General features: G+C 70.7%; 33 protein-coding genes (2 of these 33 cut by a window edge). 15 read left to right on the top strand and 18 right to left on the bottom strand.

The window, feature by feature from the left end:
• The 4 genes from JO379_RS04500 to JO379_RS04485 form a co-directional block, all read right to left on the bottom strand.
• On the bottom strand, positions 1–12561 hold the 5' portion of the coding sequence (locus JO379_RS04500; protein WP_209514008.1) for a non-ribosomal peptide synthetase/type I polyketide synthase. It extends 3624 nt beyond the left edge of the window; 12561 of the gene's 16185 nt are visible here — the first part of the coding sequence; the start codon lies at positions 12559–12561; its stop codon lies off the left edge, out of view.
• Positions 12558–19811 (bottom strand): non-ribosomal peptide synthetase, encoded by a 7254-nt coding sequence (locus JO379_RS04495; protein ID WP_209514006.1) that lies wholly within the window; start codon positions 19809–19811, stop codon positions 12558–12560. The genes JO379_RS04500 and JO379_RS04495 overlap by 4 nt, the downstream gene beginning before the upstream one ends.
• A 511-nt stretch (positions 19812–20322) precedes the next feature.
• Positions 20323–21693, bottom strand: a complete 1371-nt coding sequence (locus tag JO379_RS04490) for a condensation domain-containing protein (protein WP_209514003.1) — start codon at positions 21691–21693, stop codon at positions 20323–20325.
• Between the two features lie 37 nt (positions 21694–21730).
• Positions 21731–23074, bottom strand: a complete 1344-nt coding sequence (locus JO379_RS04485; protein ID WP_209514002.1) for a condensation domain-containing protein — start codon at positions 23072–23074, stop codon at positions 21731–21733.
• A 282-nt stretch (positions 23075–23356) separates the two neighbouring features.
• Here JO379_RS04485 and JO379_RS04480 point away from each other — a divergent pair, with 282 nt between their 5' ends.
• From JO379_RS04480 to JO379_RS04470, 3 genes are read left to right on the top strand one after another with little or no spacing between them, the layout of a single operon-like run.
• Positions 23357–24196: a class I SAM-dependent methyltransferase gene (locus JO379_RS04480; RefSeq protein WP_130880729.1), complete on the top strand. Its 840-nt coding sequence runs from the start codon at positions 23357–23359 to the stop codon at positions 24194–24196.
• A 22-nt stretch (positions 24197–24218) separates the two neighbouring features.
• The gene (locus JO379_RS04475) at positions 24219–24488 is read left to right on the top strand and encodes an acyl carrier protein (protein ID WP_130880730.1); all 270 of its coding nucleotides are present in this window, start codon (positions 24219–24221) and stop codon (positions 24486–24488) included.
• A complete protein-coding gene (locus JO379_RS04470) occupies positions 24488–25717 on the top strand; it encodes a beta-ketoacyl-[acyl-carrier-protein] synthase family protein (RefSeq protein WP_130880731.1) in 1230 nt (409 codons plus the stop codon). The genes JO379_RS04475 and JO379_RS04470 overlap by 1 nt, the downstream gene beginning before the upstream one ends.
• 49 nt (positions 25718–25766) lie before the next feature.
• On the opposite strand, the gene JO379_RS04465 is transcribed toward JO379_RS04470, so the two are convergent.
• Positions 25767–28061 carry an NACHT domain-containing protein gene (locus JO379_RS04465; protein ID WP_245381375.1) on the bottom strand — a complete coding sequence of 765 codons (2295 nt, stop codon included), beginning with the start codon at positions 28059–28061 and terminating at the stop codon, positions 25767–25769.
• Between the two features lie 211 nt (positions 28062–28272).
• On the opposite strand from JO379_RS04465, the gene JO379_RS04460 reads away from it, so the two are divergent.
• Entirely contained in the window at positions 28273–29343 is a 1071-nt protein-coding gene (locus JO379_RS04460) for an AfsR/SARP family transcriptional regulator (RefSeq protein WP_209513998.1), read from the top strand.
• Positions 29340–30056 (top strand): DUF6585 family protein, encoded by a 717-nt coding sequence (locus JO379_RS04455; protein WP_307841898.1) that lies wholly within the window; start codon positions 29340–29342, stop codon positions 30054–30056. The genes JO379_RS04460 and JO379_RS04455 overlap by 4 nt, the downstream gene beginning before the upstream one ends.
• A 1-nt stretch (position 30057) precedes the next feature.
• Here JO379_RS04455 and JO379_RS04450 read toward each other — a convergent pair whose 3' ends face one another.
• On the bottom strand, positions 30058–30990 hold the full coding sequence (locus JO379_RS04450; RefSeq protein ID WP_209513996.1) for a LysR family transcriptional regulator: 933 nt from the start codon (positions 30988–30990) through the stop codon (positions 30058–30060).
• A 152-nt stretch (positions 30991–31142) separates the two neighbouring features.
• Between JO379_RS04450 and JO379_RS04445 the strand changes: the two genes are divergently transcribed.
• The 4 genes from JO379_RS04445 (at position 31143) to JO379_RS04430 (ending at position 35563) form a co-directional block, all read left to right on the top strand.
• On the top strand, positions 31143–32282 hold the full coding sequence (locus JO379_RS04445) for an FAD-dependent oxidoreductase (RefSeq protein WP_130880735.1): 1140 nt from the start codon (positions 31143–31145) through the stop codon (positions 32280–32282).
• Between the two features lie 120 nt (positions 32283–32402).
• Positions 32403–33347: a VOC family protein gene (locus JO379_RS04440; protein WP_209513994.1), complete on the top strand. Its 945-nt coding sequence runs from the start codon at positions 32403–32405 to the stop codon at positions 33345–33347.
• Positions 33348–33814: 467 nt separating this feature from the next.
• Entirely contained in the window at positions 33815–34906 is a 1092-nt protein-coding gene (locus JO379_RS04435; RefSeq protein WP_307841897.1) for a globin domain-containing protein, read from the top strand.
• A gap of 39 nt (positions 34907–34945) precedes the next feature.
• Complete coding sequence (locus JO379_RS04430; RefSeq protein ID WP_209513990.1) at positions 34946–35563, top strand: pyridoxamine 5'-phosphate oxidase family protein; 618 nt, start codon at positions 34946–34948, stop codon at positions 35561–35563.
• An 18-nt stretch (positions 35564–35581) separates the two neighbouring features.
• Here JO379_RS04430 and JO379_RS04425 read toward each other — a convergent pair whose 3' ends face one another.
• Entirely contained in the window at positions 35582–36979 is a 1398-nt protein-coding gene (locus JO379_RS04425) for an amidase (protein WP_209513988.1), read from the bottom strand.
• Positions 36966–37175, bottom strand: coding sequence for a hypothetical protein (locus JO379_RS04420; protein WP_130880740.1), 210 nt, complete (start codon positions 37173–37175; stop codon positions 36966–36968). The genes JO379_RS04425 and JO379_RS04420 overlap by 14 nt, the downstream gene beginning before the upstream one ends.
• 215 nt (positions 37176–37390) lie before the next feature.
• On the opposite strand from JO379_RS04420, the gene JO379_RS04415 reads away from it, so the two are divergent.
• Positions 37391–38326, top strand: a complete 936-nt coding sequence (locus JO379_RS04415; protein ID WP_130880741.1) for an MBL fold metallo-hydrolase — start codon at positions 37391–37393, stop codon at positions 38324–38326.
• A gap of 28 nt (positions 38327–38354) precedes the next feature.
• Here JO379_RS04415 and JO379_RS04410 read toward each other — a convergent pair whose 3' ends face one another.
• Positions 38355–38921, bottom strand: a complete 567-nt coding sequence (locus JO379_RS04410) for a TetR/AcrR family transcriptional regulator (protein WP_209513986.1) — start codon at positions 38919–38921, stop codon at positions 38355–38357.
• A gap of 151 nt (positions 38922–39072) precedes the next feature.
• Here JO379_RS04410 and JO379_RS04405 point away from each other — a divergent pair, with 151 nt between their 5' ends.
• Complete coding sequence (locus JO379_RS04405; protein WP_130880743.1) at positions 39073–39756, top strand: restriction endonuclease; 684 nt, start codon at positions 39073–39075, stop codon at positions 39754–39756.
• Between the two features lie 43 nt (positions 39757–39799).
• Here JO379_RS04405 and JO379_RS04400 read toward each other — a convergent pair whose 3' ends face one another.
• From JO379_RS04400 to JO379_RS33865, 7 genes are all read right to left on the bottom strand, one after another.
• Positions 39800–41143 (bottom strand): cytochrome P450, encoded by a 1344-nt coding sequence (locus JO379_RS04400; RefSeq protein ID WP_209513984.1) that lies wholly within the window; start codon positions 41141–41143, stop codon positions 39800–39802.
• Positions 41127–42329, bottom strand: coding sequence for an acyltransferase family protein (locus JO379_RS04395; RefSeq protein ID WP_209513982.1), 1203 nt, complete (start codon positions 42327–42329; stop codon positions 41127–41129). The genes JO379_RS04400 and JO379_RS04395 overlap by 17 nt, the downstream gene beginning before the upstream one ends.
• 29 nt (positions 42330–42358) lie before the next feature.
• The gene (locus JO379_RS04390; protein WP_209513980.1) at positions 42359–43357 is read right to left on the bottom strand and encodes a terpene synthase family protein; all 999 of its coding nucleotides are present in this window, start codon (positions 43355–43357) and stop codon (positions 42359–42361) included.
• 11 nt (positions 43358–43368) lie between these two features.
• The gene (locus tag JO379_RS04385) at positions 43369–44784 is read right to left on the bottom strand and encodes an FAD-dependent oxidoreductase (protein ID WP_130880747.1); all 1416 of its coding nucleotides are present in this window, start codon (positions 44782–44784) and stop codon (positions 43369–43371) included.
• A 224-nt stretch (positions 44785–45008) separates the two neighbouring features.
• The gene (locus JO379_RS04380; protein ID WP_209513977.1) at positions 45009–47036 is read right to left on the bottom strand and encodes a WD40 repeat domain-containing serine/threonine protein kinase; all 2028 of its coding nucleotides are present in this window, start codon (positions 47034–47036) and stop codon (positions 45009–45011) included.
• 60 nt (positions 47037–47096) lie between these two features.
• Complete coding sequence (locus JO379_RS04375; RefSeq protein ID WP_281066571.1) at positions 47097–49106, bottom strand: WD40 repeat domain-containing serine/threonine protein kinase; 2010 nt, start codon at positions 49104–49106, stop codon at positions 47097–47099.
• 193 nt (positions 49107–49299) lie between these two features.
• Entirely contained in the window at positions 49300–50271 is a 972-nt protein-coding gene (locus JO379_RS33865) for a LuxR C-terminal-related transcriptional regulator (protein ID WP_209513973.1), read from the bottom strand.
• A 197-nt stretch (positions 50272–50468) separates the two neighbouring features.
• Here JO379_RS33865 and JO379_RS04365 point away from each other — a divergent pair, with 197 nt between their 5' ends.
• The 3 genes from JO379_RS04365 to JO379_RS33090 all read left to right on the top strand — a co-directional run bounded on the left by JO379_RS04365 (position 50469) and on the right by JO379_RS33090 (position 53667).
• On the top strand, positions 50469–51560 hold the full coding sequence (locus JO379_RS04365) for an alpha/beta hydrolase (protein WP_130880751.1): 1092 nt from the start codon (positions 50469–50471) through the stop codon (positions 51558–51560).
• Between the two features lie 33 nt (positions 51561–51593).
• The gene (locus JO379_RS04360) at positions 51594–52445 is read left to right on the top strand and encodes a chymotrypsin family serine protease (protein ID WP_207304016.1); all 852 of its coding nucleotides are present in this window, start codon (positions 51594–51596) and stop codon (positions 52443–52445) included.
• 73 nt (positions 52446–52518) lie between these two features.
• On the top strand, positions 52519–53667 hold the full coding sequence (locus tag JO379_RS33090) for a trypsin-like serine peptidase (RefSeq protein ID WP_130880752.1): 1149 nt from the start codon (positions 52519–52521) through the stop codon (positions 53665–53667).
• 68 nt (positions 53668–53735) lie between these two features.
• Here JO379_RS33090 and JO379_RS04350 read toward each other — a convergent pair whose 3' ends face one another.
• Together JO379_RS04350 and JO379_RS04345 are read right to left on the bottom strand one after the other, a co-directional pair.
• On the bottom strand, positions 53736–54830 hold the full coding sequence (locus tag JO379_RS04350) for a PP2C family protein-serine/threonine phosphatase (protein WP_130880753.1): 1095 nt from the start codon (positions 54828–54830) through the stop codon (positions 53736–53738).
• Between the two features lie 74 nt (positions 54831–54904).
• Positions 54905–56311: a DUF2252 domain-containing protein gene (locus JO379_RS04345; RefSeq protein WP_130880754.1), complete on the bottom strand. Its 1407-nt coding sequence runs from the start codon at positions 56309–56311 to the stop codon at positions 54905–54907.
• 303 nt (positions 56312–56614) lie between these two features.
• Between JO379_RS04345 and JO379_RS04340 the strand changes: the two genes are divergently transcribed.
• A protein-coding gene (locus JO379_RS04340; protein ID WP_209513971.1) for a winged helix-turn-helix domain-containing protein crosses the window boundary here: on the top strand, positions 56615–57671 show its 5' end (the start). The gene runs 1697 nt beyond the window's last position; the window shows 1057 of its 2754 coding nt (coding positions 1–1057); it begins with the start codon at positions 56615–56617; the stop codon falls past the right edge of the window.

Here is a 57671-nt window from a genome sequence, read left to right as displayed (position 1 = left end):
GAGCAGCTCCTCCCGGCTGTAGTGGACGACGGACTCATGGCCGGCGGTCAGGTTCCGCCAGTACTCCTCCAGCGTGTCGGCGTCCGGGAAACGCCCGGCCATACCGATGATCGCGATGTCCCGGCCGCCGGTCCCCGGGGCGTCGCGCACCTCCGGCTCGCGGCGCGGCCGGGCCTCGTCACGGACCCCGCCGACGTGGGCGGCGAGGGAGGCGATGGTCGGGTGGGCGAACATCTCGGTCAGGCTGACCGCCCCCCGGATCTCCTCCGGCAGCCGGGCGTGCAGCTTGGTCAGCAGAATGGAGTTGCCGCCCACCTCGAAGAAGCGGTCGTGCACGCCCACCCGGTCCAGGCCCAGCACGTCCTGCCACAGCCGGGCCAGCGTCAGCTCCGTCTCCCCGGCCGGGGCCACGGACGCGTCGGCACGCCGGCGGCGCGGCCGCGGAAGAGCCTTCGTGTCGAGTTTGCCGCTGTACGACAGTGGCAGCTCGGTCAGGTGCACCAGGGCACCGGGTCGCATGTACTCCGGCAGCAGACCGGCCAGATGGGCCTGGAGCGCCTCCTCGTCCAGGGCCGCTTCGGCGACGTAGTAGCCGATCAGGGTCTGTGCGGCGGCGGACCGGTCCGTACCACCGTCCAGAGTCCCGACGATCACCGCGCTCTGCCGTACGCCCGGGTGGGCCGCGAGCGCGCTCTCCACCTCGCCCAGCTCGATGCGGTGGCCGCGCAGCTTGACCTGGGTGTCGACGCGGCCGACGAACTCGATCTCGCCGCCGTCCAGCCGGCGGGCCAGATCGCCCGTGCGGTACAGGCGTCCATGGCCCTCGCGCGGACTCTCGACGAAGCGCTCGGCGGTCAGGCCGGGGTCGCCGAAGTAGCCGCGGGCCAGTGCGCCGCCGCTCAGATACAACTCACCGACCGCCCCCACGGGCAGCGGCCGCAGCCGCGCGTCGAGGACGTGCGCCTGCTCGTTGGGCAGCGGCCGGCCGATCGTCACCATCGGGCTGTCCGCCGCGTCCGCGACGTACTCCCGGGACGTGGACCAGATGGTGGTCTCGGTCGGGCCGTAGACGTTCACCACGCGCGGGCAGCGCTCCAACGCCGCGTGCAGCAGGTGGCGTTCGAGCCGTTCGCCGCCCACCAGCAGCCGGGTGCCGGACAGACCGCGCAGCGCCTGGAGCTTCATCTCCAGCAGGCTGGGCGTCATCTGCACGAAGTCGTACGCCGCGCAGTCCAGCTCCTCGAAGAGGTGGTCACCCATGACCACGCTGCCGCCGCCGAGCAGCGTCAGCCCGTATTCGAGCCCGAAGATGTCGAAGACGTAGTTGGTCAGGCTGTAGGTGTGCAGCGCCCCCGCGCCGGGGAAGTGCCGTCGCCGCATGGCCGCCACCGTGGACGTGAAGGCCAGGTGCTCGACCATCACGCCCTTGGGCTGCCCGGTGGTGCCTGAGGTGTAGAGGATGTACGCCAGCGCGTCCCCGCCGACCGCCACGTCCAGGTCGTCGCCGCTCTCCGCCGCGCATGCCGCCTCGGTCCGCGGGTCGTCCACGGCGATCACGGTCAGCGCGGGGTGGCAGGCCTGCACCCGCTCCCGGTGCCGGGCGTGGGTGAGCAGCAGCCGGGCGCCGCAGCCCTCGACGATGCGCGCGGTGCGCTCGTCGGGGTAACCGGGGTCGAGCGGCACATAGGCCGCTCCGGCCTTCAGCACCGCGAGCAGGCCGATCAGCGTGTCCGCCCCGCGGTCGAGGAGCAGCAGTACGGGCTCCTCCGGGGCGGTCGGCACCTGCTGCCGGGCCACGCGGGCCAGCCGGTTGGCGGCGGCGTTGACCTGCGCGTAGGACAGCGTCCGGCCGTCGTGGATGACGGCCGGCGCGTCGGGGGTGCGCGCGGCCTGCGCTTCGAAGGCGCGGTGGATGACCGGCTCGGCGGGCTCGGCGACACCGGAGTCGTTCCACTGCCGCTGTGCCTCGATCCCGTCGGCACCGGCCGGCTCCAGGTCCGCCGGGGAGCTCTCCGGCGCGCGGGCGACGTGGCCCAGCACCGACTCCATGCCCGTCAGCAGGCGTTCCACGGTCGCGGGCGCGAAGAGCTCTCCCGCGTAGTCCAGCGTGAGCACCACCTCGTCGTCCTTCTCCGCGACCGACACCACCAGCGGGTAGTCCCGCTTCTGGTACCGGAACCGGAACCGCGGGCGCAGCAGACGCTCGTGCTCGGCGTCTTCGGCCGCGGGGTAGCTCTCGTTGATGAAGAGGCTGTCGAACAGCCGGCGGCCGCCCGGCTGCAGCGCCGCGAGGTCGACGGTGCTGCGCCGGCCGACCTCGTGGATGTCGTCCTGCAGCCGCTGGATCTCCTCGATCAGACTGTCGGCACCGGTGTCGTGCCGGGCGATCAGCGGGACGGTGCTCAGATAGAGGCCGACCGAGGTGTCGATCCCGTCCACCGGCAGATCACGCCCGGCCAGTACCGTGCCCACCACGGTGGTGTCGCAGTGGCCGTAGACGCTCAGCACCTTGTGCCAGGCGTACTGCAGAACGGCGTTCGAGGTGACCCCGTGGTCCCGGGCGACGGACCGCAGTGCCGCGAGCAGCTCCGGCCGCAGGGACAGCGAGCGCTGCTCCTGGTGGTGGATGTGCCGGTAGGTGCCGAGGTCGATGTGACGGGCCCCTGCGGTCAGCAGCCCGCCCAGATCGCATCCTTGCCCGGCGTCCGCCACATAGCTCCGCCAGAACGTCTCGTGGTCGCGTGCGTGACGGTGCAGATGGCGCTGGATCCCGGCGTAGTTCTCCTCCGGGAGCACCGCGACCTCGCCTTCGCGCAGCGCGAGATAACACGCGTGCACGTTCCGCAGGAGCAGCGGGCTGCTCCAGCCGTCGAGGATCGCGTGATGGGTGTTGAGCACACAGGTGAAGTGCTCCGGCCCCCGCTGGACCAGGTACACCCGGAACAGACCGCTCGTGCCGAGGTCGTAGGGGATGCCCCGGTCGCGCTCCAGCAGCTCCTCGAAGGCCGCGTCGGGGTCCGGGTGGTCACTGAGGTCCACGAACTCCCATGTCAGCCGGGACCGGCGGTCGATGACCTGCACCATCTCGTACTGCCAGTCGAAACGCAGCCGCAGGGCGCTGAGGGCCTGCTGTGCCTGCCCCCACGCCTGCCGGAGCAGCTCGGGGTCGACGGCCCCGTGGTAGTCCCAGACGGCCTGGACGCGATAGGCGTCGTCGATGTCGCCCTGGCTCAGGGCATGGTGGATGAAGCCCTGCTGGAGGCTGCCGGCCGCGAAGACCCCGTCCAGCTCGCCGTCCGCCTGCAACCGGTCCAGGTGCTCCTGAGGCAGCAGGCCGTCGATGTCGCTGCTCGTCAGGTAGGTGCGCGGGCTGTGCGCAGTCAGCTCGACCAGCGCCGCCAGCCGTTCCTCGAACGCGCGGGCCAACCGCTCCGCGTCCTGCCGAGGCAGCCTGCTGAGCAGCGTGAACCGCAGTCGGCCGCCGACGACCATGCCGGCCGCGGAGACCGTGTACGGCAGCAGGTTGGCCTCGTGCAGCCACTCGCCACTCGGTTCGTCGACCGTCTGCCAGTCACCGTGCTCCTCGGCGTCGATCCGACCGAGGTAGTTGAAACAGACCTGGGGGAGCTCGCGGGCGTACCCCATCAGCGGCCCGAAGCCGATGCCCTTGGCGGGGACCGCCCGCACGCTCTCCTTGACCGACTTCAGGGCGTCCGCCGGCTCGCCGCACGCCTCCAGGCGTACCGGGTAGAGCGTGGCGAACCAGCCGAGGGTACGGCTGACGTCCGCGCCCGCGTCGAGCTCTTCGCGCCCGTGGCCCTCGACCATCAGATGATTGACGGACCGGCCGGTCAGCTCGGTCAGCGCCTGCCCGAAGGCGGTGAGCAGGAACTCCTCGACGCGGGTGCCGTAGGCGCGTTGGCACGCGCCCAGCAGCAGCGCGGTGCGCTCGGCGTCCAGGGAGATCCCGGTCTCGACGGGGGCTCCGGTGTCCTGTCGCAGGACCGGTGCCTCGTCCATGTCGGCGAGCAGGCCCTCCCAGTAGCCGCGCTCGTTAGCGTGCCGCTCGGCATGCGCGGCGACCGTGCCGGTCCACTGCCGGTAGCTGGTGCCCTTGTCACCGAGCCGGCCCCCCTCGTACAGCGTGTGCAGGTCCTCGGCGAGGACGCGCCAGCTGACGGTGTCGACGATCAGGTGGTGCAGGGCGAAGAACACCCGGTTGCTTCCGTCGGCGTAGCCGTGCAGGAAGCCGAAGGCGTACGTCGGTCCGCTCGCCAGGTCGAAGCCGCTCTGCCATTCCGTCAGTACGCGGTCCACAGCGGTGTCGAACTCGGCGGTTCCCTCACCGCCGGGCAGGTCGCGCACGTCGAGCACCCGCACCTCGGGGAAACCGGCAGCGGTGTCGTAGTACTGCCGTGGCCCGCCCGGTGCGCCCGGCTCGTAGCGCAGCCGGAACGCGTCGTGGTGGTCCACCAGGGCCCGCAGGCTTTCCTCCAGCCGCGGCAGGTCCAGTGCGGGCGTGCGGACCAGGAAGGACTGGTTCCAGTGCCCGGGCCGGGGGAAGTCCTGGGCGAAGAACCACGACTGGACGGGCAGCAGGGGCGCGTCCCCTTCCAGGGCGCCCTGCTCGGTGCGTACCGCCGGCCCGGCGCCGGACCCGGCGGTGGCCACCACCCGGTCGTGGAAACGCTCGATGGTGCGGTGGGCGAAGACATCGCGCACACTGACCCGCAGCCCGAGCTCCTTGCGCAGCCGGCTCACCAGTCGGATCGCGACGATGCTGTCCATCCCCAGGTGCATCAGGTCGACGGTGATGCCGAGCCGCTCGGGCGGCACGCCCAGGACGTCGGCCCACGCGTCGCGCAGCTGCCGCTCGCGCTCGGAGCGCGGCGGGACGTGCTCGGCGGCGACCGCGGTCCCGGGATCGGGCAGGGCCGTGCGGTCCAGCTTGCCGTTGGGGCTCAACGGCAGCTCCGGCAGGTGCACCAGGGCCTCGGGGACCATGTACGCGGGCAGGCTCGCGGACAGCCGCTCCAGCAGGGGAGCGGGGTCGAGTGCGGTACCGGAGACGTAGTAGCCGACCAGAGCCTGCCTGCGGCGACCGGCCGCGGTGTCGTACTCCTTGATGAGGACGACGCTCTGGGAGATGCGCGGGTCCTGGGAGAGGGCGCTCTCGATCTCGCCGAGTTCGACGCGGTAGCCGTTGAGTTTGACTTGGAAGTCGTTGCGTCCGATGAATTCGATGTGGCCTTCGGGGGTCCAGCGTCCGAGGTCGCCTGTGTGGTAGAGGCGGCCGAGGGTGGGGTGTTCGGTGTAGCGCTCGGTGGTGAGTTTTTCGTCGTTCCAGTAGCCGAGGGCGACGCCGGTGCCGCCGATGTGGATTTCGCCGATGACGCCGGTGGGGCAGTGTTCGCCTTGGGGGTTGAGGACGTACATGCGTTGGTTGGGCATGGCGACGCCGTAGGGGATGCTGTTCCAGGCGGGGTCGACGTGGTCGATCTCGTACCAGATGGACCAGATGCTGCCTTCGGTGGCGCCGCCCAGGCTCATGACGGTGGCGTGGGGGATGTGCTCGCGGATCCGGTCGGGGAGGCTGGTGGGGATCCAGTCGCCGCTGAGGAGGAACGCCCTCAGTGACTGGAGGTGTCCGCCTTCGTCGATGAGGAGTCCGGCGAGCTGGGGGACGCTGTTCCAGACAGTGATGTGGTGGTGGTCGACGAGGTGGGCCCAGTGGGCGGGGTTCTTGGTTTCTTCCTGTGCGGGGAAGACGATGGTGGCGCCGGCGGCGAGGGTGCCGAAGAGGTCGTAGACGGAGAGGTCGAAGCTGAGTTCGGACAGGGCCAGGATGCGGTCTTGGGGTGTGATGTGGAAGCGTTCGTTGACGGCGAGGAGGGTGTTGACCGCGCCGCGGTGGCTGATGGTCACGCCCTTGGGCCGGCCGGTGGACCCTGAGGTGAAGATGACGTAGGCGACATCGTCCGGGCCCACCACCGGCAGCGCGGACTCATCCGTCGCGGCCCCCTGCTCCAGGAGGTCCTCGATGACCAGCAGGCGGCACACCGAACCCAGGGCTTGTACGTCCGCACGCGCGAACTGACCACGCGACACCAACACCGTACGCACAGCGGCCTGGGTGAGGATCTCCTCGATCCGGCCTGCCGGCCAGTCGACGTGCAGCGGCAGATAGCCGAGGCCGCCCTTCATGATCGCGACGGTGGCCAGCACCTGGCTGTGGCCCTTCTCCGCGAGGACGCCGACGAGCCGCTCACCGGAGGCGTCGCCGAGCGCCGTGCGCAGCCGCAGAGCGAGCGTACGGCTCTCTTCGATCAGCTCGCCGTAGGTGTGCGTACGACCGGTCCCGGCGTCGATGACGGCCGTGGCCGCCTCCCGGCCCTCGGTGCGGCACCGCTCCTCGTAGAGGCCGAACATCGTCTGCTCGCACGTCTCGCCGTCGAAGGCGTTCGCCGTGGCGACCAGGGCCCGGTCGGTGTCGGGGAGATACCGGTCCCTGGGCAGTCCGGCTTCCCAGTCGCCGTCCGCGAGACGCTCGATGAGCAGGCAGTAGAGCCGGTTGAGGTGCTCGATGAAAGCGCGGTCGAAGAGCTGCTCGACGTACAGCCACTTGCTCATGAAGCCGCTGTCGACCTCGATCGCCTGGAGGTCGATCCACGCCTGTGAGGTCTGTGCGCTCCAGTGGCGCTCCTCGACGAATTCGCTGTCGTCCAGATAGGCCGCGCGTTCGAAGTCACGCGTCTCGTTGCCCATCACGCCGGTGAACACGATCGGCGAGACCGCCTTGGTCGTGTCCAGTCCGTGCAGCCTGCTCAGATCACGCTGGACCTCCACGCCCGAGTACAGGGCGTGGCTGATGTCCTCCCACAGCGTGTCGTGGGTGCGGCGGGTCAGCGACGTGACGTCGGCGCCTTCGTCGACGTAGTGGAACAGCACGGTCGAGGTGAAGTTCCCGAGGAGGGAATCGATGCCCTCCACGACCGGATGGCGGTTGAACAGCGTGAGGGTGAGCGGGAACTCGCGGGCCCCGGAGAAGTAGGAGATCACGCTGCCGAACAGGCTCAGCAGGACGGACGACGTGGACACCCCGTGCTTCCGTGCCTGTTCCTTGAACCGGTCCCAGACGTCGGGGGCGACGTGGAGGGTGTGCTCGTCGAAACGCGGGTGGTCGACGGCGTCCGGTGACTCCTTGAACGGCAGGGTGCACCGCAGCGGCATGCCGTCCAGCCGGTCCTGCCAGTAGGCGCGGTCGTCCGCGTACCACTGCGAGTTCTTCAGCAGACCGGTGTAGTCCTGGTAGTCCTTGAAGCTCGCCCGCGGCAGTTCCGCACGCCGCTCCGCGCCCCGGTAGAGGTCGTCGAGGCGGCGCAGGACGGCGAGCCTGCTCTGCACATCGAGGATGATCAGGTCCCAGCTGAGGTGCAGCACGCAGCGGTCCTTGAAGCGGCTCACCTCCAGGCTGAACAGCGGGAACCGCTCCGGGTCGTAGAGCCGGTGCGAGAGGCGCTCCCGTACGGCGGTCAGCTTCGACTCGTCGTAGTCGTGCGCGGCGAAGTCGTGGACCACGAGCTCGAAGTCCGGGACCTCCGCGGCATCGAGCACCCGCTGCTGGAGCCGGTCGTAGGAGAAGACGGTGCGCAGCACGTCGCACTCGGCGACGAGCCGGCGGACCGCGGCCGCCAGCCGGTCGGCGTCCAGCTCCCGGTACACGTACTCGTTGTAGACGTGGTTGGCGACATTGCCGATCTCGTAGTTGCCGAGCCTGCCGACGAGGTAAGCCTTCTGGATCTCGGTCATGTCGAACCAGCCGCCCGGATCCGCGCCGATGCCAGCGGGCAGGGCCGTCAGATCGGCCTCGCCGCGGACCTCACGGAAGTCGCTGGGCGTGTAGCGCGGGGCCGTCCGGCCCGTGCAGTGGCCGACGACCTCGGCGAGGGCGGCTTCGAGGGCCCGGGCCAGCGCGCCGGTGTCCTCGGCGGCCAGCCGGCTGTCGAGCCGGACCTGGAGCCGGTCCTCGGTCACGTAGGCGAAGACGGACAGCACCGCGTCGGACGTGTTGCACGGCGGCATGGCCTCGCCGCCGTCCTCCATCACGAGCTGCCAGTCGCCGGCACCCGTCTGCTCGCCGTCGAGCCGGCCCAGGTAGTTGAACCAGACGTGGGGAAGCGCACGGTCCCGGTAGCCGACGAGCGGGCCGAAACCGATGCCCTTGTCGGGCACGGCGCGCAGGCTCTCCTTGACGCTCCGCACGCTCTCGCCGATGTCGTCGCCCAAGGGCAGCCGCACCGGGTACAGGGTGGTGAACCATCCCATGGTGCCGGTGACATCGAACGCGGGGGCGATGTCCTCGCGCCCGTGGCCTTCGAGCATGACGTGATGGGTGCGCCCGCCGCCGACGGCCTCCAGGGCCCGGCCGAGCGCGGTCAGCAGAAGGTCGTCGACGTGTGTGTGGTACGCGCGGTGCGCCGGCCCCAGCAGGTCCCGGGTGTGCTGCTCGCTCAGGGTGAACTGTTCGGTGTGCGCCGCCGCGGAGCCGGGCCGGCCCTGCGCGTCCGGCCGGAAGTCGCTGAGCAGCTCCTCCCAGTAGGCCCTCTGCTCCGGCCGCTCGTGCGCGTACGCGGAGACGGCGCCGGTCCACTGCCGGAAACTGGTGCCCTTCTTCCCGAGCTGCTGCCCCTCGTACAGCGCGCGCAGGTCCTCGGCCAGGATCCGCCAGCTGACCGTGTCCGTGATCAGGTGGTGCAGGGCGAAGAACACCCGGCTGGTGTGGTCGGCGTAGCCGTGCAGATAGCCGAGGGCGTACACGGGGCCGTGCTCGAGGTCGAAGCCGCGCTGCCAACCGGTCAGCGTCCGGTGCAGGGCCTCGGCGAACTCGGGGGTGCCTTCGCCGCCGGGCAGCCCGCGCACGTCGAGGACGTTGAAGCCAGGGAACGGGGCACCGGGCTCATAGGACTGTGTGGTGCCGCGGTAGCGCAGCCGGAAGGCGTCGTGGCGGGCCACGAGTGCGCGCAGGGCGGACTCCAGCCGTGGCAGCGACAGCTCCGGCGTACGGATCACGAACGCCTGGTTCCAGTGCTCGGGCCGGGTGAACTCCTGGCCGAAGAACCAGGACTGGATGGGCAGCAGCTCCAGCTCGCCCGCCAGGGTCCCCTGCTCGGCGATCACTTCGGCCCGCGGCTGTGCCGCGGCGGCCTGGCGGCTCTCGACGAAGTCGGCGAACTGCTCGATGGTCGGCAGGGAGAACACGTCACGGACGCTGATCGCCAGATCGAGTTGCCGGCGCAGCCGGCTCGCCAGCCGGATGGCGACGATGCTGTCCATGCCCAGCCGGGTCGCGTCGTCGCGGATGCCCACGTCGTCGGGGCGCAGGCCCAGGCACTCCGCCCACAGGTCGCGGAGCCGCTCCTGCAGGGCGGTGCGGGGCGCGATGTGCTCCTGGCCCGTGTCGGAGGGCCCGGGGTCGGGCAGTGCCTTGCGGTCGAGCTTGCCGTTGACGGTCACGGGCAGGGACGACAGGTGGACCAGGGCGCTGGGGACCATGTACGACGGCAGGGTCGCGCGCAGCGCACCCGCCATGGCGGTCTCGTCCAACGGGCGGTCGGCGACGTAGTAGCCCACCAGATACTTGTGCTCGGGCCGCTGCGGGTCGGGCTGCTGGACCAGGGCGATGCCCTGTTTGACGCCGGGGTATCCGGCCAGGGCCGCCTCGATCTCGCCGAGCTCGACGCGGTAGCCGCGGATCTTGACCTGGAAGTCGTCGCGGCCGATGAACGCGATGGACCCGTCGGGCAGCCGCCGTACGAGGTCGCCCGTGCGGTACAGGCGCCCGTCACCGAAGGGGTTCTCGACGAAGCGTTCGGCGGAGAGCTCGGGCCGGTTGAGGTAGCCGCGCGCCAGACCGGCGCCGCCCAAATACAGTTCACCGATCGCCTGGGCGGGCAGCGGCCTGCGGGCCGCGTTGAGCACGTACGCCTGTGTGTTGTCGATCGGTGTGCCGATGAGCACGGTGTCGATCGCCGGGTCGGTGCACGGGTGGTGCAGGACGTCGATGGACGCCTCGGTCGGGCCGTACAGATTGTGCAGGGCCGCCTCCGGCAGCAGCGCGTGCGTGGCGCGCACCTGCGCGAGCTTGAGCTCCTCGCCGCTGCAGAAGATGTAGCGCAGGCTCGCCAGCCCCTGCCGGGCCGGTTCGGCGGATGTCTCCACCGTCTCCAGGAAGGCGCTGAACATCGAGGGCACGAAGTGCACGACACTGACGTGTTCGCGCTCGATGATCTCCATCAGCGCATACGGGTCCTTGTGGTCCTCGGGCTCGGCGAAGACGACGGCCGCACCGAACCAGTTGGCCCACAACAGCTCCCACACCGACACGTCGAAGACGTACGACGTCTTCTGCAGCACCCGGTCCGAGGGGTCGAGCGGGAACGCCCGGTTCATCCACTGGATGCGGTTGACCAGGCCGCCGTGCTCGCACAGCACGCCCTTGGGCTTCCCGGTGGTGCCGGACGTGTAGATGACGTACGCGAGATCGTCACCGGTGAGCGGCAGCCCCGGGTCGCCGGAGGGCTGTGCGGCCAGCTCGTCGGCGGCGCCGTCGACGGACAGCACGGCCACCGGCAGTGCGGCGTCGTGGCAGCCGGCCGCGTTGCGCTCGTCGGTGAGCAGCAGCGGGCTGCCGGTGTCGGAGAGGATGAACCGGATCCGCTCGTGCGGTGAGCCGGGGTCGACGGGCACATAGGCGCCGCCGGCCTTCATGACGCCCAGCACCGCGATCAGCATGTGCTCACTGCGGTCCATCAGCAGACAGACCAGACTGCCGGCACGGACCCCGTGCCGCTCGGTGAGCAGGTGGGCCAGCCGGTTGGCGCTCTCGTTGAGCTCGCGGTAGCTCAGCAGCCGGTCGCGGTAGATCACGGCCGGGGCGTCCGGGGTCCGCCGCACCTGGCGCTCGAACATCTCGACCGCGGTCCGCACGGTGCCGTGGTCCCATGCGGTGCGGTTCCACTCCGCGATCTGCCGCAGCCCCTCGGGATCCACCAGGTCCAGGCGGTCGGTGACCTCGTGGGGTGCGGCCGCCGCCGAGCGCAACACGGTGAGATACGCCTCGAAGAGCGCCCGCACGTAATCGCGCTCGTAGCGCGCCTCGGCGTAGGTGACCGTGAAGGAGACCCGGTCGCCGTCCTCCTTGGCGATGACCGAGATGCCGAACTTCTCCGCGAGATCGCGGTAGGGCAGCACGCGGTGGCCGACGGCGGTGGCGGCCTGCTCCACCGGGGCGAAGTTGTGCATGGTGAAGAGGACCTGGAGCACATCGGCCAGGTCCGCGGCCCCGCCCGGCAGGGCGCCGGTCAGCATGTCCACATTGAGCTGGTGGTGCTGGTTGAGATCGATGACCGCCTCGTTGACCCGGCGCGCGTTGTCCAGGAAGCGGTCGCCGCCCCGGAACTCCGGCAGCAGCGGCAGCGTGTTGATGAACGGGCCGACGGCGGACTGGAAGGCGGGCGGCCGGTTCGCGACGGTGATGCCGACGGCGAAGTCGTGCTGGCCGCCGGCGAAGCTGCTCAGCGTCTGGTACAGGCCGGTGAACAGCAGCGCGTACAGGCTCAGCCCGTGCTGCCCGGCCAGCTCGGACAGCGCCCGGTGGGTCTCCGGCGCGAGCGTGTAGTCGAGGGTGCCGGCCCGGTTGTCGGCCCCGCGTGCGGGGTTGCGCTGCAGACGCAGCTTCCCGGCGGCGGCCAACCGGTCGGCGAGCCTGTCGCGGGCAGCCGTGTACTCCGGCCGGGCCAGCTCGATCCGCTGCTGCGCCACCAGGTCGAAATAGTTCAGGGCGGGGGTGGCCCCGTCTGCGCCGGCCGGGTCGGTGCCGCGCGCCAAGGCGTCGTGGATCGAGGCCAGCCGGGCGGCGATCAGTTCCATCGAGTAGGCGTCCGAGAGCATGTGGTGGTGCGTCAGGGACACCGTCACCGAGGCGGCGTCGGTCGACTCGATGACCTCGGGGCGGATCAGATGTCCGTCGGCGAGCGGGAAGACCGTACGGGCCCGGTCGTCCCGCAGCGCGTCCAGCTCACCGGTCGAGACCCGGGTGCGGGAGATCTCGTACGCGTCCGCCGGCACCAGCTCGTACGACAGGTCCTCGTGGACGCGCATCCGCAGGATCGGCTCCGCCGCGAGCAGCGCGCGGACCGCCCGCTCGGCCGACTCCGCGTCGGCGCCGGTCAGCTCGACGAACAGGGGGATGGTGTACGTGTAGCCGAGCTCGTCGATCCTGCTCTGCAGGTACATCCCCTTCTGGATGGCCCGGATCGATCTGTCGTGCGCCCCGTCCGGCAGCTTGTAGTGCGTGGTCTGCCGGGCGCGCTCCTGGGAGTCGATGCCGGTCAGCTCCAGGACGTGGAGCAGTCGCTCCTTGTGCTCCTTCACCCGGTCCTTCAGCTCCGGGGGGAAGCCGGTGTCCTGGGGGAAGGAGAAGCCGAGCCGGTCGTCGCCCTTGTTCCAGATGAGAACGCGGGCGGACCGGAGGTCGTTCAGCAGTTCCAGCTCGGGGTTCACAGCTCTCCCTCTTCGCGCACGGCGTCCGCCTGGGCCGTGCCGACGTGCTCAGCAAGCTTGAGAATCGTGTCGTTCTGGTACAGGTCCCGGAGCTTCAACTCGAACCCCAGGTCCTGCTGGAGCAGGCGCACCAGCTTCATGGCGGCCAGCGAATTTCCGCCGACCGAGAAGAAGCTGTCGTTCGCGCTGATCGCCGCGACCGGCCGGCCGAGAATGTCGGACCAGGCTTCGGCCAGGGTGCGTTCGGTCCCCGGCGCGGGCTCGACGTGGACGCCGGCGAACTCGACCGGCGGCAGCCGGTCGGCGGCCAGCTTTCCGTTGGCGCTCAGCGGCAGCGCGTCCAGGACGCCGTAGCCGCTGGGCAGCATGTAGTCGGGCAGCGCCTCGGCCAGTTCCCGGGTGACCGCCTCCGTGAGGGTCTGCGGGTCGGCCGGGCTGTCCGAGGCCTCGCGTGCCTGCTGGTCCACCATCCCGACAGCCATGGCGTAGACACCGTGCTCGGTGATGCGCAACCCCAGCGGGCAGGTGCCCATGCCGTCGGCGCGCAGCCGCTCGCTCAGCCGCTGGAACAGGAAGCCGGCCGACACCGCCTCGTGGGACCCTCCCTCGCCTTCCAGCGTCAGCAGGCACCGGGCCCGGCGGAGAATCGCGTACACATCACTGGTGCGGTCGAAGACCGGCAGTTCGTCGGCCGCGTAGCGGCGGTTGCCGCCCTGTTCGACGTACTGCGTGGTGCCGGTCTCCCGCAGGAAGCAGGCCAGGTCGAGCCGGGCCGGCGTGAAGCCGCCTGTGCCTCCCAGGACGATGCGGCACACCGCCAGGTGCTCGTCGTCGAGCGACCGTTCGTCCAGCAGGACCTCGTAGCCGATACCGCGTGCGTCCAGGGCCTCGGTCAGCAGGGCGAGCATGTGCCCGGTCTCCAACAGCGCCAGGTGCCGCGCACGCTCCCCGTAGAGGGGGGTGATGGCGGGCCAGTGGACCACCAGATGCAATTCGTCGCCCTCGGCCGCGGACGACAGACCGGCCACCGCGGCGAGGTCGTGCGGGCGCAGTTCACCGGTCAGTGGGTGATAGTAGTGGTCCGTGCCGACCAGGCCCTCGGCCGGGCTCGACAGACGGACGAACGTACGCACCGGGTAGGCGCTTCCCGCGGACGGATACCGGTACTTCGGCAGCGCGCGGTCGGGCAGCGACACGGCGGACAGCTGTCCCAGCACCGCGGACCAGTCCTCGAGATCCGGTTCCGTCCGGCCCGCCGCGGGGCTGTGCGCGGCGGACTCCACCACCTCCGAGAAGTGCTTGTGCACAGGCTCGGGCGCGATGTCGTCGTCCAGGAACTGCCGGTAGCTCTTGGCCTGGGCGTACGCGGCCGGGTCGGGGCGAGGCTCCAGCGGGAACCCGGGCGCGGCCGTCTCCAGCACGCCGTGCCCGCTCAGGAGGAACGTCTGCTTGTCGAGACCCGGCTCACCGGCACCGGCCAGGGGAGCGTAGTCGGCGGCGGGAACCAGGTAGGCGACCAGCCGGTCGTGCTTGTCACCCTGCTGGATCCTGGCCACGGCACGGTCGACCCCCGGCAACCGCGTCAGCTTGGCGGCTATTTCGCCGAGTTCGACGCGGTAGCCGTTGAGTTTGACTTGGAAGTCGTTGCGTCCGATGAATTCGATGTGGCCTTCGGGGGTCCAGCGTCCGAGGTCGCCTGTGTGGTAGAGGCGGCCGAGGGTGGGGTGTTCGGTGTAGCGCTCGGTGGTGAGTTTTTCGTCGTTCCAGTAGCCGAGGGCGACGCCGGTGCCGCCGATGTGGATTTCGCCGATGACGCCGGTGGGGCAGTGTTCGCCTTGGGGGTTGAGGACGTACATGCGTTGGTTGGGCATGGCGACGCCGTAGGGGATGCTGTTCCAGGCGGGGTCGACGTGGTCGATCTCGTACCAGATGGACCAGATGCTGCCTTCGGTGGCGCCGCCCAGGCTCATGACGGTGGCGTGGGGGATGTGCTCGCGGATCCGGTCGGGGAGGCTGGTGGGGATCCAGTCGCCGCTGAGGAGGAACGCCCTCAGTGACTGGAGGTGTCCGCCTTCGTCGATGAGGAGTCCGGCGAGCTGGGGGACGCTGTTCCAGACAGTGATGTGGTGGTGGTCGACGAGGTGGGCCCAGTGGGCGGGGTTCTTGGTTTCTTCCTGTGCGGGGAAGACGATGGTGGCGCCGGCGGCGAGGGTGCCGAAGAGGTCGTAGACGGAGAGGTCGAAGCTGAGTTCGGACAGGGCCAGGATGCGGTCTTGGGGTGTGATGTGGAAGCGTTCGTTGACGGCGAGGAGGGTGTTGACCGCGCCGCGGTGGCTGATGGTCACGCCCTTGGGCCGGCCGGTGGACCCTGAGGTGAAGATGACGTAGGCGACATCGTCCGGGCCCACCACCGGCAGCGCGGACTCATCCGTCGCGGCCCCCTGCTCCAGGAGGTCCTCGATGACCAGCAGGCGGCACACCGAACCCAGGGCCTGTACGTCCGCACGCGCGAACTGACCACGCGACACCAACAACGCGTGCGTGCCCGCCGATTCGAGCACTTCGCCGATGCGCGCGCCGGGCCATTCCACGTTCATCGGCACGTACGCCGAGCCCGCCTTCATCACGGCGAGTGTGGTGACCGCCTGGAGGTAGCCCTTCTCCGCCAGGACGGCGACGGTCTCACGCTCCTCGCCCAGCGTGCCGGGGGCCAGGAGCGCTCCCGCGAGCCGCACGGAGTCGTGATGGAGCCGCTCGTAGGTGAAGGAGGTACCCGCGGCCGCGTCGATGACGGCGGTGGCCCGGGAGCGGCCGGCCTCGTTCAGCCTGCTCTCGTAGAGGCCGAAGAGGGTGCGCTCGTCCGCCGGCCGGTCGTGCGCGTTGGCCGCCTCGATTAGCGCGAGGTCCTCGGCCGGCACGGGGAGCGACGGGAACGGGGCGGACTCCCAGTCCAGTGCGGCGAGCTGCTCGATGAGCCGGCAGTAGCCGTCGTGCATCGCGTCGATGACGGCGGTGTCGAAGAGCTGCTCGACGTAGTCCCACTCGGCGACGAAACCCTCGTCGGTCTCGTACGCCTTGTTGTCCAGCCACACCTGCGGGGTCTGCGAGATCGAGTAGTCGACGCCCTGGTAGGTGTCGTCCAGGGGCAGTTCGAACATGCTCGCATTGCCCTTGGCGCCGAGCGTGCTGGTCAGGACGACCGGGGCCACGATCTTGCCGACCGGTATGGAGTGGCGCAGCTTCAGCAGGCGCTGGAAGTCCACTCCGTCGAAGAGGTTGTTGTCGACGTCCTGGAGCAGATCGCCGTGCACCCGGCGGAGCTTGTCGGCGATGCCCAGGTCGCGCTCGGCCTGGTAGTCGAAGAGCTCCAGGACCGTGAAGTCGCCGATGACGCCGTTGATGTCGGGGTGCAGCGGCAGCCGGTTGAAGAGCGTGAGGTTCATGCACAGCCGGTCCTGGCCGCTCCACTGGCTGAGCACCCGGCTGAAGAGCTCCACGACGAGCGCGGTCGGGCTGATGCCGTGCCGGCTGCACTTGGCGGCCAGCTCGTCCCACACCGCGGCGGGAATCACCCGGCTCTTGCGCCGGAAGACGGGACTGCCGACGGCCGAGGGGCGCTCCTTGAGCGGCAGCCTCAGATCGAGGTGGTAGTCGTCGGCCTTGTCCTGCCAGTACTGCTGGGCCTGGAGCAGGAGCGGGCTCTCACGGACCCGCTCGTACTGGAGCACGTAGTCGCGGTAGCTGATGCCGAGGTCGGGCAGGCAGGCTTGCGGGTCGGCGTAGAGCCGCGCCCACTCGTCGAAGAGGATGTCGAAGCTGCCCATGTCGATGATGAGCGCGTCGAAGCTGATGTGCAGCCGGTGGACGCCGTCGAGGCGGCTGAGCACGATGTCGAAGAGCGGGTACTGCTCGGGGTCGTACAGCTTGTGGGAGTACGTACCCCGGAGCCGTTCCAGCTCTTCCTGGTCCCTCAGCTCGTGGAAGGCGATGCGGTAGTGGGGCACCTCGGGCAGGAAGCGCTGCTGTCCGTCGGTGAAGACCGTGCGCAGCGCGAGGTGCCGCTCGATGAGCCGGTTGTACGCCGCCTCGAGCCGCTCGTGGTCGATGTGGCTGTAGCGGAACTCGCTGTAGACGTGGGTCGACACGCTGCTCAGCTCGAAGCTGTTGAACCGGCCCAGGTAGTAGGTCTGCTGCACATTGGTGAGGGGGAACGGCTCGTGGAGGCGATCGGTGTCGATGCCGTCGAGCACGAAGTCGCGGTAGGCGAAGTCACCGAGGCTGGCCTCGACCAAGGGCGCCAGGCGCCGGATCGTCTTCTCGCGGAAGACGTCACGGATCCGGATGTCGGACCCGAGCTCGCTGTTGATCCTGTTGACGAGCTTGATGCCCAGGATGCTGTTGCCACCGAAGCCGAAGAAGTCGTCGGTGACGCCGATGCGGTGGCCGCCCTTGGCAGCGCTGCCGAGCACCTGGTCCCAGATGTCGCACAGCCGCGTTTCCAGTTCGGTCGCCGGCGCGACGTAGCCCCGGGTCAGGAACTGCGCGGGGTCCGGGAGGGCGCCTCGGTCGGCCTTGCCGTTGACGTTCAGCGGCATGCTCTCCAGGTGGATCAGCACGGCCGGGATCATGTACTCCGGGAGTGCTGAGGCCAGGTGTTCCCGCAGCTCCTCGCTGTCGACCGGCGCTTCGGAGACGTAGTAGCCGACCAGGGAGCGGGCTTCGTCGCCCAAGGACGCGTCCGGCTGGTGGACGACGACGAGGCTCTGGTCCACGGCGGAGTGGGCGCTGAGCACACTCTCGATCTCGCCGAGCTCGATACGGTGCCCACGCAGCTTCACCTGGAAGTCGTTACGGCCGATGAACTCCAGGTCACCGCTCGGCAGCGCACGGACCAGGTCGCCGGTGCGGTAGATCCGCTCCTCCGGTACGGCCGGTCCGCCGCCGCTCACCGCGGGCGGCGGCGGGAGGAACGCGTTCGCCGTCAGCTCCGGCTCGTCCAGGTAGCCGCGGGCCAGCCCGCTGCCGCCGATGAACAATTCACCCACGACGCCCGGGGGCAGGGGCTGCATGTCCTCGTCGAGGACATAGCAGCGGGTGTTGGCGACGGGCGTGCCGATCAGCGGCTCGGGGGACTCGGGCGACAGAAGGCGGCGGGTGGACCACACCGTGGTCTCCGTGGGCCCGTAGACGTTCCAGCAGGTGTCGACGGACGCGACCAGCACGGGTGCGAGCTGGGGGGAGAGGGCCTCGCCGCCGCACAGCGCGCGAATGGGCAGCCGCTTTCCGTCCAGGCTCTGGGTGATCAAGTGCCACAGCGAGGGCGTGGCCTGGACGATGGACACACCCTGCTCGATCAGGCCGATCAGCTTGCCGACGTCGAGCAGATCGGAGCGGCCCGCCATGACCACGGTCCCGCCGTGCAGCAGCGGCATGAAGACCTCGAGCGTGGAGATGTCGAAGGCGATGGTGGTCACCGCCAGCATCCGCTCGCCCGGCCGGAAGTCGACGCAACGGCCGATGTCGGTGGCGATGTTCACATAGCTCTTGTGCTCGACGGCCACGCCCTTCGGCTTGCCGGTCGTGCCCGAGGTATAGATGACGTACGCGATGTCGTCGCCGGCCACGGGCGCGTCGAGGTTGTCGCCCGGGTATCCGGCCCACTCGTCGGCGAGCGCGTCGGAGTCCATGGCGATCACGGGCAGGGCGCCGGAGACGCCGTCGAGCCGTGGGGTGTGGGCGGTGTCGCTGACGGCCAGGACGATCCTGCCGCCGGCCAGGATTCCGGCGGTGCGGTTGACGGGAGAGTTCAAGTCCAACGGCACATAGCCACAGCCGAGTTTGAGGACCGCCACCGCGGCGATCAGCAGATTCTCCGTACGGTCCAGATACAGCGCGATCAGATCGCCCGGCGCGGGCGCGTAGCGCTCGCGCAGCAGCCGGGCGAATCGGTTGGCCGCTTCGTTGAACTGCCGGTAGGTGAGGGAACGTCCCTCGTGGACGACGGCCGTGTGCTCCGGGTACCGCGCGGCCTGTTCCTCGATCAGGCGGTGGATGGGCTGGTCGTCGCGGAACGGTGCGCGCGTCCGCCGCAGCTCGGCATCGAAACGGCGGTGCAGCTCCGGAGGAAGCGCCAGGAGCTCCCCCAGGGTGGCGGCACCCTCGGCGAATCGGTGGAGCCCGGCGAAGAAGCTGTCCAAGTGCTCGCGCAGGACGCTCAGGAAGGGGAGCCGGCCGATGGTGACGATGTCCAGGGAACCGCTGTCGCCGCGGTAGCGCAGGCTCAGTACGGGCGCGCGGCCGGCGGTGGCATCGGCCGTGTCCTCGGCGACGTCGAACTCCACGGCGACCCGTGGGTCCCGGGCGTGTTGGTAAACGGCGTCGAAATCATGGAAAGGATTGGTGTGCGCATTGTGGAGCGGGTCGTCGAGCTGCCTTTTAAGATCGGCGGACCGAAGGCTCCGGCTTGTCTCCACATATTTGCGCACCCGGCCGCCGGGGGTGATCGCGTCGTAGCTGTAGAGGCCTGCCTTGCGGGAATTGAGCAGCATCTGGAGAAAGATGCAGAGCCATTCCAGCTGTTCGGCGGTGAGCGGCTGGGTGTGCCTGTCCAGCCGGTACTCGAAGACGTCGGCGGAAGGGGCCGGATGATCGGCGCCGATCAGGTCCGCGATGTCGAAGCGGTCCTCGCGTTCGTCCGCGGAACGGGAGCGCTCGGAAAGTGCGGCGGCAGTGGATTCCCACCCGATCAGCTCGGAAAGGCCATGGGGGCGGTCCCGTCGGGAGTGGAATGCGAGGGACTCGTGGCCTTCGCGGGAGAGGCGAATCAGCGCGTCGACGCAGGTGTCCAGGAGCCCGGCGCGAAGGTCGGCCGCCGAGGGGCCGGTGGCGCTGCCGGGCCGGTGTCCTGCGTCAGTGCTGCTGCACAGGAGGGCCTCGCGATCGGGCGTCTGCAGGAAGCAGCTGAATGCCGACTCGCCCTCGGCCGCCTGGAGTTCAAGCGCCAGAACGGGGGCGGAGGAGCGGCCCGTGGCGCCTGCCGGGGCTAATTCGTAGTCGATGTGCCGAGTCGCCAACACGTCGTCCCCGATGACGCTCGCGTTGTGGGTGAAACGCTCACGCCACACGCCGGATCCGACCGACGGATCACTGTCCAGCGCATAAACGAAGTGGCCGGCATCCACAAGATAATCGGCGATGTCCTGGCCCAGCAGGCCTAACTCAGCGCCGACCAGCACATGGAGAACCTTCACTGTCGCCCCCTGTTTCCACGATATGGCGGCACGCGGGGAGCGTCATCGGCTCGTGCTCCCCCGTGCACGGGTGACCTGTCAGCGAAAACGCCCGGTACCCGATGGTTTGCTTTGGACTCTCCTGTGCGTGACATGCAAAAAGAGCGCAGGATGAAGGGCGGGACGCGTCATTGCGGTCGGACGTGCACCGAATGAGGGGTCCCGAGACATGCACCTGAGGGTGCGTCATCGTATTTCGAGTTGGGTGTATCGGCCACGGTCAAGAAAACATCTGCGGTCGTCGACTGTCAAGAGAAAGTCGGCCAGTTGATCGCAGTGGCCCACCCCGCTCTCGCGGCATAAGGCTGCATTGGGGATTCTGATAGCCGGACTTATATTCGGCGGGTCGCCGCCCCGGCCGTGAGTTCCCGGGGGCTGGGAACTCCAAATGGCCGAGCGCGGCGACTCGGGATGCGTGTGCCGGGCCCGGTCGCGACATGACGGGCCTGCCGGGCGCGACCCGGGCGCTTCGTCAGGATGCCGGGCGTGTACCGGCCAACGCGGTGAGCATGATCTCCCTGACCCGGTCGAGGTACTTCGGCACACCCGCCGCGGCCTCCGGGGTGTCCGGCATGCTGACCACCAAGTCGGCCCGGTCGGAGAACCAGTTGAACCACAGCGACACGCCACTGGCGTTGTCGGGCCCGGTCAGGACGGTCGCGTCGGCGCTCAGGTAGTCACGGGAGCCGGGCGCGGCCCGGCCGTCCACATAGGACGCCATGGGCGGGATGGCCGGGACCTCGCCGTCCTTCAGGAGCAGTTCAAGGGCGCGGTGCAGCGGCACGTCGTATCCCGCGCGGGCGCGCTGGAAGCCTTGCTGTGCGGCGGCGATCGCGTCGGCGAGCGTCGGCGAGGCCGGCAACCGGAACATCAAGGGCGCGAGGTTGACCAGCCAGCCGTGCACCTGGAGCAGCCGCGGGTAGGCCCTGGTCGATACGGCGGTGAGCACGCGGTAGACGTCGTTGCCGGTGAACTCCCACTGTGCGAGGGCCAGCGCGGCGAAGGCGCCCGCGCCGAACCCGCCGCCGTGCCGGCCGCAATAGGCGCGGAAGGCGCGTGCCTCCGCGCCTGTGAGCACCGGGTACTGCAGCCGCGTGCCGCTCAGCAGTTCGTCGGCGTCGTTGCCCAGCTCGACGGGGAAGCCGGGGAAGCCGCCGTCCCCCGCGGCCAGGAACTCCGACCACGCGGCCAGCTCCGGCGCGGCCGCCGTCAGCGACGCGGAGCGTTCCCCCTCACGGCGGTTGCAGTCCAGGTAGCCGGGTGCCGGTGCCAGGTCGAGTGAGGTGCCGCCGCGGGCCGCGTCGTACCGCGCGCGGATCTCGTCGAACAGCAGCGCCAGGGAGTGCCCGTCGGTGTACGAGTGGTCGATCGCGAAGAACACCGTGGACGCCGTGTCCCGTCGGATCACACCGGCCAGCAGCCCCGGCCGGCCCGTCGTCGTCTGCTCGTCGATCCGCCGGTGCACATGGGCGCGCACGTCATCCGCGCTCATGAGGTCGCCCACGCGCGCCGGACGGACCGTGAGGGAATCGGGTGGCAGGCGGAAACCGCTCAGGTTCTCGGACTCCGGTTCGTACCAGGTGTGGAACGCCTCGTGCCGGCGCACCAGCCCTTGCCACGCGTCGGTGAGCGCGTCCAGGTCGGCCCGGCCCGCCAGGTCGAACGCCATGGCCACCCAGGGCGACTGCTGTCGTCCGGCGGCGCGGTGGGCGGCCGCCGACCGCAAGTGCGACTGCTGGAAGTGCGAGGCGGGCACGTGGTGCGGCACGGGCGCCCGGTCGGTGGTCAGCTCGAACTCGACCACCTCGCCCGGCTCGGGGCGCCAGTCGAGTATCTGGGTCATACGCACGGTGGGTCTCCTCCTCCATGGGGGCGGCAGGTCAGACGCGCGCGGGCACCGTTTCGGCCCGGTGGCTGTCCGCGACGCGGGCGGCGGCGTGCGCGGCGGCCAGAACGAAGCGTTCGACGTTCGCGCGCGCCACGACCGTGTCGGGGAAGCGCGTCGAGACGTGCACACCGCGTTCGCTCCTGGTCAGCCACACGTACACCTCGGCCGGGCCGTGGATCCGGCTGCGCAGCATCGTGTCCTCCTGCCGTGGCGGGGTGCCCGCCACTCGGCGTACGTCGAGATAGGACACGACGAACCGGGGATGGATCTCCCTGCGCAGCATGCGGCTGATGTGCGGCAGCGAACTGCCCGGGCCGGGCCTGCGGCGCCGCAGTTCGGCGGCGGCGAGGGCGACGGTGTCGGTGAAGACCGCCCCCGGAGCCGTCGGGATCCGGACCGGGTGCAGGCCGACGAACCAGCCCGGCGCCGTCCGCCACCGGTCGGGCCGGGTGTTGGCCAGGCTCACCACGGACAGGTGCCGCCCACCCGCGATCCTCCCCGCGGCGAGCGCGAGGCAGGCGAGCAGTCCCGCGGCGGTGCTGCCCCCGCCCTGGCGTGACGCGGCGGCGAACCCGGCCGTGGCCGGTTCGTCGAGAAGCCAACGGTAGGCACTGCGCTGCGTGAGCGGGGCCTCGGACGCGCCGAGCGGCAGCGGGAAGGCGGGGGTCCTGTCGTGGGCGTCGCAGAGCAGCGTCCGCCAGTGGTCGGCGTGTTCGGACTCCGTCGGCAGCCGGTCGACCAGGCTCCGTTCCTCGGCGCCGAAGTCCAGGAACGTCGGCCCGGGGAGGTGTTCGGCGCGGTCCGCCAGGAGGCCGCGGATCTGCCCCGGGATCATGGCGAGCGTGTAGCCGTCCACGATGCCGTGATCAGCTCCCGCGAACACCGTCACCCCGCCCGCGCCCTCGACCGTCGCGAAGACCACCTGCGGCCACCCCAGTGGGCCGGCGCCGCGGTCGAAGAAGGCCTCGATCTGTCGTCGGACCGAGGCGCCGTCGGCGAAGTCGCCGATGTCCTCCCTCCGCACCGTGACCGCGCTCGCGGGGAGCGTGCGGCGTACGCATCGCTCGCGGGCCGGCACCAGCCGGCTCCGCAGGTGCTCGTGACCGCGCAGCCAGGCGGAGAGCGCCGAACCGACCTGCTGCCGGCCGGCCCGGCCCACCCCGAACGACACCCCGACCCAGGCCGGATCGACGTGCCGCGGTCCCCGCGCGGCCGCGGCCCGCACATGGTGCTCGTGGACGAGCGCGGGCGCTCGCGGGTCGTCCGCCCAGGCCGAGGCGGCGGCGGTCGGTGTCCAGAACACCAGTCGGCCGGCCGGAACCGTGCTGTCACCCAATTCTGTGAACTTCAATGTCTCACCGAATCGACACGGTGCGACGCCGGCCTTGAATCACGATCACGATGCTCTCCTTATGACGCCTCGGTGCGACCGGCCGAAGCTATCCGGTCGCGATGAAACAAAAATGAAATCGAGCTGAGTCCGCTGGTCACGCAGACCGGGGCACCGGCACGGGGAAAACCGCTCTTGTTGCCCTTCGGGTGCGCTGGTAGCTTCGGCCCCCGTCATTCATTCCGCACCGCGCCGATTCATTTGACCGCGCCGCTGGAGGGTCAATTCATGAACGCACGAACAGAAACCGGATCCTCCCGATCCACGGGCGATACGGAACCGTCCACGGACTACGCCGCCCTGCGTCGCGACCCGGAATACGCCGAGTTGAACCGCGCGCTGCTCGACCTGGTCCCGGTCGGCTCCGGGCCGGCCGTCCTCGACCTGGGGTGCGGGGACGGAGCCGTCAGCGAGCAGCTGCTGCTGCGCGACCCGGCCATGTCCCTGGTCGGCGCCGATCCCGAACCGGACCTGCTGCACGCGGCGCGGGCCCGTCTCGGCGACCGGGCCCGGTTCGTCGTGGGCGACGCGGCAGCCGTCTCCCGGTTGTTCCCACCGGACACCTTCGACACCGTCGTGCTGGCCAACTGCGTGCACCTCGTCCCGGACCTCGACGAGGCGCTCGCCGCGATCGGGCAGGTGCTCGTCGGCGGCGGACGACTGGTGTTCAACTCCGCCTTCTACTCGGGCGCCGAGACCGCGGCCGACCTGCCCCTGTACGCCGACCTGGTCGGCACGGCCCGCGGTGTCGCCCGGTCGCGCGGGCTCCCGCTGACCCGGTCGGCCGCCGGCCGGCCCTCGGGGCTGCGCAGGAGCGTCGGGGACTATCAGGCCGCCCTCGCCGCGGGCGGTTTCACCGAAGTGGTCACCACCGAGCGGGCCTTCACTCTCGGTCCGCGCTTTCTCGCCGCATTGTGCTCCACCCCGATGTTCGCCGCCGCCGCGTTGCCCGGAATCGACCGGCACACCGCCGCGGAACTCCTCACGGAGACGATGGAAAAGCAATACGAGCGCGCCCCGTTCACGATCACGCGGCACTGCGTGTACTTCTCCGCGATCCGGCCGTGAAAACCTCAGAAAGGAATTCCAGATGTCCGAGGCATTGAACGTGGTCACCCGAGCGATTATCGGTATCCGGCCGGACCTGCGCGAATCCCGGGTGGCCATCACCCGCGACTCCGCCCTCTTCTACGCCGCTGATCCCGGCCGGCCGGTGCTGGGACTCGATTCCATGGAGGCGCTGGAGCTCATCGCCGTGCTGGAGAAGGAATTCGGGGTCGAGCTGGCGGACACCAGTATCAGGATCTCCGACCTGCACACGGTCGGAGACGTCGCCGACGCGATGTCCGGGGCGCTGTGATGTCCGAGGCGGCGCGCCACCGCGTGCTCGTCACCGGCATCGGCGTCGAGTCGTGCGCGGGCGGCACACCGGACGAGTTGTGGGACGCCCTGGCCGCGGGACGGCCCGCGATCTCGGCGCTGGAACTCGAGCAACCGCTGCCGTGCCAGGTCGGTGGCGTGGTCAAGGGGTTCGACCCCCGCGAGCACATGTCCGCCCAGCAGGTCCGCCGTACCTCACGCTTCCAGCAACTGCTGTTCGCCGCGGCGATGAAGGCACGGGCCGACGCGAGGCTGCGCACGGCGCCGGGGGCGCTGTACGTCGGCACCGGCGGCGGCGGGCTCGACGAAACCGCGCACCTCGTGACGGTCCTGCGGGAGAGCGGGTGGTCGAAGATGAACCGGCTCGGCCTGCTCCGGCTGCTGCCCAACCAGGCGGCCGGGTTCGTCGCCCAGGAACTGGACATCACCGGCCCGGTACTCACCCTCTCGACCGCCTGCGCGTCCTCGACGGACGCCATCGCGGCCGGCATGCGCGCGGTGCGTGACGGCACCGCCGACGTGGTCCTCGTCGGGGGCGTGGAGAGCTGGCTGGACCTGCCGTGCCTGGCGTCGTTCTGCTTGCTGGACGCGCTCTCCCGGCGGCCCGCGGCCGAGGCGGTGCGCGCGTCCCGCCCGTTCGACCGCGACCGCGACGGCATGGTGCCGGCCGAAGGCGCCGCCGTGCTCGTGCTGGAGTCCGAGCGATCCGCGCTGGCGCGCGGCGCGACCGTGCACGGCGAGGTGCTCGGTGCCGCGTCCACCTGCGACGCCCACCACGCCCTGGCCCCCCGGCCGGACGGCTCGGTGGCGGCCAGGACGATCGAGCTGGCCTGCGCCGACGCCCGCCTCGACACCGCTGCCGTGGACCTGGTCAGCGCGCACGGAACGTCGACACCGCTCAACGACCGTGCGGAAACCGCTGCCATCAAGCGCGCGTTCGGCTCTCATGCGCGGCAGGTGGCGATCACGGCGCCCAAGTCGGTCATCGGCCATGCCTGCGGCGCGTGCGGGGTGCTGGAGAGCGTCGGCGTCCTGCTCGCCATGCGCGAGAAGTTCGTGCCGCCCACCGCGAATCTCGAGAACCCCGACCCCGACTGCGACCTGGACTACACCCCGCTCGTGGGCCGGCCCGCCTCGATCGACGTCGCCGTCAAGCAGAACTTCGGATTCGGCGGCCAGAACTCGGCGGTGGTGTTCGGCGCCGCCTGAGGCCACCCGGTCGGCCCGGGGCAGCCGCCCCGGGCCGGGCAGCCGGGTATCACCGCTGTCGAGGGGGAGCGGCGCCGCCCGGCTGCCGGGGCACGCGGGGCTCCCGGTAGGTGCGGGCGAGGTGGTCCTGGAGGCGGGCGTGGCGGAACTGGTAGACCGCGCCTGCCTGGCGGAGGACACCCCGCTCGTAGGCGTCCTCCAGGAAGGTGACGACGGACCAGGGCAGCCGGCCGGTCAGCGGCAGCCAGATCCGGGAGAGGACCACCCACTGGCCCCAGGCCGTCAGGCTGAAGGCGTAGCTGAGGGCACCGCCGAGCCCGCTGATGAGGCCGAGCTTGAACGAGGACGTGGTGCTCCAGACGACCGGGCCCAGGAGGGGCGGCGAGAGGCGCGTCACCAGCTCCGCCCCGAAGCCGACCAGGATGCCGAACGTGGGTGCCCAGATGAGGAGTTGGGCGGCGACCGTGCGGAAGTTGGTGCGCAGGAGACTGATCGGATTGATGGCGGACCCGATGTCGAGGGGCGTCTCGAGGAGGCTCAGCAGGCCGAAACTGGGGCCGGCTGCCAGCGCGAACACCAGGCCGTAGATGGTGCCGTCGCCGAGACCGGCCTGCAGGGCGTCGGCAAGCTCGACGTGGCGGAGGACGCCGTTGTGCACTCCGCGTACGAAGCCGTAGCCGAAGCCGAAGACGAGCCCGCCCAGCAGTCCGATCACGAGCCGGGGCACGGCCCTGCGCGCGGCCTTCCCCGGCCTGCCGGACATCGTCACGCGCACCCCGGAGGGGGCGACCGCCGTGTTCCCGGCCGCGACCATGAACCAGTACGTGGTCCCGAACAGGAGCCCGGCGATGATCCCTACGGCCAGCCCGTCCGCGAGCTGGAAGCCGAGGGAGTCGAAGAGGGTGCCGACAACGCAGTCGAGCAGCCCGGTGACCAGACAGGTCATCAGCGCCGTCACCAGCGTGCGGGTGGAGCGGCGCAGCCCTGAACCGAGCCGCCACCACTCCAGGTTGGGGCTGTCGAGCCGGGTCAGGTGGTGGGCGAGGTAGCCGAGCCAGTACCGGGCGCGGTCCGGGTCGACGCCGCGGCGCGGACCGCCGCCCGGGCGGTGCTCCGGCCGCGGGCGGTAGACAGCGGCCACGAAATTGTCGAGAAGGTGCTCCTCCACTTCGGCGGGGCCGCCGAAGCGCCGGGTGTCCAGCAGCGAGAGAGGGTCGTGGCCGGGGGTGTCGCTGTAGACGGCGCGGGCGAGCGTCACCATCAGCGGGGTGGTGAGCACCGCGGCGAGATCGGCACCGGCCCGGCTGTGCGGTCGCTCGCACAGCTCGCTCAGCACGGGGTCCCAGGCACTCCGCGCGGGGTCCCCGCCACGGGCCTTACGGGTGGTGCGCGGCAGGTAGTCGGCCAGGTCGTCCGGGGTGAGATCGGTCAGGTTCACCGCCGCGGCGGCGGTGAGCACATCGGTCTCCGCCACCGCGGCGGCGTACTCGGACGGCCGGCTCGTCAGCAGCAGGGGCAGGGTGGTGGCGTTGAGCGCCTCCAGCGCGGGGCGGCGCAGACCGTCGGCGATCTCGTCGAAGCCGTCCAGCACGGGGAGCACCCGGCTGCTCTCGACCAGTGCGGCCGCCAGGCTCGGCCCGGCGGGTCCCGGAGCCGCGAGCCCGGGGTGATCACGCGTCAGCTGCCGGGTGAGCCAGTCCCGGAAGGTGAGGGCGGTGGGGTCCCACGAGCCGATGCTGAAGATCACCGGCACGGCATCGGTGCGGGCCCTCGACTTCAGACAGTCCAGGACGAACCGCACGGCGAGGACGGTCTTCCCGGAGCCGGGCCGGCCCAGCACCACCAGCCGCCCGGACGGGATCCGCCGGTAGGTGCCCACGATCTCGTCCAGGCGCCCGCCGAGGTCCAGCGGACCACGCACGGACCCGGCGGGCAGACAGTGGATGTTGGCCCAATGGTCGGTCAGCTCCTCGGGAGCCGACCGCCAGCGCACCGGCAACGGGTAGGGATCGTGGATCTGCCGGTGTTCCTCCTCGCGCTGCCAGCGAGCGGCCACCGCCTGCGCGAGCTGCTCGCCGATGCCGTCCAGGAGCTCCTGGAACGCCGAGGCCGGCTGCCCCACGACCGGCGGGACGTGGTCGGCCCGCTCGTCCGGCCGGTTCCCCTGCCCGGTCCGGCGGATGGCCGCGGCCAGCAGTTCCTCGCGCTCCTCCGCCGCCAGCCCGAGTGCGTCGGCCAGCAGCCGCACCGTCGTCACCCGGGGGTCGGTGCGCTCGCCGGTCTCCAGTCCGCGGAGGGTGCGCACGCCCACTCCGGCGCGTTCCGCCAGGGTCTCCTGAGTCATTCCCGCGTCGTGCCGCAGCCGCCGTAACAGCGCGCTGAACTCACTGGCCACAGGTCACGGCCTCCCCCTCGAATGTGTGTTTCCCCAGGTGGCGGACTTTAGCGTGACCACCGGCCGGATACGGCCGGTCTCCTGGCCTGTCCGTGGAACGGCGCCGGGGCCAGCGTCGACGGCATCCGCACCAGGAAGCAGCCCCGACCCGGGAGCCACCATGCCGATCACCGCAAGCACCGGCCAGCCGACCGTCACCACGCTCAGACACCAGGAGCGCGAGGTGCTCTACGCGGTCGGCTGCGGTCTGCGGGACGACGAGATCGCCGCCGCCCTCGCCATCCCCGAGGAGGCCGTGGCCCGGCACCTCGCACGGATCCTCGCCACCCTCGGACTGCGCGACCGGGCCGCCGCCATCGTCCACGCCTTCGACTGCGGCCTGGTCGCCCCCGGCCGCGGCCCCCGCAGACGGGCGAGCGGCCCGATGCCACCGACCGCCACCGGCCGCACGCCCGAACCACGGATACGGATATCGATGCTCGGACCCCTGCGGGCGTGGCGCGACGGACAGCCCCTGGACCTGGGGCACCTGCGCCAGCAGGCCGTACTGACGGCGCTGGCGCTGTGCCCGGGCCGGACGGTCAGCCGGCAGGAGCTGCTCGACGGGGTGTGGGGGGAGGAGCCGCCGAGCACGAACGTGGTCCCGGTGTACGTCTACCGGCTGCGCAAGATCCTGCGCGTGGGAGGCAGCCCGGTCGCGGCGATCGAGCACGATCGGTGCGGCTACCGGCTGCTCCCCGGCGCGGTCGCCGTGGACGTGGGACGCGTGGAGGAACTCATCACCGCGGCCGGCGCCGCGGAGCGGGCGGGCGAACTGACCGAGGCGGTCCGCGCCTGCTCCCAGGCGCTGGATCTCTTCCGGGGCGAGCCCCTGGCGGGTCTGCCCGGGCCGCTGGCCGAGCTGGAACGGCTGCGGCTGACCGCCCGCAGGGACGTCCTCGTACAGCGGAAACTCGACTGGCAGCTCCGGCTGGGCCGGCACTCCGAAGCGATCGCCGAGCTGTCGGCCCTGTCCGGGGAGCAGCCCCTGAACGAATCGGTCGCGGCGATGCTCATGCGCGCGCTGTACCTCAGCGGCCGACAGGCCGACGCGTTGGCCGTGTTCGACCGCACCCGCCGCCGGCTGGCCGATGACCTGGGGGTCTCTCCGGGCCGGTCGCTGCGGCGGACGCACGGGATGATTCTGCGCGGGGACGAGCCCCGCCTGGGCCTCACCGGAACCACGCAGTGACCGGCCCGGTGCGGCGCACGCGCAGCGAAGAGCTGCTGCTGGCCAGGGTCTCGGCAGCGGCCGGCCGCGAGCATCTCGGCAAGCGGCGTGCCACCTACGGGGCGGCCGCGCACACGGCACACGCGAAGCCCGTATGGGCCCGGGGGATCCGCGGCCTGCCGGCTTTCATCCGCTACGGCAGGCTGCCCGCGACGAAAGGGCGCGACGACGCGCGACTGGACCTGTACGCACAGGGAATGACGATTGCCGTCAAGGGGCGGATCCTGGTCGTCCGCTACGACACCACCTCCGTGTTCCGGACGAGCCCCCCGCACCCGCGCGACCCGGCCCGCGTCGGCCCCTCCTGCACGGTCACCGATGTCACCGGGGAGCGGGTCGTGCTGAGCGGCGGGCCGGACCACGACGACGCGGCGCCATGGCACTCGGAGATCCAGCGGGGCGTCATCCGCTCTCAACTGCCCCGCTCACTGGACGCACTTGACCGAGGGAAACGCCTGGCCTTCGGTGACATCTGGCTGACCAGCGAGCAGATCGGCTACGGAGAGGTCCGCGCGTGGTGGCCGCAGGTCCGGCACCTCAGGATCCGCGAGGAGGCTCTCGAACTCGACATCGACGGGAGGTGGCACGGGCCGGGCCCCGGGGTGTCCGGGATCCCGAACCTCTTCGTCCTCAGCGCACTCGTCGAGCACCTCGGACCGGACGGCGCACGCTGACTCAGGCAGTCGGTGGCCTCCCGCCACGAGGGCCGCCGAGCTGATCCCCGACCCGCGTGACGGTCTCCCGGAGCCAGATGTGCGCGGCGTCCTGGGTGTGTACGGGATGCCACCACATGGCTTCCTGGACCGGCACCGCCGCGAAGGGGCACTCCAGCACCCGCACGGCGGCCAGGCCGGCCGCGCGCCGGGCCAGTCGTTCCTGGATCATCGCGACACGGCGGGTGCCCTCGACCACATAGGGCAGCAGCTGGAAGGTGTGCACGGACACCTCGACGTGCGGAGTGATGCCGCTCATGCTGAGCTGCCGGGCCGCCGGAGCGTCGTAAGGGCGCTGGTAGACGGCCCAGGGCAGGCGGGCGAGATCGGCCAGGGAGAGTTCCTCGCCGACGTCCGGGTGGTCGTCGGCGACCAGGCACACCCAGCGGTCCTGGAAGAGGTCGGTGGCGGGGAAGCCCTCGATGATGCCGTGCGGCATCAGCAGGCCGTCGACGGTGCTCAGCACGGTGGCGGGGCTCTCCACGGCGGCTGGAGGGGCCTGTTGGAAGGTGAGGCGGATGCCCGGTGCCTCCTCGTGCAGGGCACGACTGAGCGGTGCGCCGAGGACGGCCGCGCCGTAGTCCGACCCCAGCAGCGTGAACTCGCGTGACGCGGTGGCCGGGTCGAATTCGGCCTGGCTGCTGAAGACGCGGTCCAGCAGATCGCAGGCGGTGGCGCTGCGGTCGCGCAAGGCAGCGCCGAGCGGCGTGAGCGTGTAGGCGTTGCCGACGCGGGTGAGCAGTTCGTCGCCGAAGTGCCGCCGCAGCCGGGAGAGGGCGGCGCTCATCGCGGGCTGGCTCACCCCGACGCGCTCGCCCGCGTGCGTGACGTTGCGTTCCTCCAGCAGTGCGCGCAGCGCGACGACGAGATTCAGGTCGAGTCGGGAGAGGTTCACTGCGGCGGTATGCCCTCCATGAGGGTATCCACGTGGTGGATAGGAGTCATAGGGAAGATTGATTTCCCTGATTGTGGCGGCCGGGGCAGAGTGATGCCAACCCGGTAGGAGGCAGTCCCGTGTCAACAGCCCCGCAAGCGCCCGTCGTTCACATGACGCACCCGCATGCGCCCCGGCGCACCGTTCTCGTGATCGGTGGTGGCACTGCCGGCAGCGCACTCGCCGTCCTGCTGCGCGGAGCGGGCTTCGGCGTCGACCTCGTCGAGGCCAAGGCCGACGGGAACGTTCACGGTTCCGGCATCGCCCTTCAGGGCAACGCCCTGCGCGTGCTGCGCGAGATCGGCGTCCTGGAGCGGGCGTGCGAGCTCGGTTACAGCAGCGACGGCGTCACCCTCCTCACGCCCGACGGAACGGAGGTACTCACCCAGCAGGACGTACGCACCGGCGGTGAGGACCTGCCGGCCACCCTGGGAATGCGGCGCCCCGTGCTGCAGAAGATCCTCATGGCAGCGGTTCGGGAGTCGGGCACGCGGGTCCGGCTCGGCTGCACCGTGGACCGGCTGGCGCAGGATGCCACGGGTGCCGACGTGTCCTTCACCGACGGCACGAGCGCCAGCTACGACCTCGTGGTCGCGGCCGACGGCCTGAACTCCGCCACGCGCCGGCTCATCGGCATCACCGACGAGCCCGCTCCGACCGGCATGGCGATCTGGCGCACTCCCGCACCGCGCCCGGCCGGCGTCACCCGCACCCACCTGGTGTACGGCGGCCCCGCCCACATCGCCGGATTCTGCCCCACCAGCGACACCATGATGTATGCCTTCCTCGTCGAGGCCAACCGTGACCGGGCATCGATCGACCCGGCGTCGTACGCCGACGAGATGCGCCGTCTCGCCGGGGGATACGGCGGCCACTGGCACGGGATCCGCGCGTCGATCACCGACCCCGAGCAGGTCAACTACACCTGGTTCACCCGGCACCTGGTCGAAGGCCCCTGGCACCGCGGCCGCGTCGTCCTGGTCGGCGACGCCGCCCACGCGTGTCCGCCCACCCTCGCCCAGGGGGCCGCCATGTCCCTGGAGGACGCCTCGGTCCTCGCCGAGCTGCTCCGTGCCCACGAGGTCTGGGACGACGCCTTGCTCACCGCCTACCGTGACCGCCGGATGCCGCGCGTGCGGACGGTCGTCGACACCTCGGTCCGGATCGGCCAGTGGCAGTCGGACGGCGTGCGGGACGCCGACGTCCCGGGTCTGCTGCGCCGCACCTCGGACGTGCTGAAGGAACTCCCGTGAACGCTCACGCATGACCGCCGGAGCCGATCACCTGCTGCCCGGCTACCGCTCGCCCTGTCGGTACGGGCACCGAGGACTCCCCGGCCGCCCTGCCGCGCCGCCACAGAGGAGGAACCCGCCATGACACCCACCGGTCGTCTGCTCACCCATCTGCGCCACGTCGACCTCGCCGTGCCCGACTACGACAAGCAGCTCGACTTCTACGCCGGCGTCTGGGGCCTGACCGAGGTCGCCGAGGACTCCGGCATCTCCTTCCTCGCCGCCGAGGGCTCCCCCGAGCAGTACATCGTGCGACTGCGCGCGGCCGGCGAGAAGCGTCTCGACCTCGTCTCCTACGGCGCCGCGCACCGGGCCGACGTCGACACCCTCGCCGAACGCCTCCTCGCCCAAGGGGTGCGGCTGATCTCCCGGCCGGAGAGGATCGACACCCCCGGCGGCGGCTACGGCTTCCGCTTCTTCGACGTCGACGGCCGCACCATCGAGGTCTCCGCCGATGTCGAGGCCCGTCGGCACCGCAGGATCGAGGAGAAGGAAGCGATACCGGTCCGCCTCTCCCACGTCGTGCTCAACTCCCCGGACCTGGCCAGGACGAAGGCGTGGTACGAGCAGCACCTCGGCTTTGCGCTGAGTGACACCCTCCGCTCCCCGCACGCCGGTGACCTCATTCACTTCCTGCGGATCAGCTCCCAGCACCACTCCATGGCCCTCGCCAAGGGCCCGCACACCTCGCTGCACCACATCTCCTTCGAGATGCGCGGTCTGGACGAGTACCTGCGCGGCTCCGGCCGCCTGCTGCGGGCCGGTCACCGCAAGCTCTGGGGCCCCGGCCGGCACCTGGCGGGCGACAACGCCTTCACCTACTTCCTCGACCCGCACGGCAACACCGTCGAATACACCACCGAGCTGGAGGAACTCGACGAGGACACCTGGCACCCGCACGTCTACGACTTCTCGCGGCCCGAGGTCACCGACCAGTGGGGCACGGCCAACCCCATGAACGAGCTGATCGCCGAGGAATCCTTCAACGACGTAGACCGCGGCTGCTTCGTCGCCCCGCCGGTCTGAGCACCCCGGGTCGATATATCCCTCAAGTCGTCACACCGGTCGGGATCGGTCGGGGCAAGGCAACAAGAACTCGCCCCGACTTCTAGTGGGTGCGGCCCTTCCTCACTCCGTGCTCCTCATTCAGGATCAGGTGGCATCCGGAAGCACCCCATCCGCTTCGTCGCCTTCGCACTCCAATGAGGACTTATGTTGGCCCCATGCGACTCCCACCCCGCCGACTTCGCGATCCGAGGGCGAGGCGCCCGGGGCGATGACGCCTCGCGGTCCGCCCGGCGGAAGTCACGTCGGGCAGCGGACGGGGGAGCGCTGGCCCCTTGAGATTCAGGATCGGTCGTTCCAGCAGCACCTCTGCACGCCAGGCTCCGCAGGACCGGGTGCCTGCCCAGGCCGTACGCACCGGACAGCCACCGGCCGCCGAAGCGCCCTTGTCGGATCACGAGATAGGACTCATCAGGACTTCCCTGTCGGTGGTCGAGCCCCTCGCAGGGGAGGTAACGGTCTACTTCTACGCGATTCTCTTCGCTCGCTACCCCGAAGTCCGGCCGATGTTCCCCCAGGGGATGGATGCCCAGCGCGATCGCCTCCTGCGCGCGCTGCTGCGCATCGTGGATCTGGTCGACGACCCCGAGAACCTCGTCCGCTTCTGCGGGCACCTCGGCCGCGACCATCGCAAGTTCGGCACCCTCGCCGCGCACTTCCCGGCTGTGGGCGAGTGCCTCCTCGCCACTCTGGCCAGGTTCGCCGGGCCGGCGTGGACCGCGGAGATCGCCGCCGCCTGGACGAAGGCATACGGCACGGTCGCCCAAGTCATGATCAGTGCGGCCGAGGAGGACGAGGCGGTACGGCCCGCCGTGTGGCCCGCCACGGTGGTGCACCGTGTCTCGCGCGGCCACGGCATCGCCGAAATCACCGTACGCCCCCACATGCCCTACGCGTACGCCGCGGGCCAGTACGTGAGCGTCGAGACGCCTTGGTGGCCGAAGAGATGGCGCTACTACTCCGTCGCCAACGCGCCGCGTGAGGACGGCACCCTCACCTTTCACGTGCGCGCGGTCGCCGGCGGCTCGGTCAGCGGCGCACTGGTGAACCGGGCCGTGGTGGGCGACGTCCTCCAACTGGGTCCGCCCATGGGCGACATGACCCTGGACGCGGCGGCCCACCACAGCGAACTGCTCCTCGTGGCCGGTGGTACCGGTCTCGCCCCGATCCGCGCGCTCGTCGAAGAGGTCGCCCGCAGAGGCGGACGTCGGCAAGTGCAGCTGTTCCTCGGCGCCCGGACCGGGGCCGAGCTGTACGGGGTCGACGACATGCTCCGGATGGCCCAACGGCACCACTGGCTGACCATCAGGGGTGCGGTCTCCGATGAATACACCCCCGGATTCCGTGGCTCCCTGCCGGAAGTACTGGCCGAGTACGGGCCGTGGTACCAGCACGACGTCTTCCTCAGCGGCCCGGCCCAGATGGTGGTCTCCGCCAGGGAGACGCTCACCCTCAGCGGCACCCGGCCCGATCGCATCCATTACGACCCGTTCGACACTCCCGTCCTGTCCGCCCTCTGAGCCGCACCCTCTCGTCCGCCCCTGCCAGGAGAACCCCCCGTGACCTTGCCTCCGCCGACCTTCGGATCAGCGGGTGAACACCACTTGCAGCAGCAGCTGGGCACCGCCGACCGTGCCGCCCGGTTCTACGATCAGCAGGTGCGCCCCCATCTCACCGCCGAGATGCGGGACTTCATCGGCCGCCAGGCAATGGTCTTCCTCGCCACCTCCGACTCCCACGGGGAGTGCGACGCCAGCTTCCGGGCCGGGCCGCCGGGGTTCGTGCAGGTGCTCGACGCCCGTACGCTCGCCTATCCGGAATTCCGTGGGAACGGTGTGATGGCCAGCGCCGGCAACATGATCGAGAACCCTCACCTCGGCATGCTGTTCGTGGACTTCACCCACCACCACGTGGGGCTGCACATCAACGGTGTGGCCCACCTCTACCACGACAGCGACCTACGCCGTATCCATCCCGGTCTGCCCACGGACGTCGCACCCGGGCGCGGACCGGAGATGTGGGTCCGTCTCACCGTCGAGGAGGCCTACATCCACTGCTCCAAGTACATACCCCACCTGGAACCGGCCCCCCGCCCCGCGGGCCGCGAGGCGGCCCGCCCCAAGGACGCGGACTATTTCACCCAGCCCCACGCGGCACATCGGCCGAGCCTTCCGTGACAAGGGGGGCAGCGTTCCCTACGCGGCAGGGGCCAGGCCGCGGGCGGTGCCGGTCAGCTCGTAGGCGTGTCCCGCACGCAGCACCGTGGCCTCGTCGAAGGGCCGCCCCATGAGCTGCATGCCGATCGGCATGCCCGCCGCATCACTGCCGACCGGCACGGTCAGTGAGGGAACGCCGGTGATATTGGCAGGAGCCGACAGCCGCACGTACGCGTCGGAGACGCTCTCCACACTGGTGTCACCCCAGGTCACGGTGGTCTGCCCGGCCTTCACGGCGGTGAGGGGCACGGTCGGTGCGGCGATCACGTCGACCGTCTCCAGCATCTCCAGCCAGGCCTGCCGCATGAGGGTGCGGGCGCGCTGGGCGCGGAGGTAGTCCCCCGCGGTCATGAGCTCGCCCGCCTCCAGGAGGACGCGGACGTCGGTCGCGTACAGATCGGGCACCGCCCGCAGTGTCCGCTCGTGATAGGCGGAAGCCTCGGGCACCATCAGACCCCACTGGATCGCCTGGATGTAGCGCGTCATCGGGATCTCGATCTCGACGAGCCGGGCGCCGAGTTCCTCCAGCCGGCCGATCGCCCGGCGAACGGAGGCCTCGATCCCGGGATCCACCCGGTCGAAGTAGTAGTTGCCCGGCACGCCGACCCGCAGCCCCGTCAGGTCCGTGCCGTCGCCGCTCGTCCGATAGTCCACGACAGGGGCCGCGACGGACGCGGGGTCGCGCGGGTCGTGCCCGACCAGGGCGGCCAGAACCAGCGCCGCGTCCTCCACCGTGCGGGTGAGGGGGCCCACGTGGTCGAGCGACCAGGACAGCGAGGTCACCCCGTACCGGGGCACCAGCCCGTACGTCGGCTTCAGCCCGACGATCCCGTTCAGCGAGGCGGGCACCCGGATCGACCCCCCGGTGTCGGTCCCCAGGGCGAAGGTGGCCGCCCCCGCGGCCACGGCGACGGCCGAACCACCGCTGGAGCCGCCGGCCACCCGGTCCAGGCTCCAGGCATTGCTGGTCTGCGGGGTGGTCAAGCCGTAGGCGAACTCATGAGTATGGGTCTTGCCGACGAACGCCACGCCGGCCTCGGCGAGTCGCGCGGCGACCGTGCTGTCCGTCTTCGCCCGGTGCCCCGTCCGTACCCGGGAGCTCGCCGTGGTGGCCATCCCGGCCACATCGATGAGGTCCTTCAACCCGACGGGAATGCCGTGCAGGGGCCCTCGGGGAGGAGTGCCACCGGCGATCGCGGCCTCCGCCGTCCGCGCCGCCTTTCGCGCATGGGCTGCCGTCACCGTGGTGAAGGCCCGCAGACGCGGCTCGACTTCTTCGATGCGCTCCAGCACCGAATCCACCAGTTCGACCGGGGAGACCCGCCGGGAGCGTACCGCCTCGGCCGCGTCGGTCACGGACAGCTCATACGGCTGCATCGTGCTGCTCCCCTCCCGCGCGGTACGCGGCGGACGGCGGTGTGTCGCCGAAGTCCAGCTCGCGCAGGACGGAGACGACGGAACGGATGTGCTCGGCGGTGGCTGCCACTTCCGCGTGGCGGTCCTGTGGCAGCGAAAGCCCGGACCGTGCGGCCCAGCGGGCGGCCTCGGGTGGAGTGAGGTCTGCGGCGGACATGTGTGCTGCCTTCTTTCACGGTGAACGGCGGAAGATCACCGCCGAGCTAAAGCTAACGGCTTGCGTTAGTCGAAGGTAGAGTCTACGGTCGCTTAAGGCAAACCAATTGCGTTTGTTGTGAACGTCGGTCGTCTCCAGCGGATTTGGGTCCTGGTGGGCGCCCGCACCACACCGCCACCGGATGCCGGATCTCCGTAAGCGAAGGAAGCGCCAGCATGCGCACAGCACAACTCACCGAGCCGATCACGTCCGACCTTGCTGCTCACTGGACCGTCGGGGATATCACGATCCACCGCATCCACGAGATCCCTCTTCCGCCCCGGACCGGGCCGTGGCTGCTGCCGGCCGCCACCGCGGAGGTGGTCGCCGGACACGACTGGCTGCGACCCGACTTCGCCGGTCCGGACGGCGTCCTGCGCATCGACAGCCATAGCTTCGCGCTGGTCGTGGACGGACTGCGCGTCCTCGTCGACACCGGGATCGGCAACGGCAAGACGAGGGAGAACCCGGCGTGGAACGACCTCGACACTGACTACCTCGCGCGCCTCGCGGGCGTCGGATTCGCCCCCGAGGGCGTCGACCTGGTGGTGCTCACCCATCTGCACACCGACCACGTCGGATGGAACACCCGGGAGGTCGACGGTGTGTGGGTGCCGACGTTCCCCAACGCCCGCTACCTCACGGCCAAGGCGGAGTACGACTTCTGGGCCGCGTACGACATGGACGAGGCGCGGCGCGGCATGTTCAGTGATTCCGTCATCCCGATCGCGGAGGCGGGACTGCTGGAAACGATCGATGTGCCGGACGAAGGGGTCGACGTGGCCGACGGTCTGCGCTTGCTGCCGGCTCCGGGGCACACCCCCGGGCAGCTCGCCGTCCAGGTGAGCAGCGCGGGCGCGGCGGCCCTCATCACCGGGGACTCCATCCACCACCCCGTACAACTGGCGCATCCGGGAATCGGCAGCTGCGTCGACATCGACCCCGCGCAGGCCGAGGCGACCCGCCGTGCGTTGCTCGCCCGGCTCGCCGACACCGGTGCCCTGGTTCTCGGAACGCACTTCCCCGCGCCGACCGCCGGTCGCGTGGTCACCGATGGGGACGGCTACCGGCTCGAAGCGGTGGCCGCCGGTGTCCGGCCTGCCGCGGCCTGAGGCCCTGTCGGCCTCTGCCCGGGGGAGGTCAGCGGGTCGTGCCGAAACCCTCCACGGCCTCCTGCGCGAGACGGAGTGCGTACTCCTCGGTGAGGCCGTCGGGGCGGAACAGGATGCGGTACATCATCGGTGCCACGACCCGGTCGATCACGGTTTCCACGTCGGGGGTCTCCTCGCCGCGCTCCGCGGCGCGGGCAAGCATGGTGCTGATCTGGTCCGCCGCGTAGGCCGAGCACTGCCCCGCGTTGTCGCCGTCGGGGCCCCCCAGGAGGGCGTCGCGGATGTAGGCCCGTCCGATGGGAGAGGCCATTTCCTCGAGGAACTGCGCGGCCCAGCTCCGCAGATCGTTCAGCAGATGGCCGTGGTCCTCCGGGGGAGTGTCCGGACGCAGATGCTCGACGGCGACATCGGAGAGCAGCTCCTGCAGGTCGCCCCAGCGGCGGTAGATCGTCGAGGGGGTGACGCCGGCACGGGCCGCAACCAGCGGAATCGTCAGCTCCGGGCGTCCGAGCTCGTCCTGGAGTTCGCGTACGGCGGTGTGAACCGCCTGCTGGACCCGTGCGCTGCGGCCTCCTGGGCGGACTATCGGCTTCATGCGGTCAGCTTAAAGCAAATTTCTAGCTTCACGCTCGGAGTGCGGCCGGCCTCTGTCGCCGCTGCCCGGGCGAGGGCGCGGTGTAGGGGCGGCGCGCCGGGGCAGACGTACCGACGATCTTGACGTCGAGACGTGAGGGGGACCGGCGGCCATGACCATTCCTGGCCCCAGGGAGCGATCCGGCCGGCAGTCCCCTTTCAGCCTGCGCCAACTGACGCTGTGCTTCGGGCTGATCGCCGCCCTCATCTGTGGGGCAGGCCTGACGGTACGCGCCGTGACCGCCGCGGCCGCGGACCATCCCGGCAGGGCCTTGGCCATGGGGGCGGCGCTGTTCATGGCCGCCGCCGTGCTGCGCCGGCGCCATCGCCTACGGCAGGCCGCGGGGGTCCGGGAGTACGCGGGCGTTCCCGTCTCGGGGCCGACCGTCGCAGAACCCTCCCTGATGCCTGCGTATGAGTCGATGAGCCCCGATGAGTTCGAGGCGGCGGTCGCGGAGCTGTGCAAGCGTGACGGGTGTTCGGATGTACAGGTCACCGGTGGTGCCGGGGACCTGGGCGCCGACGTCGTGGCCACCGCGCCCGACGGGAGGCGTGTCGTGATGCAGTGCAAGAGATATTCCCCGGGCCACAAGGTGGGATCACAGGAGCTCCAACGCTTCGGCGGCACCTGTTTCGCTGTCCACGGTGCCCACACGGCAACCGTGGTCACCACGAGCGAATTCACCCAACCGGGCGCCGAGTACGCCGCTCAGTGCGGGATCGGCTGCTTCGGCGCCGACGAGCTGGCCGCGTGGGCCGCCGGCACCGGGCCGAGTCCCTGGGACGCCGAGCGGTAGACCGGCCGGCCCCGCGCACCGCGCCGCCGCCCCCGGCCCCCTGTCAGGGAAAACGCGGCTCCGCGGTCATCGTGAGGCCCTTGGGGTGGGTGGTGGCCGCGGCCACTTCCCGGACGGCGGCGCCCGGCCGGGCGCGCATGCGCCAGCGGGAGCAGATGACCGCCAGGGCGATGGTGATCTCCGTCAGGGCGAAGGCGTCGCCGATGCACTTGTGAACGCCCGCCCCGAACGGGACGAAGGCACCCCGGGGGCCGGCGCCGTCCCGTTCGGGGAGCCAGCGGTCCGGGTCGAAGACCTCGGGGTCGGGGAAGTGCCGCGGGTCGCGCTGGAGGGCGTAGGGGCTGTAGACGACCTCGGCGCCCTCGGGGAGCGTGACATCGCCCAGCCGCACCGGGTGGAGCGTGCGGCGCAGGATGAGCCAGGGCGCGTGCAGCCTCAGCGTCTCGGTGACGACCCGGCCGGTGTGGGGCAGGGCGCAGAGGTCCTGCCAGGTCGGGGGACGGCCGCCCAGGACGGTGTCGAGTTCTTCGTGCAGGCGTTTCTCCGCCTCGGGGTGGCGCCCGAGCTCATGGAGGGCCCAGGCCACGGTCGCCCCCGTCGTCTCCACACCGGCGAACAGGAAAGTGATCACCTGGTCGCGTATCTGCTGGTCGGTGAGGGCGTCCCCGTCGTCGTCACGGGAGTCCAGCAGCAGGGTCAGCATGTCGGCCCGCCGCTGCCCGGGGGCGCGGTAGGTGGTGATCGTCTCGTCGATGACCCTGTTCGCCACCGTGATCGCGCGGCGGTAGCGGCGGTTGCCGGGAGTGGGGAGCTTCTCCCACGCCGTGGGCAGCAGGGTGCGCAGGACCGCGCCGTGGAAGAGGGTGAGGATGCTCTCCCTGAACTCCGCGGCGGCCCGCGGGGTCATCTCCGTGGCGAACAGGCAGGCCGTCACGGCCGTCAGGGCCATGTCGTTCATGGCGCTGTCGACGGAGATCTCCTGTCCGGGCCGCCAGCCGGCGACCGTGTTGTCGGCGGCCGTCCGCATCGTGTCGGCGTACTCGGCGATGCGGTCGCGGTGGAAGGCCGGCTGGATGAGCCGGCGCAGCCTGCGGTGCTTGCGCCCGGAGGTCGTTCCGACCCCCTCGCCGAGGAACTGGGCGAGCTTCTCGTAGACCCGGCCCTGCGTGAAGTCGTGGTCGCTGGTGACCAGGACCCGCCGCACCAGCTCCGGGTCGGTGACGACGTAGGCGGGCATGTGGGCGATGCGCACCTTGACCACGTCACCGAGGGACGACAGGGAAGTGATGAACGGCAGCGGGGCGCGCAGCAGGGGAAGGACGTGGCCGAGGCCCGGGAGGGCACGGGGGGCCGGCGGGAGGACGGGGCTCTCAGCGCGTCGGGGCATAGGGATCTCCTGCGGTCGCGGGGTCGGCGTGCGGTGCGGGACGGGGCCGTGCGTACCGGCGCATGAGCGGTACCTCGCAGTACCGGTACAGCAGATGGGAGGCGAGCAGGGACAGCGCCACGATGCCGAGGACGAGCAGCGTGCCCGCTGCCACGCCGAACTTCCGCTCGGCGCCCAGGACATGACGCACAATCATGATGATGGGGTAGTGGATGATGTACAGGGCGTACGAGGACTGCCCGAGGGCGACCAGGCGCGGGTGCCGGAGGACGGACGCGCGTGCCGCGATGTCCTTCCCGGCCAGTGCGGGGATGACCAGCGCGAGCGGTACGCACAGCGCGGCGCCGAAGACGAAGGTCGCGGGCAGCACCGGGACGAGGGCGAACGCGGCCACGGGAAGGCCGATGAGCACCGGGCGGCGTACCTCGATCCAGCGGCCCTCCTGCACCAGCCGGGCGGTGAGGATGCCCAGGGTGAATTCCAGCACCCTGACCGGCGGAAACGCGTAGACGAACCAGAGCTGGGTGCCGTTGAGGGGCAGCCAGTCGTAGAGCGTCGGCCCGTTGACGAGCAGGCTCACCAGGGCCATGAGGGGGATCGCCGCGGCGACCGCACCCCACCACCGCCACAGGCGGGGTGCGGCGATGCGGCGGACGGCCGTCAGGAGGAAGGGGAAGAGCAGATAGAAGAACGCCTCGCACGAGATGGACCAGGCGGGCACGTTGGGGCCCACGTAGTAGTGCTCGAGCGGTACCCAGTTCTGGATCAGGAGGAGGTTCGCCAGGGCCGGCGCCGGTTCGGCGTCGGTGGGTGTGGCCAGCATGCCCGTCGTTCCGGCCGTGGTCACGAGGAACACCACGGCGACCAGCCAGGCGGCCACGTGATTCGGCACGATCTTCCAGAACCTGCGCCGCCAGAACCGGCGTCTGGGCTCGTGCCGTGGGGCCGACCACGTCAGGATGAAGCCGCTGAGCAGGAAGAAGGACGCGACTGCTCCGGTGGCCAGGGGAAGGGTGAGGCCGAGGAGGTCGTGGAGTCGCTGGTCCTGGTAGACGGAGGAGATGAAGGCCGCGTGGCAGACGAGCACCACCAGGGCAAGAACGAAGCGGTAGCCGGTGAGACTCGGCAGATCCCGGGGAGGGGAGGAGGAGTCCGGCGCCGCCGGACCGGGGGAAGCCGCGGGCATGAGGTGTTCCCTTCGCCGTCCGTGCCCCGTCATTCGCCGAAGTGCTGCGGGCCGGTCACGCCGAGGTCGGGGCTCTCCACGTGGTACCGGCCGCAGGTCAGGCTCCAGTCCTGGTTGCCGCGGGTCCACGCGGCCAGCGCGTCGAGGTAGCGCCCGACCCGCGGGTCGTCACTGGTCAGCCGGAGCCGTCGGCTCAACTCCTCGAAATCGGCGAGTTCCCGGTCGTGGTGGGCGACGGCTCGTCCGATCGCCTCTTCGGGGGTGCAGCCGTGGTGCTGTGCGAGGACGGTGATCAGGTTGATGGCGCCCGGCCAGTGCAGTTCGCGGAGCCCGGAGAGGATGTCGTTGATCCAGGAGTTCACCCGGCTCGCCGAGAGGGCGAGTGCCTGGAGCTCCGGCTCGCTCCACCGGGCGCCGGGCAGCGGAAAGCCGCCCGCGGTCTCCAGGAGCACGAACATCACGGAGCGCAGGGCGATGCTGGATTCGCGGAGCGCGATGTACTCCTCCAGAGAGGGCATCGCGCGGTGGGAGAGGTAGACGACCTCGGCGCCCGCTCCGGTGAAGTACTCGTGCAGGCCGGCGAGAAACCGCTGGAAGTGCTCCGGACCGGCGTGCCGTGCGGTGCGCGCGCACAGGTCGTGCAGGGCGCGGATGTAGGGGTCGTCACCCGGCGGGGCGTCGGGGTCGTGCAGGACCCGCAGACAGCGGAGGGTGTGCCGCGCGCAGTCCAGGAGCCGGCCGTCCTCGGCGGCGCGCTCCATGTACTCGTCGTCCTGGAGGAACAGCCAGATCATCCAGTCGCAGGCCAACTGCGCGCCTTCGAGGCTCGCGTAGGGGTACGTCAGGGCGGCGAGGTGCCCGAACCGGGCGGCCCGGGCGGCTTTCTCCTCGGCCGCGTCGCGAATGAAGCCGAACTGCCACATCCACGCGATCGCGGACTCCTCCAGGCTCTCGGCGGCCGGATGGACGGCAGGGGGGAAGGGGCACCGCAGTCGCGGTACCGGTATCTGCAGGGACTGATCGAGCATGACGCACGTCCTCAGCGAAGTCGGTCCGATGTGTTGCCGGGCGCTGTCGGCGCCGGGCGGGCCTGCGGCACGGACCACCCCGCGCGCCGGGGGAGCAGGGTCCGGAGCGCGGTGCGGGGTGCGAACAGGCTCGTTGGGGGGCGCAACGAATGGAGAACCTCGAGAAAGACCAGATGGACCCGGGGATCACGGGTGCCGGCGGCCTGTACCCGGCTCATATAGCGGGAAGCCAGGCGCTGGGACCGGGTGGGCGGTGTGCCGTCGGTGCCGGGCAGCAGATTGTCGGCTGTCGCGGCCATGTCCCAGAAGGTGCCGGTGAGAGCGCTCAGTCGGCGGTGGTACCGGTCGGAGAGGCCGGGGAGCCCGTCGGGGCCGGACAGGCACTCACCGAGCAGGACGGCGCCCAGGGCGGCCGCGGTCATGCCCTGCCCGTAGACGGGGTTGAAGCAGCACAGGGCGTCGCCGGTGAGCAGCAGATTGCCCGGTTGCCGTGCCCCGGGGCGGATCAGCCGACGGCGGTTGCTGGTCGCGTGGCTGCCCGAGATGCCGGTCAGCGGCTCGGCGTGGGCTATCGCCTCCGCGATGAGCGGATCGGCCAGGCCGCGGGCGTAGGGCAGGAAGTCCTCTTCGCGGGTGGTGGGACGGTCCGCGCCGCTGCCGCTCAGGGTGACGATCCACCGTCCGCCTTCCAGGGGGGCCAGGACACCGCTGCGGAGCGGGCCGGGCGGGCCGCCCTGGATGTAGCACGAGCGCCACGGCGCCCGGTGGTCCTCCGGTATGCGGTAGAGGCGGCTCGCGTAGCCGAGGTGGGGGTCGATGACTTCCTGCGGCGGGGGTGTGCAGCCGAGTTCCTTCAGCCAGTGGTCCACGGCGGAACCCCGGCCGGTCGCGTCGACGACGAGGTCGGCGGGCAGGGACGCCGGGGCGTCGTCGGGGTGTCCGCGGGTTTCCACCCGTACGCCGGTGACGGCTGTCGCGTCCCCGACCAGGCCCGTGACCCGGGTCCCCTCGCGGAAGGTGATGTTGGGCGCGGTACGCACCATGCGCCGGACCGTCCATTCCACCAGGGGACGGCCGGCGCACACGAAGCCCAGCCCCGAGGGGAAGACCGCCGCCCAGCCGTGCGGGTTGCGCATCGCGAGATCCCAGGCCAGGTCCAGCAAGGGGGCGCCCGCCCCGGTCAGTTCGTCCGTGAACCCCGGCAGCAGCCCCTCGATGGTCCGCAGGCCGCGTACCCCCAGGCCGTGCACATGGGTGGACTGCGGCACACCGCGCCGGGGCTCGGGCCCTTCCGGTAATCGGTCCTGCTCCACGACCACGACGTGGGCGACGTGGTCGGCGAGGACCCGTGCCGTCAGCAGCCCGGCGATTCCCCCTCCGACCACCACCGCTCGGGAGTTCTCGAGAGCCGTGTTCCGGGATTTCATGATGCCCCTGAGGTTCGGCGTATGCGGTGAAACACGGAGAAGCCAGGCGGAGGCTGTTTCACGGCTCTTGGCGGTTCATGGGTGTGTTCAGCGATGGATATCGCGTTCAGGTGCAGGGATCATGACCTGCTGATCACTTGCGTCACAAGAGCAACACCAAGTCAGCTAGGGGATTTCCCAGACGCCCGGAACGGCCGTCGGCGTGGCCCGGATCCGCCGGCGTCTCAGGGGAGCTTCCAGAGACGGACGGTGTCATGGGTGGAGTAGCTGGTGCCGCCGTTGAGGCCCGCCGCGAGGGTCTTTCCGTCCGGGCTGAACGCCACCGCTGCGATGGAGTTGTGGCTGGTGAAGGTGGTGGTGACCGTTGCGGTGGCCGTGTCCCACAGCCGGACGGTGCCGCCCTGGTCGGCGCTGGCCAGCGTCCGGCCGCCCGGGTGGAACGCGAGCGCCTGGATCCGGGCCTTGTGGCCCTTGAGGGTGACGACGTCCTGGCGGGAGCTGGTGTTCCACAGCCGCACGGTGTCGTCCAGCTGCGCGATGGCCAGGATCTGGCCGTCCGGGCTGAACAACGCCTCGCGTGAGGTCGTGCCCTCGTCCAGCGCCGCCAGGGTCCGGCCGCCCGGCATCTGCCGCACCTGAAGGGGATATCCGCTGATCAGCAGCTTGCCGTCCGGGCTGAAGGCCGTCGGCCCGCTCGTTGAGTCCTCGTGGACATCGAGGGTGCGACCGGAGACCACGTCCCACACGTACAGGCCCTTGGAGGTGCTCGCGGCCAGCGTCCTGCCGTCCGGGCTGAGGCTCATGGCGGAGACGAAGCCGTCCTGGAGCCGGTAGGACGTGATGCCGGTGAAGGTGCCGACGGTGCGGCCGGTGGCCACGTCCCACAGCAGGACCTTGTTCTTCTCCGCCCTGACCAGGAGCTTGACGTCCCGGCTGAACGCGTTGGGCTGGAGGTACTCGGCCACGCCGATGCGCGTGGTCGTGCTGCGCCCCGTGGCCAGGTCCCAGCGCCAGATCGTGCCCTCACCGCCGGCCGTGACGAGCGACGTGCCGTCCGGCGCGAAGGCGAGGGCGTGCACGCTCACGGGACCCTTGAGGGTGACCTCCTTCGCGCCTGCGCTCTGCGGCGAAGCGGAGGCGGGGGAGCTCGGGTCGTCGCCGTCTTCGCGGCGCAGGAGGACGGGGACGGTGACCGCTGTCGCCGCGGCGACAGCCAGACCGCCGACGATGAACGCACGCCGCGACACCCTGCCCGTTCCCGGTACGGTCGGGCCGGATTCCGCGGACGCCACCGGAGCCGGGCCCCGGGCTCCGACGGCGTACGGCTGCGCCCCGGCACCCGCGTCCGCTGCCCCGTCCCTCGGTGCCACCGGCTCGGGCCGTGTCCGCTCCGCCGGGGCCAGGACCACCGTCTGCTCCGGCCGGGGCGGGTGGACGGCCGCCTCGCCCCCGCGGGCGCCCGCGAACCGGGCGGGGAGACCGGCGACAGCCGGGCGGTCGGCGGGGTCCTTCGCCAGACAGGAGACCAGCAGGCGCCGGAGCTCGCCGTCGAGACCCCCGAGCACGGGCGGCTCGTCCAGGATCCGTTGGACGACGGCCAGGAGGGTGGGCGCGTCGAACGGGCTGCGGCCGGTGGCGGCGAAGGCCAGGACCGAGCCGAGCGCGAACACGTCGCTGGCGGGCCCGGCCCGGTCGGCGCGGATCTGCTCCGGCGACATGTAGGCGTACGTGCCGACGATCGCACCCGTGGCGGTGAGTGAACTGGCGTCCACGGCACGGGCGATGCCGAAGTCGATGATGCGGGGACCGTCCTCGGCCATGATGACGTTGCCGGGCTTGAGGTCGCGGTGGACGAGGCCGCAGCGGTGGATCGCGGTGAGCCCTTCGGCGAGCCCGGCGCCGAGGCGGAGCACGGCGTCGGCAGCCAGCGGGCCGCGCTCGACGACGACCTGCCGCAGCGTCGGCCCCGGAATGAACGCGGTGACCAGCCAGGGGGATTCGGCGTCGGGGTCGGCGTCGACGACCTGGGCGGTGTGGAAGCCGCCCACCTGCCGTGCGGCGTCCACCTCCCGGGCGAAGCGGGTCCGGAACTGCGGGGTGGCTGCCAGCTCCGCCCGGATCAGCTTCACCGCGACCTTGCGGCCGCCCGGTGACGTACCGAGGTAGACCTGCCCCATGCCGCCCGCACCCAGCCGGCCGTCCAGCCGGTACGGGCCGACCCACTGGGGATCATCGGGCCACAACGCGTCCATGCATACCGTCCGTGAGAGAGTCCGTGGGAGAGACTGTGAGAGAGGGGGGCTCGCGGCGAGCTAGCGAAGCTTCCAGAGCTGGACCGAGGTGTCGGACTCCTTGCTCACGCCCGCGAGATTGAGACTGGCCGCCAGAGTCGAGCCGTCCGGGCTGAACGCCAGTGCCGAGACGGAGGTGGTGAGGTTGGAGTCCGGCATCGTGCCCGTCAGGGTCGAGGCGACGCGCCCGGTGGACAGATCCCAGAGGCTGATGGTCTTGCCGGTGATGTCACGGGCCTCGGGCTCGCGGTTGCCGCCGGCGCCCGCGATCACCGCTCTGCCCGGGCGGTACGCCGCCGTGAGGACGTACGAGTGGCGGTCGGTGAGCGTCGCGGTGGGGCGCCCCGTGGACAGGTCCCACAGCCGGACGCCGGGACCGGCACCGGCGATGGTCCTGCCGTCCGGGCTGAACACCACCGAGGAGAAATTCTTCTCCGCGTCGGCGGTGAAGGTCTTCAGCAGGCGGCCGGTGTCGGCGGCCCAGAGCCGGACCGTGCCGTGTCTGCCGGTGTCGGCGGCCACACTGGCCACGGTCTTGCCGTCCGGGCCGAACGCGACATGGTTCATGCTGCCGGTGTGTCCGGTGAGGGTGGCACGGGAGCGGCCGGTGGCCGGATCCACGATCTCGACCCGGCTGCCGACACCCACGGCGAGGGCCGTGCCGTCCGGGCTGAACGCCAGACAGTTCACGCTGTCGAACTCGCCGTCGTACGAGGCGGCGACGTCCAGCGGTGCGCCGGTGCGCAGGTCCCAGCGCCGCAGGGTCTTGTCGAAGCCGCCGGTGAACAGCGCCTGGCTGTCCGGGGTGTAGGCCACCGACATGACGTTCGAGGTGTGCCCCTTGTACGTCGTGATCGCACGACCGGTGGCGGCGTCCCACAGTCGCAGCGTGTTGTCGTAACCGCCGCTGGCGAGTGTTCTGCCGTCCGGGCCGAAGGCAAGACAGTCGATGGAGCCGGTGTGGCCGGCGAGGCGCGCGACCGGTTTGGTGGGATCCGGGGCGGAGGAAGGGGCGGCACTCGAAGCGGACTTCGATGCCGACTTCTTCTTCCCGGACTTCGGCCGGAAGATGTACGCGGGGACGGCGACGGCGGTCGCGGCGGCCGCTCCCCCGAGCAGCAGGGCGCGCCGGGGGAGTGGCTTGGCGGACACGGCGGGCGGGACGGCGGGCGGTGTGCCGGGTACCGGGGGCACGGCGCGGGCCAGGACACCGGGCGGGCTGCCCGGGCCGACGACCGAGAGCCGGGCCAGGACGTCCGCGGTGGACGGGCGGTCGGCGGGAGCCTTGGCCAGGCACGCGGTGACCAGCGCGTACAGGCTGCCGTCGAGGCCGTCGAGCCGGGGCGGTTCGCTGGTGACCCGGTGGATGATGGCCGGCACGGTCGTCGCGTCGAACGGGCTGCGCCCGGTGGCGGCGAAGGCAAGGACCGAGCCGAGCGCGAACACATCACCGGCAGGCGTGACCGGATCGGCCCGGATCTGCTCCGGCGACATGTAGGCATAGGTGCCGATGACCGCACCGGTGTGGGTCATCGTCTCGGCACCCGGGGCGTGGACGATGCCGAAGTCGATGATGCGGGGACCGTCCTCGGCCATGATGACGTTGCCGGGCTTGAGGTCACGGTGGATCAGGCCGCAGCGGTGGATGGCGGCGAGCCCTTCGGCGAGTCCCGCGCCGAGACGGAGTACGGCCTGCGGGGCGAGCGGACCGTCGTCGGTGACGACCTGCTGCAGGGTGGGGCCGGGGATGAACGCGGTGACCAGCCAGGGGGATTCGGCGTCGGGGTCGGCGTCGACGACCTGGGCGGTGTGGAAGCCGCCCACCTGCCGTGCGGCGTCCACCTCCCGGGCGAAGCGGGCCCGGAACTGCGGGGTGGCCGCCAGCTCCGGTCGGATCACCTTCACCGCGACCTTCCGGTCGGCCGGCGACACACCGAGGTAGACCTGACCCATGCCACCCGCGCCCAGCCGGCCGTCCAGCCGATACGGGCCAATACGCCGAGGATCTCCGGGGCGTAGAGGCTCGACCATGCGCTACTCGAATCTGCCGGGGAACACGGGCGGTATCACGCACGGAATTGAACCACGACCTGACACACCCAGGCGATGAGGCCGATGTCTCACCCACCTCGGCTCAGCCGGACTTCACGACAGTGGTCGCATCAGGCCGTACTCCCCGAGCCGGGGCTGTCTGCTGTGGCTGCGCCACCTGTGAGCGGTGCCCTCAGAGCCAGCCGCGCCGTGCCGCCTGGACCCCCGCCTGAAACCGGGTGGTGGCGCCCAGCCTCGCCAGGAGGGCGGAGACGCGGCGCACGACGGTGCGCCGGCCCACGCCCAGGTGCCTGGCGATCGCGTCGTCGGTGGCACCGCTGGCCATGAGCGTGAGGATCTGACGGTCCCGGGCGTCGATCTGCGTGCCGATGCCCGCCGCAGATATAGGAACGGCAAGTCTCCACAGGGACTCGAACACGTTGGACAGCGCCTGGAACAGCCCCGACGGACGTATCAGCAGGGAGACGACACCGGGGTGGTCGTCGGCGGCGAGGGTGACCACCGCCAGATCGTCGTCGCCGATGGCGAGCTTCATGGGCGGATCGTCCAGGGTCCGTGCCTGTTCCCCGGCCTCGATCATGCGCGCCATGTTGGGCCACGCGATGGGGTCGTCGAAGGCGGAGCCGTGATAGATGCTGCGGTAGACGACACCGGCGGCCATGCGCTCGCGCTGCAGCACTTCCTGAGCGAGGTAGTAGTCGGACGTCCCGGAGTACGGAGGTACGTCGATGACCCGGATCTGGTCGCGCGCCGACTGCTGAAGCTGCCGGCTGACCGACAGGACGCGCGCGGGGTCCTCGACGACTTCCAGCGCGCCGTAGTGACCGGCATCCCGCCTGGCGAAACGGTAGAGCCGCTCCAGTTCCGTCCCGGCCTGACGCAGCGATGTCCGCACGGCGGCATCGCGCTGCAACAGCGCCTCGACGACCTCCGAGGGCGGTAACGCCTCCCAGAAGGACTCCCCGGCCCCGGAATCCGTCGTCACGACGATGTCCTCGGCGGCGAGTTCCTTCAGCACCGCCTGGACGACGGCCTCGCCCAGCCCGGCCCGGGCCGCCAACTGGTCCACGGACACCCGCGGATGCCCGACCAGGCACCGATAGACCCGTCCACGGTCGGAGTCCGGGTCCAGCACGTCGTGCACGACATCTCCTTCGCCGTAACGGGAGCCGGCCCGACCGGCCCCCGGAGCCCACGGCGCGGGTGGCGCACCTGGGCCGTTGGCGCAGGTGCGCCACCCGCACACTATGGCGTTACCCAGAGTGCTGCGGTGAGATTTCCGGTGTCCGGCTGAACACCAGTCCCATGGCACCCAGCCCCCGCCCAGTCCGAGGACAACTGATGAGATCAGTCCTGCCCACCCGGCTCCTGCGCGTGAAGGCAGCAGTCGCCACCCTGGCCACCGCCCTCCTTCTGTTGGGCGCACCGCCCGCGCACGCCGAGGCCGCGTCGGGCCCGCCGAAGATGGCCGACGGCTTCGGTCTGACCCAGGCCGGCAGTGCCACCGGCACGGCCACCAACTTCGTGGTCACGGTGAAAACGCTCCAGGTCGCCGGATCGCACCGCATCCGGATCCTGCTGCCCGGCGACTACGAGGCCAATCCCACCAAGCGTTACCCGGTGTTGTACTTCCTGCACGGCGCGTCCGACGACCCGGGCAACCCGAACCTGGCCTACCCCGCCCTGGCCGCGGCCAAGTCAATGATCACGGTCATCCCGGACGGAGGCCTGCGGGGCTGGTACAACAACTGGCTGGACCAGGGCACCGCCGCCGGTGCGCAGAACTGGGAGAACTTCCACATCAACCAGGTGATCCCGTTCATCGACGCCAACCTGCGCACCACCGCGACGAAGAAGGGGCGGGCCGTCGCCGGCCTGTCGATGGGCGGCTTCGGCGCACTGCACTACGCCCAGCGCCACCCCGACCTCTTCAGCCAGGTCGCCACACTCTCCGGCGCCAATGAGTTCTCGCGCAACCACGCCGTCATGCGCGCCGCCGTCGTCGCCACGCTGACCAATATCGGCGCCCCGCTCTGCGGCACCTCCAGCCCCACCTGCTCGCTCAATTTCGGGCCCACGGTCTCCAGCGACGCGGTCTTCGGCACGCCCTATCCGGTGTTCAACGCCGACTGGCGCTGGAACGAGGCGGATCCCGTCGCGCACATGGACGTCCTGGCCCGGGCCGGCATGGGCGTCACGATCTACACGGGCAACGGCGGCGGCAACCCCGCCGAGCCCGAGTTCTGGGTCCAGTCGGCATCCCAGCACGCCAAGGAGCGTCTGGACGCCCTCAAGTACCCCGTGCACTACGTGGACTACGGCAACGGCTCGGGCTGGGGCGAGAGCTGCAACGGCGGCCACAACTACGGCTGTTGGGCACAGGATCTCGTGGACTTCGTGCCGCGGCTCGAAGCGGCATTCGCGTCCGCCTGACCTTCCGTTCCCCGACAGACAGGGTGCCACGCAATGATCAAGAGACTGTGCACGTTCTTGCTGAGCCTGACGGTCGTCTGGACCTTGGGCGTCGGTGCCGCCCAGGCAGCCCAGGGCGAGGAGGGCAAGCGCGTACACAACGGGATGCAGATCATCTTCAGCACGTCGATGCCCGACGCCTTCTGCACGGTCGGCGCGGTGGGCACGGACAAGTACGCGCACAAGATAGCCATTTCGGCGGGTCACTGCCTCAGTGACCCCTCGGGCCAGTACGCGGACCGGGAGATCCCCGACAACGTCGCTCCCGTCTACGACCGGGCGGACACCGGATTCGGCCCGATCGGGCACGTGCGCTACTTCAAGGACCCCGAGGGTTCGCAGACCGGGCACGTGACCAAGGACTACATGATCATCGAGCTGGTCCCGCAGGTGACGCTCTCCTCGCAGGGGCCGTACCTGAAGCAGACGGGCATGGTGCAGGTCCCCGGCGGATCCGTCAGCCCGAACGCCCTGAACCCCGCACTCGACAACGAGCGACTGCTCGCCTCCGGCGGCAACGAGCTCATCACGTCGGGCCAGACGGGCGTGTGGTACGGCACCATCATGGAGAACACACTCGGCGTCTACCGGTCGTCGGCCGTGAACATGAAGGGCGACTCGGGCGGGCCGGCCATCTGGCGCGTCCCCGGGAGCGAACTCCCCTCCCAGGCCAACGGCTTCAAGGCCTCCGGCCCTTGGGCGGGCATCACCAAGGGGATCACCCTGGCACTGCCGCCCTTCCTGTACACCAGCTCGGCGAACATCCTCGCCGACCTGCGCGCCCGGGACGCCGCCGCCCCCGCGGGCGTCTTCGGAGCCGGGTTCACGGTGACTGCCAACCCGTAAGGGCGGGCGCTGAAGGCCGCTGCCGGAACGTTCCCCACTCTTCGTCACCGACGTCGGACATCCCGTCCGTCCCGTGAACACCCTCAAGGAGGAGAACGCCTTGCCCATCGGAAAGCTGGCGAGACGCACGAGAACCACCGTGCTCGGCGTGATCGGACTGGTGGCCGCTCTGCTCACCGCCGCGCCCCCGGCGCGAGCCGATGTCCCCGCGTTCGAGCTGACCCCGATGGTCCCGGCCGGTGCCGACTATCAGCAGAAGCTCCGGTCCGAGGTGGAGTTCTGGACCCTCGAGAAGATGGCCGCCACCGGCCTCAACCACGAGGACCAGGACGCGACCGCGCCCCCCGGGGGCTGGGACGACCTCAGCAAGCCGTGGCCGCGGAAGGCCGGGCTGGTCTCGCGCACCGCCGGCAAGTTCTTCATCCAGAACAAGGACGTGGTCACCGGCGCCGTCTCGACGACGTCGTGCTCCGGCAACGTGGTGAACAGCGGCAATCAGAGCGTCGTCATGACCGCCGCCCACTGTCTGCGCATCCACACCCCGATCAATGTCGGCTTCGGCAACACCATGATCACCAATATGGTGTTCGTGCCGGGATTCAACGGCGCGAGCCTGGAGCGCCACACCTCCAGCACGGCACTTCCCGGCAAGGACATCGCCCCGTACGGGGTCTGGGGCGTGACCCGCGAGTGGATCACCAAGACCTGGAGCCAGAGCGCGGACTGGCTGCTGGGCCACGACATGGCCGCGGTCCTGGTGGACAACCCCGATGACCCGCGGCCGATCGGCCAGGTCACCGGTGGCCAGCAGATCGGTTTCAACCAGCCGCAGAACCAGAACAACCACGTCTTCGGCTACCCGACCATCAATGAACGCAACTACTACCGTCCCGGCAATGTGTCCCGGCAGCTGCAGCGGACCTTCGACGGCCGGAGCCTCATGACCGCCCAGGGCACCACCCGCAACGACCCGGTCTACTACAGCGATGTGATGCGCGGCGCGCTGTCGCCGGGAACCAGCGGCGGCCCCCTGTTGCAGAACTTCGACCCCACCACCGGTGAGGGCATCCAGGTCGGCGTCTTCTCCCGCTACGACGACCCCGGCCAGATCATCGGCCTCTTCGGCTGGGTACAGGGCCCCAACCTGAGCTCCACCCACCTCGGTGACGAGGAAAAGGCCGTCTACAACGCCGCCCAGTCGGCGAGCCCGGCGGGCAGCTGATCGCCGACGGGCACACGAGCGACCACCGGGCGCCGGCTTCGCCTGTGCCGACGCCCGGTGGTTTTGGCCTACGCGCCCTTGTGCAGGTGCACGGCGAGAGCGGCGATGTCGTCGTCAAGGCCTCTGCTGCTGTAGTGGAGGAGGTCACGGTGGAGCCCGTCGAGCAGTTCGCGGGGGCGTGCCGGGGCCTGCCGGCTCATCCAGTCGGTCAGGGGGAAGAACTCGCCGTTGCGGGCGCGGGCCTCGGTGACGCCGTCGGTGTAGAGGAGCAGCTGGTCACCGCGCGCGAAGGGGAAGGTGTCGATGCTGTAGTGATCGCCGATCAGGTCCGCGAGGTTGAGAAGCGGTGAGGGAGAGGTGGGATCCAGGATCCGGAGCCCCTCCCGGTTCAGGACCAGCGGCGGCGGATGCCCGCAGTTGAGAATTCTGATGAGGTCGCCCTCGTGCGGAATCTCGACGAGAACGGCGGTGGTGAAGCGCTCCATCAGGTCCTCAGGAGGAAACGCGGTGCTGTAACGGCTGCTGCTGGCCTCCAGCCGGCGTGCGATGCCACCCAGGTCGGGCTCGTCGTAGGCCGACTCCCGGAAGGAGTTGACCACCGCCGCGGCCGCGCCCACCGCCGGCAGTCCCTTGCCCCGCACATCGCCGATCAGCAACCGGACCCCGAACGGCGTGTCGGCCACCTCGTAGAAATCGCCGCCGATACGGGCCTCCGCGGCTGCCGCGAGATACAGCGACTCGATCTCGATGTCCCCGAAGCGGCGCGGCATCGGGCTCAGGACCACCTGCTGCGCCGCGTCGGCGACGAGCCGGACCTGGAAGAGGGACTGCTCCCGCTGGAGCCGGACATGGCTTCCGTACGCCGCCGCCACCGTGACCGCGACAATGCCCGCCACCGTGTACCAGGCACCCAGGCCGGGGAACACGAGGCTGAGGCCGATCATCAGCAGAAAGCAGACCGTCCCCAGCAGCACGGTGGGCAGCACGGGCCACATGGCGGCCGCGAGAGCGGGGGCCGCGGGCAGGATACGGCTGAAGGCCATGTCCGGGGGCGTGGAGTACGCGAGGCCGGCGATGACCACGGTCAGGAGCACCGGGGACAGCTGGACAAAGGACCACCGGCCGTTGGAACGGCGGAGTCGCGACTGTCCAGGCTTGACCATGATACATAGCATATCCGCACAAAGTGGACATTTCGCATGTTTCGTCCCGGTTCCTACCCGTCCGGGGGCGGGGCTCAGCCGGTCTCGGCTGTGATCCGGCCGGTGCGAACGGCGTCGGTGAGGGCCTGGAAGTCGCGCTCGTTCTGGTCGGCGTAGGCTTCGGCGAATTCGGCCAGCGCCCGGTCGAAGACGTCACCGCCGCCCAGATAGGCGGCGATCGCGATCCGGTCCCCGGAGCGGGCGTGGGCGCGTGCCAGCGTGGCGCCGCACAGGCCCGCGAAGAACCTCAGCTCGCTGGGCCTCATCGTCTCGGGCCGCGCGATGCCCTTCCAGTCGCGCAGCTGGCGGATGTAGAAGTCACGCTGCTGTCCGTCGACACCCGTGACCCGGTCCCAGCCGAGGAAGATATCGCTCGCGGCCTGCATCAATCGCTGTCCGGCGACAACGCGCCGGCCCTGGTTGTCGTACGCGCTCCGCCCGGCGTGCGGGGCGAGGACCGAGGCAGCGGCTTCCTTGGCCTGCAGGAGCAGCGGGTCCCCGTCGTCCCTGCCGAGCATGAGCACGACCCAACAGCGGGTGCCGACACTGCCGACCCCGACCACCTTCCGGGCGATGTCGACCATCCGGAACTGTCCGAGGAGGTGCCGGCGGTCGGAGGTGAGACTGGCGCCGTACCGCTCGATGACCTCACGGAGCTCCCTTTCGAACCCCGCACGCCCGGCTTCGGAGAGCAGGTCTCTCAGCGGGACGAGGAGCGGTGGATCGGAGGCGATCCGCCGACTGCCGTCCGCGACCGTGGTGAGCTTCTCGAAGGCCTGCAGATTGTCCCTGGTCCGGGCCGTGTCCAGCGCGCGGGAGAGGCGTCGGCGGGAGCTCTTGGCCAACCGGCCGCCGAGGAGGGCACTGAGCTTCTCGGTGTCCGCCTGCGCGTACCAGACGTCGAGGTTGCGCATCCCGGCGAACCCCCGCATCGACTCCCGGTACGCCCGGACGGCTTCGCGGACGACCCCGGCGCGCTGTCCGGCCGAGAAGTCGTTGGCCCGGGCCGCGATCACGAGGCTGGCCGCGAGCCGTTTGACGTCCCATTCCCACGGTCCGGGCAGGGTCTCGTCGAAGTCGTTGATATCGAAGACCAGGCGCCGTTCGGGGGAGGCGAGCAGACGGAAGTTCAGCAGGTGCGCGTCCCCGCACAGCTGGGTCGTGATGCCGGTGTGGCCCAGCGCCCCCAGGTCCTGAGCCATGATCGCGGCCGCGCCGCGGTAGAAGCGGAACGGTGATTCGAGCATTCTTCCGTAGCGGATCGGTACGAGTTCCGGGACCCGGTCGGCGGACTGCCGCTCGATGACCTCCACGGGGTCCGGCCGGTCGTCCCGACGCGCGAACGCGGCGTGGCCGGACCGCGGCACCGTGCCGCGGGCCGCTCTGCCACGCGCCGCCCGCTCCTCCGGGGTCGGGTGGCGATGCGGGGTCGTCGCGGTCATCACCAGGCCTCCTCGCTCTCGCGCGGGTCCGCCGGTCCGGCAGCCGATGCCTCGTCGGGACGTTCCTTCCCGCATGTTCCGGGTGGGACGACGGCGTCGCATCACCCGGAGCGGGTGAGCCTCCACCCGGCTCGTCACCCCTCCGACGAGCCCGGGGACCCCTCGCGTGGCAGCCGCCGGGAGGAGCAGGCACCATGGAGTCGCGGGTGCGGAGCACGGCCCGGCACACGACGAGGCAAGCGCGCCCCGGTCGGGGAAGGGCCCGGCGTCGGCGCCCGAGACCCTCACCCTGGTGGTGGTTGGATGCCCACGTCCGGATTTCCCGCCGGCACGGAAGGATTCCCCGCTGTCACGGAAGAAGGCAAGGGATCCCACGCCGGCCACACGCCCGGCCGGCGTCCGGTCGGCACCGCCACCGAAGCAGCACTGGCCTGGTCCGGTGACCCCCTGCTGACTTCGAAGGTCTCGGTGCCCGTTCTTCCCGGGACCTGCGTCCCCCGACAGCGCCTGCTGGACCGCCTCAGCGGCGGCGTCAACGGGCCACTGACCCTGGTCAGCGGCCCGGCGGGCGCCGGAAAGACGACTCTCGCCGTCTCCTGGGCACACCTCACCACGCCCCCGGGGCCCGTCGCGTGGTTGACCCTCGACACCGACGACAACGCCCCGGGCGTCTTCTGGTCCTACGTCCTCGAAGCCTTCCGGCGTGCGCTTCCCTCCCTGCCCGCCACCATCGGAACACCCACCAGCCCCGACAGCATCGGCCGCTCCCTGCTCGTCCGGCTCGCCTCCGCCGTGGAACACCTGCCCCACCCGGTGGTGCTCGTGCTCGACGACATGGCCAAGGCGCCCGGCCGGGAGGTGTCGAAGGGGCTGGGCTTCCTCCTCGAACACGCGGGCCCGCAGCTCCGCCTCGTCCTGATCGGCCGGGTGGACCCACGGCTCCCGCTCCACCGCTACCGCGCGGAGGGCCGGCTGACCGAAATCCGGGGTGCCGACCTGACGTTCACGCCGGACGAAGCGGCGACTCTGCTGCGACAGCACGACCCGGCCACCACGGACAGCACCGTTGGCACCCTCACGAGCCGCACCGAGGGCTGGGCCGCCGGATTGAGACTGTGCGCCCTGGCCATGCGGAAGTCCGGCGACCCGGACGGCTTCGCCCGGTCGTTCGCCGCCTCCGAACACGCCGTGGCCGACTACCTGCTCGCCGAGGTTCTCGAGGTCCAGCCCGCCGCCACTCGGAAACTGCTCCTGCGTACCAGCATCCTGGACCAGGTGCACCCGGAGCTGGCGAACGCGCTGACGGGGCGGCAGGACGCGGAAGAGATCCTGGCCCGGCTCGTCCGCGAGGGTGCCTTCG

The sequence above is a fragment of the Streptomyces syringium genome (assembly GCF_017876625.1).
Classification (GTDB): domain Bacteria; phylum Actinomycetota; class Actinomycetes; order Streptomycetales; family Streptomycetaceae; genus Streptomyces; species Streptomyces syringius.
The sequence above is the reverse complement of the archived record's forward strand: the minus strand, read 5'-3'. Positions and strand labels throughout refer to the sequence as shown.

Bases quoted from the DNA above. Each gene is read 5' to 3' on its own strand.
- JO379_RS04490 (WP_209514003.1), bottom strand. From the start codon at position 21,693: ATGACCCAGATACTCGACTGGCGCCCCGAGCCGGGCGAGGTGGTCGAG.
- JO379_RS04480 (WP_130880729.1), top strand. From the start codon at position 23,357: ATGAACGCACGAACAGAAACCGGATCCTCCCGATCCACGGGCGATACG.
- JO379_RS04475 (WP_130880730.1), top strand. From the start codon at position 24,219: ATGTCCGAGGCATTGAACGTGGTCACCCGAGCGATTATCGGTATCCGG.
- JO379_RS04470 (WP_130880731.1), top strand. From the start codon at position 24,488: ATGTCCGAGGCGGCGCGCCACCGCGTGCTCGTCACCGGCATCGGCGTC.
- JO379_RS04465 (WP_245381375.1), bottom strand. From the start codon at position 28,061: ATGACTCAGGAGACCCTGGCGGAACGCGCCGGAGTGGGCGTGCGCACC.
- JO379_RS04460 (WP_209513998.1), top strand. From the start codon at position 28,273: ATGCCGATCACCGCAAGCACCGGCCAGCCGACCGTCACCACGCTCAGA.
- JO379_RS04445 (WP_130880735.1), top strand. From the start codon at position 31,143: ATGACGCACCCGCATGCGCCCCGGCGCACCGTTCTCGTGATCGGTGGT.
- JO379_RS04440 (WP_209513994.1), top strand. From the start codon at position 32,403: ATGACACCCACCGGTCGTCTGCTCACCCATCTGCGCCACGTCGACCTC.
- JO379_RS04425 (WP_209513988.1), bottom strand. From the start codon at position 36,979: ATGCAGCCGTATGAGCTGTCCGTGACCGACGCGGCCGAGGCGGTACGC.
- JO379_RS04420 (WP_130880740.1), bottom strand. From the start codon at position 37,175: ATGTCCGCCGCAGACCTCACTCCACCCGAGGCCGCCCGCTGGGCCGCA.
- JO379_RS04415 (WP_130880741.1), top strand. From the start codon at position 37,391: ATGCGCACAGCACAACTCACCGAGCCGATCACGTCCGACCTTGCTGCT.
- JO379_RS04410 (WP_209513986.1), bottom strand. From the start codon at position 38,921: ATGAAGCCGATAGTCCGCCCAGGAGGCCGCAGCGCACGGGTCCAGCAG.
- JO379_RS04405 (WP_130880743.1), top strand. From the start codon at position 39,073: ATGACCATTCCTGGCCCCAGGGAGCGATCCGGCCGGCAGTCCCCTTTC.
- JO379_RS04400 (WP_209513984.1), bottom strand. From the start codon at position 41,143: ATGCCCCGACGCGCTGAGAGCCCCGTCCTCCCGCCGGCCCCCCGTGCC.
- JO379_RS04395 (WP_209513982.1), bottom strand. From the start codon at position 42,329: ATGCCCGCGGCTTCCCCCGGTCCGGCGGCGCCGGACTCCTCCTCCCCT.
- JO379_RS04390 (WP_209513980.1), bottom strand. From the start codon at position 43,357: ATGCTCGATCAGTCCCTGCAGATACCGGTACCGCGACTGCGGTGCCCC.
- JO379_RS04385 (WP_130880747.1), bottom strand. From the start codon at position 44,784: ATGAAATCCCGGAACACGGCTCTCGAGAACTCCCGAGCGGTGGTGGTC.
- JO379_RS04380 (WP_209513977.1), bottom strand. From the start codon at position 47,036: ATGGACGCGTTGTGGCCCGATGATCCCCAGTGGGTCGGCCCGTACCGG.
- JO379_RS04375 (WP_281066571.1), bottom strand. From the start codon at position 49,106: ATGGTCGAGCCTCTACGCCCCGGAGATCCTCGGCGTATTGGCCCGTAT.
- JO379_RS04365 (WP_130880751.1), top strand. From the start codon at position 50,469: ATGAGATCAGTCCTGCCCACCCGGCTCCTGCGCGTGAAGGCAGCAGTC.
- JO379_RS04360 (WP_207304016.1), top strand. From the start codon at position 51,594: ATGATCAAGAGACTGTGCACGTTCTTGCTGAGCCTGACGGTCGTCTGG.
- JO379_RS04350 (WP_130880753.1), bottom strand. From the start codon at position 54,830: ATGGTCAAGCCTGGACAGTCGCGACTCCGCCGTTCCAACGGCCGGTGG.
- JO379_RS04345 (WP_130880754.1), bottom strand. From the start codon at position 56,311: ATGACCGCGACGACCCCGCATCGCCACCCGACCCCGGAGGAGCGGGCG.